The following is a 57,671-nucleotide window of genomic DNA, read 5'->3' as shown; positions in this document are numbered from 1 at the left end:
CATGATCAAGGCGGTCAAGCAACATAAAGGTCGCAAGTCGGTCTTCGCAGCGGCCGGGGTTGAGGATCAGATCAATGAGGTCTTCGATACGCAAGTCAGTCTACCCTCCGGTGGATCACTCATCATCGAGGCAACAGAAGCGATGCATGTGATTGATGTGAATTCAGGGCGAACCCGTTCAAAAAATGATCCAGAAGAATTCGCATTGCAGGTCAATCTTGAGGCCGTGGAGGTAATTGCGCGCCAAATACGCCTACGAGACTTGAGTGGCCTGATTGTGATTGATTTTATTGATCTGCGGAACGAGAAGAATCGAGCAAAAGTAGATCAAGCGCTTACGCAGGAATTGAGTACCGATCGGTCACAGGCGGAGAATCTTCCAATGAGCGAACTGGGGATCGTGCAAATTGCTCGTGAGCGTCAGCGTGTCAGCGTGACGTCAACACACCGGCTAGCACAAAAATCACGGATCAATAGGACACCCCCACCGGATCCAGAGGCCATCGAAAAAAGAATCGAAAAGTGGCTGAAAAAACATGATGGTGGTAGCCTGCATTTGCAGCTGCATCCGTTCACAGCTGCCTGGGTGAATCGTGGCACATGGCGTCGTAGCAAAAAGGCACAATGGCAGCGCCAGTATAAGCACCGGATCACGGTGGTTGAAGCCGAGCAGCTACGCCCGGACGAGTTCAGGTTTTTGGATGCCACAAGTGAGCATGACATCACGGATTTAAGCCCCCGGATGGTCCGCATCAAAGCACAATCAAAACAACCCTCACCCAAAAAGCCCAAACAGGCAAACAAAACCGTGGATCGACGAAAGTCGCGCAGGAACAATAACGGCCAGACTTCCCGGAAGCGTCAATCACCCCGACGACAAAAAGCGACAAACAATGCATGAGAAAGTCCGCAGGGGTTCATTGGTGGCCCTGCTCCTGATGCTGATCCCTATGGAGATCGCCGCACAGAATCGGGCTCTTGAGCGCGGAATGCATGGTGGAGAGTTCAGCATTGGAATGATTGATCATGCTTATGTGGGCTCGGAGATCACCGGCGGCAATTATGATTACCAGGGGGTCGGCGTGGGGCTTTCTTATATCGGCAATCAGGTACGTGCTTCCCTGCTCTTTGGCCGCTCCGGTGAGCCACGCACCTTTCTTGATATCTCTGCAGTGGGCTGGCTCGCTCCCTCGTTTGCCAGGGTCAGAAGAGAGAATACGACACTCTCCATGCCGATGGGGTTCTTGACGGCGTGGCGTAGGACGACGGCAGAAAAAAACGTTGAGCCCCTCGGAGCGACAGCGATCCTGTTCGGTGCGGGTGGTGAATTGGTGCACTCTTTCAATGAACGTGCACGGGCGCGGTTGCGGGCAATCCCACTTGTCGGAATTACGGGGAGTCAGATCGTGGATGCGGTCGGTTTGTCCTGGGCCGTAGATGCGGAGGCGCGCTTCTTTGTTGCTGAAGTATTTTCACACTTAGGTCTCTCGATCGGGTATACATTCCGTTATCAGCTCTGGAATATCAATGGATCGCGATCGTTTTCAGATAGTGTCGATGAGGTGTATGACTACGCTAGTCAAGTGCATATTTTGTCCGCAGGTATCTGGTTTTGAGCGATGACCAAGGATAAAGCCATTCTACGAGCTATGGAGGACGCAGCGAGAAAATCTGGGTATAAGATTCGATGGGATAAGGGTCAATTTCGGGGTGGATCCTGCACGCTCGATGGAAGCAAACTGATCGTTTTGAATCGGCATCATCCAACGGAGGTGCACCTCGGGGTTCTGGCACGTGCGCTGAAGGGTGTTCCGCTTCAGGGTGTTTCCATACGCAAAGGGATGCGCAAGCACGTAGAATCGACTATCCAAAGGTACTCATTTGAGTGAAGATGTATGCGCATTACGCTATTGGGTACTGGCACATCCGTAGGGATCCCCATGATTGGCTGCGATTGCGAGACATGTCAGTCCAGAGATCCACGAGATAGACGTCTGCGTACGGCATGTCATGTTCAGGCTGGAGATCTTAGTATTGTCATTGATACGGGGCCGGATTTTCGGGTACAGATGCTACGTGCCCGAGTGCGCCAGGTGGATGCCGTGCTCTGGACGCATCATCACTTTGATCATGTGATGGGGCTGGATGATTTACGACCGTACTTTTTTGACTGCAAAGCTCCCATCCCCTGTTTTGCGCACCGGCAGAGCATAGATACTCTGCAGCGTATCTTCCCCTATGTATGGGATAAAAACGGTATATATCCGGGTACATTGGATCTGAAAATCGCACAGGCCCCATTCAAGATCGGGAGTCGGTACGGCAGTTCCGATTTCGTCAAGGTCACTCCGATTGAGGTCATGCATGGCAGGATGCACTTGAATGGATATCGGCTCGGAAATTTTGCGTACCTGACAGATGTGAGCCATATCCCTGAAACCGAGTATCATAAACTTCAGGATCTTGAGTTGCTTGTACTGGATGCACTCCGACCACAGAAACATCCCCGCCACTATTCAATTACGGAAGCTGTAGACATTGCCCATACAATCAATGCAAAACAAACTGTATTTATTCACATGTCCCATCAGGTCCTCCACGCACGTGAGAGTGCACAACTGCCGGAGACGATGCTGTTTGGGTATGACGGAATGACGCTGAACGCAAGTTAACCTATGGAACACAAAATTCTTGTCCTGAACGGTCCAAACCTCAACCTTTTGGGAGATCGGGAGCCCGATCAATATGGGGAAGTATCTCTGGAGCAGCTTGAAGCTGACTTGCGGAGTGAGTTTCCAGATACGGATCTGTCGTTTTATCAGAGCAACCATGAAGGGGATCTGGTTGATCGCCTCCACGAAGGGCACCGCTCAGGCCTGAGCGGGATCGTGTTCAATCCGGGAGCCTATACCCATACATCGGTGGCATTGCGGGATGCAGTGAGGGCAATCGAAACCCCGGTGATTGAGGTTCACCTCAGCAATATTTACTCTCGGGAGGCCTTTCGACATTTTTCTCACCTGGCACCGGTCTGTGTGGGACAAATCTCAGGTTTAGGCACCGTCGGATACAGTCTGGCTGTCCGTTGGCTCAGGGCGAACGCTTAGGGGCGCCGGGCAACGATAGGCTCTCTCCGCCCACTCCCGAATGCTTTCGGGCGCAGTCGCAGGACCGGTGCGGCCTGTCGCCGCTTGAATTCAGTCCAGTTCACTTGGCGGACGATTTCCTGGACAAGGTCTTCGTCGTAATCCAGAAACTCAGCCGTCTCCTCGACACTCATCAGCTGTTCGATGTACTGCTTAAGGATTCTGTCCAGGATATCGTACGGTGGCAGGGAGTCCAAATCTTTTTGACCCGGACTCAGCTCGGCCGAGGGGGGCTTGCGCATTGTGGATTCAGGAATGATTCTTTTTGGCCTGTTCAACAATTTTGCCAACTCATAGACCTCTGTTTTGTAGAGGTCTCCCAGAACCGCAAGTCCACCACTCATGTCGCCATACAGCGTCGCGTATCCCATCGCAAGCTCACTTTTATTCCCAGTGGCAAGTACCATTCCCCCATACTTGTTGGCAAAAGCCATGACCAACGTTCCCCGTATACGCGCCTGAATATTCTCTTCCGTCACATCCTGATCGTAATTCTCGAAGGGTTTGCGAAGAGCATCGTTAAAAGCATCCATCAGGGGTTGAATCGGAATCGTAATCAGGTTTATTCCAAGGTTCGATGCAAGGTGCTTGGCATCGTCTTTCGACCCTGTGGAAGAGAAATTTGAGGGCATGGATACGCCAATGACCCGCTCTGGTCCCAATGCACGCACTGCAAGCGTAGCGGTCACGGCGGAGTCAATGCCTCCACTCAGACCAATAATTACCTCCCTTTGAATCCCGGTTTTATTCATGTAATCCCGAATTCCCAAGGTCAAGGCTTCCCGCACCTGCTTCCTCGCAGGGATGAAGACAGTTTTTGATTTTGGCGTTTTCTCTGTATCCCACTCCAGCAGTGCTTCCTCAAATGCCGGGGCTTCAAGCACGTTACCCCCGTGCATGACACAGCTTCGTCCATCAAAAATCAAGTCCGTATTTGCTCCAACCAGATTCGTGAAGACATAGGGCCGTCCGTACTTTTGACGAACGGTCTCCATGAGTGCATAACGCTCAAGATGCTTGTCAATCGCAAAGGGGGAGGCACAGAGGTTGATAAAAATGTCCGGGGACTGCGTGGCCAGGATAGAAACTGGATCGTGTGAATAAGGCTTTCGATCCAGATCGTGCACATTCCAAAGGTCCTCACAAACATGAACGCCCAGATTCAGGCCACGCCAGCGAAGGATGGTGGGAGACGATCCTGGCGCGAAGTATCGCAGCTCATCAAATACATCGTAGGTGGGCAGAAGCTGTTTATGATAGACCCCGACACAATGGCCATCTTCGTACAGATATGCTGCGTTGTGCAGAGGCTTTCCATGTCCTTTGTGGAGTGCCAACCCTCCGACGAGCACCCCCAGTCCTCTAGGGAGCAATTTTACCAGTTTCTGGCGGTGCTGACGTTCGCGGGTCACAAAATCTCTGGACTCCAACAAGTCTATCGGAGGGTACCCTGTGAAGGTCAATTCAGGGAATACTACCAGATCGGCACCGCGAGCATGTGCTTTCTCGGAGTAGTGCAGAATCTTGTCTGAGTTTCCCCTCAGATCTCCGACAACCGTATTTATTTGTGCCAATGCCAGTTTCATATGGAATCCCTAGTATCCTTAGGTAATACGATTAACCGCAATGCATTCTCCATTGTAACACGGTGAAAACACGAACAGGCATTTGATATTTTCTCCCAGAATGAAGATTTGAACCCTGAAATATGCGATAGGTACAAACAGCAGCGGGAAAATCTAGAAAATAATGTGTCTGATCCCTCGGATTCACCCGAAACTAAATCGGACTCTGAGCTCACTCTATCCCCTTTCCCACTCCGGGATTTAACGGGCGAATCTTAGATTATGGCGTCGCACAGTTAATGGGCGATTGGGCCAGCATACATTTGAAGTGGTAAATCATGCGCAAGCTCGGCATTGGTCTCCTAAGCCTCTTTCGACGAATGTCCCTCCTGATCCGGCGATTTCGTGGTCGGACGGTAGAGGACGTAGCTGCTCACCGGATCGTCAGTGGAAAAACCTGGGACGAATTCTGTGATTCTCTTAAGGCGGCGGGTGCTGGACTACAATTCCCCGGTGCTCCACAGGATCCATTCAATCAGGCGGAAGGGTATCGGTACCTCAGTCGTATCGCCCGTGCAGGCCTTATGGCGTTCGTCGAACATGCGGATACCAACGCACCTGTCTTGCATCGAGTAGTTGATGAGGTGACTAAACTGGGTGCCGACAATCCAGACAATTTCTATCAAACAGCTGCGCTGAACGGAAACTATGAGTACAAGATCTATGGGCAGCGAAATACGATTGCATATTTGAGCTTTGGTACTCAATCCGGCCATTATGGTCAGGGTCGCGGCTTGCCACCTACAGGATATATTGAATCGGATGAGATCGAAATGGATGCAAGCGGGAGATTCGAACTTATCCTCAGTTCCAAGCCTCAATCGGGGAATTGGCTACCCATGACCACCGAGACGGGCACTTTGGTTGTGCGTCAAACTTTCCTTGATCGGACAGTAGAGACTCCCGCAGAATTGCGGATTGAGCGCATTAACTGTCCAGAACATGAGCAACTCCCCGCCCCATTAACACCTGTGAAGCTTGATGAAGGATTGAAAAAGGCAGGAGCATTGGTAGCAGGGGCACCGTTATTATTTTCCAAGTGGGCGCGGGATTTCCAGAAACACAGCAACATGTTGCCGATGTTTGATCCAAAAGTTTCACGGGCCGCTGGAGGCGATCCAAACATCACCTATTATCATAGTCACTGGGCGATTGCAGAGGACGAGGCTCTTCTGATTGAGGTTACGCCCCCAGAATGTGAATACTGGAATTTTCAGTTGAACAATTACTGGATGGAATCTCTGGATTACCGATATCATAGGATTCACACAAATAAGCATCTGGCACACTATGAAGATGACAACTTCGTAAGGCTGGTTGTCGCACATGAAGATCCGGGCCTGCCCAACTGGCTAGATACCGCTGGTCACTCTTCTGGGACTATGTGCTTTCGGTGGGTACGAGCGCAGGAATCTCCTCAACCCCATACCCAATTGGTCAAGTTGAGTAGCCGTAAGAGTTAGTCGTGTGGCAAGAGATGGGCAAGAGCGACTTCGTAACAACAACGGACTATGAGCGTCCCTATCGCCCGTTCTTTATCAAAGTTTATAACGGTCTGAGTGGGAGATTTGGCCCGCCAGGATATTTGGAGGCCGAGGTACTTGTAGAGCAGGCGAAACGAATAACGGGACTGGAAGATTTGGGCGATAGTAAATTTTTCGAGGCCCTGGAAGTGCTGGTCAAATCAATGAACGACGAAGCTCGTCTGACTGCCACCGGCAGGCTAGTACAAAAATCTCGACTCACCCGCGCGTTGGTTCATCGTTTTCGGATCAGGGATCTACTCAGAAAGCACCCTGAAATAAATGAGGTTGATCTTGGCAAAATCATTCTTGTTACTGGGCTGCAGCGTACTGGCACGACACTACTCCAACGCTTATTGAATACCAATCCTGCCATCCGTGGCATTTCTGGGGGAGAACTGCTTGAACCAGTCCCGGCGGGTAACATGAACAGGCGTGGGACTTTCAGCCGCAAGTTTTACTCATTCATGGCGCATCAGGCAATCTCCTATTTGTCACCACAATTCAAGTCGATACACCCGATCAGCCGTCGTGAGCCGGAGGAAGATGTTATGTTGTTGGACCTGAGTTTTATGAGTCAATCACCGGAGGCGACGATGCACGTTCCATCGTATTCGCGTTGGCTGGAGGATCAGGACCATACCCAGGCCTACGAATTTCTTCGCGGGGTACTGAAAGTTCTGTGTTGGCAGCGTCCGGGTAGTCAATGGGTGCTGAAGACTCCAAATCACATGGAGTATTTGGATATATTTCTGAATACTTTCCCAGATGCGAAAATTGTACTGACCCACCGCGATCCACGAAAGGCTTTGCCGTCATTTTGTAGTATGGTTGCACATGGTCGAGGTATTTTTAGTGATCAGGTGGATCCCGAAGAAATTGCGCGACACTGGTGCCGGAAAATACGCAGAATGATTGAAGTCACCGAAATGGTTCGATCCGGTGAAGAGACCGACCGGTTCATGGATGTGTCCTATTACGACTTGATTGCGGATCCCGTAACCCAGCTTCGGGAGATCTATGAGTGGATCGGAATTAATTTTGATGACGAAGCAGTGCGGCAGGCAGGACAGTATATCAAGGCCAATCCGCAAAATCGTTTTGGGCGACATTCCTATAGCTTGAATGATTTTGGGTTGAGCGAGGAGGTCATCGAAGAACATTTTTCTGGCTACCGTGAGAAATACACGATCCCGTTTGAATGAATCATCTGACTTGATCTTGTACGAGCAGTTCAGGTCAAAATTGAGGACTCCGTGAAGAAAAAATCCAAATTAGTTGGAGATGGCACGCCCTTCAGTGCGATGGTTGCTGCTGTCCGAGATCTCAGGCAGCCGAAGCACGCTGAAGTTACCATGGTTCCCGAAGATATCCGAATTGACGGCAGGACCTGTCTGGTGACCGGAGCCAATAGCGGCCTTGGGAAAGCTGCTGCGGTTGAACTTGCGCGGCGCGGAGGAAATATGATTTTAGCCTGTCGGCCCGGGCATGGAGGAATTTGTCAGGAAATACAGAGGCTGTCTGGATCTTCGAACATAGAATTGATGGAAGTTGACCTGGCAGACGTCAAATCCGTCCATCACCTTTGTGACTTGATGGCATCTCGCCGAATCCGCATTGATATTGCACTGATGAATGCTGGACTGATGCCTCCCAGAGCCAGAAAATCCCCACAAGGATTTGAGATGATGTTTACTGTACACTTCCTCTCTTCACGTATACTGATTGATCGGTGGTTGAAGGATGGGGTGATTCGTCCATCCAGACACCCTGGAAAGACACCGCGAATTATATTTGTCGCATCCGAGGCACACCGATCCTCCCATGTCATTGAGTTTGATCATTTGGGTACGTTCAAAGATTACAAAACGAAGGATAGTCTCAGACATTACGGCATCAGTAAACTACTTCAGTGTACGTACGCCACCGAGCTCTCCCGACGCCTGAATCAAGGCGACAGTATCGAAGTCGCGGTACATTCAATGTGTCCCGGAGGTATTGCTTCGAACATTGCAAGGGATACCCCGACACCGCTCAAGCCCGTAGTCAAGCCTCTTCTGCGGTATCTCTTGCAATCTCCAGAACAGGCTGTAAAGCCGGCAATTTATCTGTGCTGTTCCGAAGAAGCGGGCTATAGCACGGGGATGTATTTGCACCTGATGCAACGGAAATCTGTTTCGCCAAGTGCCTCCGATCCAGAGAATGGCTCCAGGCTATGGGAAGCCAGTGCGGAACTGATGGCAAAGCTCTAGCGCCATATTATCACTGCAGAAAATGCCCCATACATTTGCCAAGTCGGTTCGTCACCTTTGGTTGCTATGCATGCGCAAGCCGATGGCAGAACGTGTTGATATGTCCGGTCGGACGGTCATTGTGACGGGCGCATCTCCCAATTCCATTGGGTATGAGACTGCCAAGATCCTTGCGAGTTGGGGTGCACACGTTATCGTTACCAGTCTGCATGACGCAGAAACGACCGAAACGTGCCTTAAGAATGATTTACAACGCACAGGTGCCGATGGCAACATCATGGCCAGAACGCTTGACCTGTGTGATGTGAAGAGCACTTCCAGTTTTGCAACCTGGTTTCTTCGCGAGTATGACGGAAAGCTTCATGTTTTGGTTAACAACGCGGGTATCCACAAGAATATCTTCCGTCCACGACGAAAGCCGCCCCTGACCAAGGATGGCTTCGAAATTCACTGGAGAACCAACTATTTAGGACCCTTCCATCTGACGAATCTGCTGCTCCCATGTCTAAAACAGAGTGGCTTGGAAGACGGCGATGCTCGGGTGATAAACGTATCCTCTCATCTACATGACAGCGTGAGTAATGAGGACTTATTCGATAGTACGAAACGCTACCATTCCTGGAATGCGTACGGGACGTCGAAACTGGCACTCATCCATCTTTCAGTCGAGATCAACCGACAGTTTTCGAAGGAATTCAATCTGCGATCCGTAGCACTACATCCTGGGTCCGTTCACACGAACCTTACACAAATGAAGCCGATGACTGGACGAATCGGCAGCACCTTGAACCGCATGAGTTCTGCCATGACATCATTGGTATTGTTGCACCGGAAATATGGGGCACAAACCGTGGTAATGTGCTCTAGCACTCCTGCGCTACATGGCGGATGTTACTACGAGCGCTGCAAGATTGCCAGACCAAGCGAACAGGCCAGACAGATGTCCGCCGCGAAAATGCTGTGGAACCAGTCGGAAGCCTGGCTCAAGACTGTCACCTGACTGCAAACTCATGATCTCTCGGGAATTTATAATTCGTACCAATCCAGTTGACATCAACGCCTCCAACGAGGTAGTTTGGACTGTTCTGACTGATACTCGAAAATATGGCGAATGGAATCCGTTTACGTCAAAGATCCAGACAGATTTTGCGATTGGATCTCCCATAAATCTTCTGGTAAGGATGGGGCCCATCAAGTTTGGAATCACCGAACGTCTCTGCGCTTTCGAAAAACCCCGTCTTATTGCTTGGGAAAAGAAATTCGGAGCTCACTGGCTACTGTTCGCAAAACGAGAGCAGCACCTCGAACATGTTGACAATACAAGTTGTCGCTATTACAACATTGACAAATTGACGGGATTACTCGCGCCAATCGTGTACTGCTGTTTTGCCGGCTATATGCGGCGCGGTTTCAATGATGTGGCCAAGGGATTGAAAATCCAAGCGGAAGCAATATAGCCGTTGCCGAACGGGAGGCCCTGCCCTCGTGCTTGCACTTCTGGGTAAGTATCAGCGGCGCAGGAAGTGTCTTCCGCCGGGCATAGAGATCACGTGGCTTAGGGACCGACTTTCAGGAATCGGTGCTATGTGTGTCGCACCGGATCTGAAACACAAGGAGCGTGTTCCATCTTTGGTCGCCAGAGAACTCGCCTCCCTCCGTGAGTTTCGGGTGTGCATAGAGGACGAGTTTGGAGGTGCTGATTTGCAGGAAGGTTGCGATCTTCTTGGCAACTGATCTATTCTCAGGTATTGTGCTCGCCGACAGGACTATATCAAGAAGGTACCAACAATGGAAGTTTTAGACAAAAACTGCTATGTTAAGTATCGAATCTGTGTGACAAAGTAGGGCTGGTACAAGCATTACGATGACAAAAAATTCATCTAGGCATTATTCGATTGGTTTAGTGAATGAGACAATAAGTAGTCGCGCTGTGGGGAACGTCCCCCACATCACTACGAGACACTATGTAGTGCTTGGAAGTAAACCGATTAACCGCAACGCATTCTCCATTGTAGCACCATGAAAACGCAAACAGGCATCTATTTCTTTCTCGGTCTTTTTATCTGCAGCTTGGCTCAAGCACAGGATATTACCGCATTTACCAACGTGATGGTCCTTCCCATGGATCGCGATCAGGTCTTAGCTGCGCATACGGTGGTGGTTGAAGGGGATCGGATTCGATCGATTGGAGCGGAGGTTGAGGTTCCCAGTGGTGCCAATGTTATTGATGGGACGGGGAAGTTCCTGATGCCTGGGCTCGCAGAAATGCATGGCCATATACCACGACCAGATGAGCCGGAACAATACACCGAAGATGTGCTGTTCCTGTACGTGGCCAATGGTATCACCACGGTCCGAGGAATGCTTGGGGCGGAGGGACAATTGGAGCTTCGGCAGCGTGCCAACAACAGTGAACTGATTGCGCCAAACCTGTATCTTGCGGGGCCTAGCTTTAATGGCAGTTCGGTGAACTCACCGGAGCAGGCCGTTGCAATGGCTCGGTCGCAGGTGGCGGAAGGATGGGATCTGTTGAAGGTGCATCCAGGCCTGACGAAAGATGAATTTGATGCGATGGCGCGCACAGCAGCGGAAGAGGGGATTCGTTTTGGCGGGCATGTGCCTGCGGATGTAGGCCTGATCCACGCATTAAATATGGACCAGGAGACGTTTGATCATGTCGATGGATATGTTGAATATCTTCGTTCACAGAATCGTCCAGAAGACGAGATGCTTGAGGAAGCCATTGCACTCACCAAGGAAAAAGGTGCCTGGATCGTGCCTACCATGGCGTTTTGGGAAGTTCTGTACGGGACGATTGATCTGGAGGATCTCCGTGCATACGACGAACTCAAGTATATGCCGCGCACGGTGGTTGATTACTGGTTTCGGGCGGTTGAAGAGCGACAGCGTAATCCGGGGTATGACAGAGCTGCCGCCCTCGAGTTGATTCGTACCCGGATGCGGGTATTGCGTGCACTCAATGAGTCGGAAGTCCGAATTCTCATGGGGACGGATTCTCCCCAGCTTTTCAGCGTACCGGGGTTCTCTCTGCATCGTGAGCTTAAGCGTATGGTGGATGCCGGCATGTCGAACTATGCGATTCTTGATTCAGGCACACGCGCAGTAGGTGAATACCTTGCCCATAAGGATACCTTCGGTACAATCAGTGAAGGGTCCCGGGCCGATCTGATTCTGGTGGACGGAAATCCCCTAGACGATCTGGCTAAATTGAAGGAGTTGTCTGGGGTGATGGTTCGGGGGAACTGGCTGTCTCGCGCCGACATCCAAGTGCGTCTGGAAAGCATTGAAGAATCCCACAGCGTACCGAACCGGCGCTAATGCGGACTTTCACTCTCCTTGTGATTCTTCTGGGAGGTACCTCCGTAGTGTCCCAGGCGCAGAATGGAGAGGACCTTTTAAATGTAGGACAATACAGCGAGGCGCGCGAAGCCTTTGCGGACAGCCTGTATGGTGTGAACATTGAAGGGTACTTCGAAACCTATCTGCAGACCGGCAATCATGAGTCAGGGCTTCGCAGAGCGCAGCAGCTACTGCGCAATTCCTCTCAGCCGGAGTATGTGAACTATGCAATCGGCCGTATTCACATGGCGCTGGGGAACTGGGATGGGGCAGAGGACGCGTACATCACGGCCATTCAATCCAGAAATGACTATTGGCGTGCGGGGCTGGAACTGGCCGATCTGCATCGCCTTCGCGGAAATTCCCGTCAGGCAAACCGCCTGTACTCCATCATTAACAGTCGCTTAAGGCAAGGTGGATTCACTACGGCCAGAGGCCTTGCGATCGGAGCCCAGGCAGCAAAGCAACTCGGCGCATATCACGAGGCAAACGAGGCGTTCTCAACCGCGCTGAGGCTGGAACCGGATAATGTTCAGATTTTGTTATGGCACGGAGATCTATATCAGAGAACTCATGATGAAGCGTTTGCAAATGAGCGGTACAACAAAGCTCTCTCCATTAACCCAAATCGCCCGGAAACGTACGTAAAGCTGGCTTCCGTCACGGGATCCTATGCCAGAAAAGAAGAGCTGGCAAAACAGGCACTTCAGATCGCAGAGCAGTATGCACCGGCGTTGGCACTGATGGCCAGGTTGCATCTGCTGGATGGCAACTACACGGAGGCGGAATCTGTAGCTCGCGCGGCTTTGGATCAGGATCCAGGACATCTGGAGGCGTGGGCACACTATGTCGCCGCACAGCATGTGCAGGGCAACTACGAGGCAGTGAGCCAGGTCGAGGTCACTGTGAGTCAGCGAACCAGCCAGTTGGCTGATTTCTACCGGGTTCTGAGCGAAGATCTGGCTCTGCGGTTCAGGTATCCTGATGCGGCCACGTACGCACAAAAAGCAGTGGAATCAAATCCAGAAAATGCGGCGGCAAATGCAACGTATGCAACCGCACTTATGCGTCTGGGAGAAGTCCAGTCTGCACGTACCTATCTGGAGCGCAGCTATGCCAGCGACGGCTTCAATCTTTACGCCGCCAACAGCTTGAGCCTGTTGGATGAGCTGGATCAATTTTCTACCCTAACCAGTGCTCATTTTACACTCCGAATTCATTCGAGCGAGGAGAAAGTGCTGGGGCCGATCATGTTGCGCGAAGCGGAACGGGCCTATGAAGCGTTGCAAGCTCATTACGGGTATCAGCCCCCAGATCGGATCTTGCTGGAAGCATACAATGATGCCGACGACTTCGCGGTCCGCGTAGCGGGGATTCCTCATGTCGGGCTGTTGGGAGTTTGCTTTGGGGATGTTGTGGCAATGAACACACCGGCGGCGCAACCGGATATTTCGTACAACTGGGCACGTACGCTTTGGCATGAGTTGGCGCACACGATGACGGTCGGCCTGAGTGATTACCGCATATCTAGATGGTTGACCGAGGGACTATCGGTTTATGAAGAAGTGCGGGCAAATCCGGCGTGGAGGCGTGATATGGAGATTCAGTTCTTCACCGCCTATGACCAGGACCGGCTCTATGACCTTGAAAACATTGATCGTGGGTTTACACGCCCGACATTTCAGGGGCAGGTTCTCTTGAGCTACTACCACGCGTACCGCGTTGTGGATTTTCTTTCATCAGAGTACGGATTTGATGCGCTGACACGCCTTCTGAGTGCCTTGAGCCAGGGACAGACAGAAGAGGCGGCCATGCAAAGTGTATTCGGGAAATCACGCAGTGAACTGGACAAAGAATTCCGGGGGCATCTGGACCGCGAGCGTACACGTCTTGACCCGGTGCTACAAGGGTGGCCGGACATGTTGACCGAGGAACAGCACGGGGGGAATCTAGCCAGCTATTTGGCTCAGGCAGGCCAGGATTCGTTTTATGGACTCCTTACGAGTGCCGAAAAAGCCTTGGAGCAGGGAGATCTGGAGGTTGCCGAATCCGCCTATCGCAAAGCATTAGATTTCTATTCAGACTATACTGGTCCCGGCAATCCATATGAAGGCTTGGTCAATATTTATCGCCAGCGAAATCAGACGGCGGAGCTTGCCCAGGTCTTACAGGACTATCTTGAAATCCAGCCCTATGGAGAGCAGTACGCGATTGAGTTGGCAGAAATACTGCTCCAGCAGGCGGACACCACCTCGGCAGTGCAATATCTAACCCGTTCGCGCTACACGGCACCCTACAACATGGAGGTCCTCGGGCGGTTGGCAGAACTGTACGCAGATGCGGGTCAACACGTACATGAGGTAGAAAAGCGGCGGGCCATCCTGGCGCTTGAGCCGGTCAATCGTGCAGAGGCACAATACGCGCTTGCGATGAGTCTATACCATAACCGGCAGATGGCCGAAGCGAAACGTGCTGTGCTGCAGTCCCTGGAAATTGCACCCGGGTACCGCGAGGCACAAAGGCTGCTGCTGAAGATTGTAGATCATCCGAATGACTAAACGGGTTTGGCTCGTTGCAGCTGCTTTATTATCGCTTGGAATCGTACAAGAAGCTTGGGCCCAGGCGGACTACGGGTTTCGTTTTGTGCGGGTGCGGTTTGAGACACCTGGGATGCAGCAGCGGGGATGGGGTCGTGGTGGAGGCCCCATGTGGGCGCACGATTATCCGGTCGCAGAGCAGAATTTTTATATTGCCCTCAAGCGGACGACCACGATTCACGTTGAAGAACCTTATCTGGTGTTGGATCTGATGGATCCAGCGATCTTTGAACATCCGATCCTTTATCTGTGTGAGCCGGGATATTGGCATATGACAGACGAAGAGGTGGAACAGTTGCGCGAGTATCTCAACCGGGGCGGATTCCTCCTTTTAGATGATTTTCGGGGGGATTACGAATGGTACAACTTTTACGAGCAAATGCAGCGCGTATTTCCGAACCGGGAACCGGTGGAGCTTCCCCCAAACCATCCGATATGGAGTATTTATTTTGATATTGACCCGGTTGCCGCCCCTTCTTTGGTCAGCGGGTACTTCGGGACGTTTGAATATGACCGGTATATGGCCTACTTCGACGATAGTGGTCGCTTGGTTGCACTTGCAAATCACAACCAGGATATCGGTGATGGTTGGGAATATCCTGATCGGGATTTTGAGAATGCCTCTACGGTCAGTTTTCAGATGGGAATCAATTTTGTGATGTATGCACTTACCCACTGAAGAGTGACTTGATTGTGTCATGATCAGGATGGATTAGCCACATTTTCGCCGGTACTCAGTATCACGCCTGCACTTTAAACCCCATTGATTTTGGCAACTCTAGAGACGGAAAATCAAGCACTTGAGCGTCTTCGCGAAGGCAAGTCACAAATTATGTCACAGATCCGCCGCCGTATCGTTGGTCAGGATGATGTGATTGAGCAGGTCCTGATCGCACTTTTTGCAGGCGGTCACTGTCTATTGACAGGAGTTCCCGGCCTTGCAAAGACGCTATTGATCCGGTCTCTTGGTGAGATGTTGGATCTGTCCTATAAGCGGATTCAGTTCACCCCGGATCTGATGCCGGCGGACATCACGGGAATGGACATGCTGGACGAGGATCGCACGACTGGTCGCAGAACCATTGAGTTTGTCAAGGGCCCCATTTTTGCCAACATCATCCTCGCGGACGAGATCAATCGTACCCCGCCCAAAACACAGGCAGCCTTACTGGAAGCGATGCAGGAATACCAAGTCACTGCTGCCGGGGAGCGCTATTCACTGGACAAGCCCTTCTTCGTACTTGCAACTCAAAACCCGATTGAGCTTGAGGGGACTTATCCTTTGCCGGAAGCACAATTGGATCGGTTTATGTTCAACATCGTGCTCGATTATTTATCTGCGGAGGATGAGTTGACCGTTGCTCTGGAGACGACCAGCCGTGACCGGGAGCCGGTTGAGAAGGTCTTGTCCGGGGTGGATATTCTATCTTTTCAGCACGAAGTTCGTAGTGTATTTGTTCCCCAGAACGTAGCGCAGTTTGCGGTGGATCTGGTCCGCAGTACACGTCCAAAGGAGGCGGAAGCTCTGGAGTTTGTTTCGAATTGGGTGAGTTGGGGTGCAGGTCTGCGGGCAACGCAGTACCTGCTGCTTGGAGGTAAGGTCCGTGCTGCATTACGAGGGCGCTACAATGTGGCCATTGAAGATATTCACGCCTTGGCCCATCCGGTTCTTCGCCACCGAGTGTTAACGAATTTCTATGCAGAGAGTGAAGGGGTGACCGTAGAGTCGGTGATCGATCGACTTCTGTCTGAGGTGCCCGAGCCCGTGAGCGGCCTTTCCTAGCGGTAGAATTTTTGCGATTGTTGTCCATGGTCTCAGCAGCTAGATAGGGAAAAACGAGTCTATCAAACAAAAGGGATGGGAATTATACACTGGTATGGTAGGACGCTTCGTTGGATGAAGGTTTGAGGATTTGGGAACTGAGAGTAGCTATTACCTGGGATTTAGCGATGATCGGAGCACGATCGGCGTTTTTGTTTAAGCCTTGTTTGGGCCATAAATGCCCGATTTGTTCTGCTCTCACAATATCAAATATTGTAGCCTCACCTGTACAATATTTGTAACCAAGTATGGCGGGAATCACCAGAAATAATTATCGTGAATATGACCATACCTTGGATTCAGTGCAGGATCCGCCACTCGAATCACATTTAGACCAAATAATTTGTAACACCTTAGCTTTCCCCCTCCGGGTGACAGATATTCGCCAAGTAAGCTGCCAAAGATGCACATGCCCCAAACATAAACATAGCGTCATTAATGTCAACATTGGCTTTCGGATCAAAGACCAACGCTTTTCGAATGCCTTTTTCGTCGCTAGTATAGCCGTAAAGTGATTTGATTGCTTCGGCAAGGGCTTGGTGCTTGAGCACGCCCCGTCTCCTAAGAGAGTTTACGGCATCGCTGAGCTTCCGACAATTGTCTGGATCGAAAATACGCACGACAGACTCAACTGCGTGTATACTGTCTGTAATTGCATCGGAGTATTGCCGTGAATCCAGATGAGATGCCGCATCTCGCAGGTGTGTAACAGGTGAAGATAGTTCATGATGTTTCAATGTAGCCACAGCATTTTGAATGGTCACGCCCTGTTCCATTGAAGTTCTTGGCCAGATATGGTAAGGCCTATTAGAGGTATCAAACACGTATGCTACTCCGTGTTCGTCAAAGGCGTTGTTGATGTCTTGGGAGAATCGTGAAAGTCGAACATTTAATTCCTGAGATCCCCCAAATCTGATTTGATCATCCTGATAGTTGGCCATGTACTCCAGTAGATCCAGCGCCTTATTGAATGACAACTCGTACACAATGGATCGCAGCTCGTCTAAAATTTCATCCCTTGAGACTTGGACTTCAAGTATATTTTTGTTGAGGCACGATGCTATGGCGCGACGACACATTCTAGGTGCAGGGAAGCTTTCCATACCTGCCCAGTTACCTGAGACTAACACGATATCAGCAATGATGTTGTATACCGCGGTTTTTGCCTGCTCGGACAGGTACTCTAGGCGCATACATTCAGGAAGTGGCTCATAGCCGTGGCGTTTGGAAAATGACATAGGTTCACGGCTCCAGCTTAGTTTGTCAGCCATCGCATGGTTCGTTCAGTGATAGTCACGATTTAAAGATAGTTGCAAGATAGCGACGAGTCCTGAAATGCAAAATCGTCACAGTCAGGAGTCCACGTGACCCGCTTGATCCGGTCTATTTCAAAAGCATGGAAGATCGGATCCCACTGCTTGAGAGGAAATCACGATAGTGCGAGAAGGCCGCATCGACCTTGTCACGCGTCAGGCCAAAGTCGGCAAGCTCGTATTTGTGCCGTTTTTCGCTTCGCCGCTGAGCGGCCTGTGCTTCGAGCCAGGCGTCCATGGCGGCCACGGCCTCCTCCTCCAGCGACCACCCGAAACGGTTGTAAATATGGGCAACCATGTCCATAGGAGCCTGGACCAGGTCGTAGAAACTGATGTCCAACCAGCGATCTTCCAGTTCGGGGTGGTTCGTGCGGAACTTGACCATGCTGTCAAGCATGCGGCGCATGAATTCGAGTTGTTCCTTCCCGAGATCTTCAGACTGGCGGGGCTGGCAGGAGAGATTGCGGACCCGGTCGACGAGGCTGCACCAGGATCCCATGAACTGAGCGGGCTCACGATGAGTCTGAATGAACAGGGCATCGGGGTACGTCGCAATTAGCGCTTCCAGTTCGAAAAGGTGAAAGGGCGCCTTCAGTACCCACTGTCCCTCCCCGTCGCTTCTCCGCTGATGCGTGTAGTTCTGCAATGCGCGGTGGTGAAAGGCGTAGGTCTCCGACATGTCCCTGCAGGCAAGCCAGCGAGCGAAGTCCGGGATGTCGAACCAAACGGTCGCGCCCCAAGCGGCAAACCCCATTCTGAGTAGCCCAAGGTCCTCTTCTGGTTCATCCACGTCGAAATGATGCACTCCCTTGAACATGTCAACGATTCCCGACGCGTTCAGGAGTTCTTCCGCAAAGGCTCGCCGCGGATCTTCGGCCGAGTCGGCCGGAATGGCGTAGTTGCCGCCCGCCGGGACAGGCTCGACATACTCGTAACCGCGCAGCGTCCAAAACCTCGGGTCACGAGACATCAGGCGGTGCAGAAGGGTTGTGCCGGTCCGGTTGATTCCAACGATGAAGACCGGCCGCCTGATGTCCTGTTCCGCAATCTCTGGGCAGCGGCGGCGCTCGGCTTCCAAGGACGCATTGTTGCGCAAGCGGCGGGTGAGATCGAAGGCGATATAGTCGTGTCTTTCGGTCCGAACACCGGCCTCCGGGGCGTTCACCGCCTGCACGAGCTGCCTGAGTCCCTCGAGTTTCCAGGCGGGGAATGCCACGCCGAAGGGGACATCGTATTCGCGCGCGAACGATTCGGCTCGACGCACGAGTTGGTCGTAGTCGAGACGGCTCTCGGGTATGCGGTACGGCCATTTCTCACGATGCGCCCGCAACCAGTCGAGGGAACGCCGGAGCATGGTGTACGCGCTCGGCCACGGAATCGGGTCCAGACAATCGGCCTGCAAGGCACGGCTGCAGACGCGATGGGACGGAGCGGTCGCGTCCCCGCTGAACCAGTAGGGCGCGCCGTGATCGATCAGATTCCAGAATCCGTGGAGGGGTGACCGCTCTCCCCGAGCCAGACAGGCCCGCTTCCAAGCATCGTAGGGCACGGTCTTATAGTACAGTCCGAAGTCGGCAAGCTGCATCTCGTGTCCTAGGGGTGGATCTTCGGAGTAGTGATAGATCGTGAAGCGCCGATCGGGATTCATCGAGATAGCCGCCATGGTGTCAGCGACGACATCAACTGCCGCCTGGCTCCATTGCAGCGTGAACCCCTCCGGCATCTGTCCCGAGTCCACTACCGCGGCTACCGTTCGCACCGCGACATCGTCGGCATTGCCGAAACCGGTACTCGCGACATTCGTGTGTGGCAGGCGGAATAGAGCTACCGGCACCCCAGTCCGGGCCGCATGAAGCAGGGCCTGCTCGACCACCACCTTGGTCCACGGATACCCGAGCAGGCCGAGAGGAAAGGCACGCTTCATGCTCGCGATGTCCGGCTGCATCTGGTGCGTGACACGGCTGCCGGAGTACTCGTTCGCGAAACCACAGAAGTATTCGGGGAAAACCCCCATGGTCGACGCGAAGAAGACGTGTTTCAGGCGCGTCGTTAGGCACAGTTCGAGTACGCTGCGGATGCTGAACACATTGATCTTGCGTAGAGCGACGTAGGGAGTCGCTACGCTCAGGCTCGCGGCAAGGTGGTACACGGCGTCAATCCGCTGGTAGAAATCCGCGAATTGGGACGGCTCCAGGCCGAAACTCGGGAGATGGACGTCTCCCGCCATTGCACGTATGCGCGGAGCAAATTCGTCCTCCCAGATTTCCGCCTCTTCGAAAGCGGCTTGGATTCGAGAGAAAGCGTGTTGCGAATGATCCGCCCGAACGATACAGGTAACCGTCAGGTCGGGGTTTCGACGCAAAAGATCTCTCAGCAAAAAGCGGCCGAGGAATCCGGTCGCCCCTGTAAGCAGAACTTCCCGAAAATCCGAGGGATTGACAGGGGCGTCTATGGATGAATAGCTGGTCGTTTGGTTAATGAATCGCCGTAGCGAATCAAGATCCTGTCGACATTGGGGCGGCAGGGTTCCCGTGAGTGGCGGGACCTCCGCGTGCAAAGTATTCAATTCAGGCATATACGGCTATTCTGGTGTCAGCATTTAGTTAAGAACCGGAAGATTGCCGTTTACGGGAGTCCCGTCGAATATGGTGTCTAATGCAAGTTGAAAATCCGAAACAGATTCAGTAATACCGTCCCCCGTGTAGCGGAATTCCTCGGGGATAGCTTTCTTACGCGCATTGATTCGGTGCAACGCTTCCCGCTTGAGCTTGTCTGCTGCCTCCGGTGCTGACTTGCGCTGCGACATGTCTTCGTTCATTCTTGTCAACTCTGAGGTTAGATACTCCTTGAACTCGCGGATGATGGTCTGCTGACGGGAGAACTTCTCACAGTGGTGGCCTGTAGCTGCCAGCCGAATCGCAAGGGGCAACAGGCGAGGGTGATCTTTAGAAACCTTGGCAATATACCGCGAAAAGGCCGGTAACTGCTGGGGTGTCAGGCGCTGCCGGATTCCCATAATGCCCGCATACAGTGCATGTTGGCTCACAGGTTTATGGAGATGTGGTACCGGATTGAGGTTTTCCAGCAAGGTCAGGCATCGATCAAAATAGTTTTCCAGCGTCGAGTCGTATATGGTCCCAATGACACGCAGATATCCCTCAACCAGTGTTTTGGGATCCATTTCCGGCCTGAAGTTCAGGGAGGTCGCATTAATTTCAATAGGTGTGTCAAGCAGCCGGTCCTCGCGCTCTAGACGTGCCCAGAGGTTGGTTCCCTTGAGTGCGGTCAACAGCCCAACGAGTGCAATCGGGATTCCAGTCTCCTGTATAAATTCGATCTGAGCATCAAAGGCACTCTCATCATCTTCGTCGAGGCCTAGGATGAAGCCGCCCTGTACCTGCATCCCCTTCTGTTGAATCTTTCGCACAGACTTGAACAGGTAGTTGTCGTCGCGCATGTTGATGTTCTGAGGCTTCTTCATCTTCTCAAGAGCCTTCGGGTTGGGCGTTTCAATGCCCAAGAAGACGGTGTCAAAGCCCGCCGCAATCATGACATCCATCAAGTCGCTCATCCGAACGAGATTGACACTCGCCTCGGTAGACAGGCTGTAGGGGTGGCCACGCTCCTGTTGCCATTCGGCTATCACGGGGAGAAGCCGTGTAACTTCGCGCTTATTGCCAATGAAATTATCGTCAACTAGGAACAGAGGTCCGCGCCATCCAAGTTCGAACAGATGGTCAAACTCGGCAACCATTTGTTCAGGCGATTTGGTTCGGGACACGCGGCCGTACAGCTTAGTGATGTCGCAGAACTCACAATCAAAGGGACATCCCCGCGAAAACTGAAGACTCATTGAATAGTAGTCGTTCATGTTGATCAGGTCAAAGCGGGGAAGGGGAGTCAGGGTTACATCCGGCTTTCTCGGTTCCCGATAAATCCGCTTTGCGGTTCCTTTTTCCAAGTCGTGAAGGAAATCCTGGAAGGTCTCCTCAACCTCATCAAGCACAAAATGGGCAACCCCCTCCATCTCTTCATGAAAAGTGGTGGGGTGCGGTCCACCAGCGATGACGGGAACCTGTGCACGGTTACATCGCTCGATGATCTGGTCAAGTGATGGGCGTTGTGTGATCATACTCGATGTGAAGGCCAGATCCGCCCATTCCAGATCCATGTCTCTCAGTGGAGTGACATTCAAATCCACCAAACGGAGGTCGTACCGGGGTGGAAACATTGCGGCGACTGTAAGCAGGCCGAGTGGAGGAAATGCCGCTCGGATGCCCAGTAGATCCAAGGAAAATTCATTTCCCCAGTATGTGGGGGGATGCTTTGGATAAATGAGGAGCGTATTCGGCATGGCTATGAGACCTCTTCCAATGAGTCTATATGGGCTGAGTCCTTTAATGAAGGGATGGGACTGGAGCCATTGTCAGAGGCCTGAGAAGCCTTCGTGGGCAAGTGATCCTCTAGGGTGTTCGCAAAACTGGAGGGAACACGCGGGGCCCGTGGCCAAGAAGCCTCGGAAACAGTTTGGGATGTCGGATCACCTAGTTCACTCTCATCCCGGGTAGCATCTTTCTTGCCATCGATGATACCCTGTGCCAGTGATAGGGATGAGGCCGTAGTCATGAGTTCGAGAGCGCTCACACGGTAGTTGAATTCAGACTGGATGAAGGTCCCGAGCTCGGCGACCGAAATAGACGTCAGTCCAAAGCTTGACAATGGCTCGTCCACCTCGCCTTCTTCATAACCACACAACTCCGCGACTTTGGCAGCGATCTGCTCCACAACCCTCTCGAGAGTAAGTTCATCGTCGGAGGCGGCTTCAAATGCATCATGATTGTGCATAACACGCCCGATCCGCATGTAATCTGGGAAGTTGACGGTCCATGTCGGTCGCTCAAAGAGCGATGTAACGAGATGGGGGCGGTCCGTCATTGCACGTAACGCGTAATCCAGATTTGCGATCGCAAGATCGGAACTTACCGGTGGTATACCGATTGCCCGCATCATTCGGAGCACCGGGAGACTGCGTGCAGCCATACCGGCATCAGCGACAGCAGGCATGTTGTAGGTCAAACAGGGCAGACCCTGTTGGTGGCGGGCAATGGCCAGTCCATCCAGAAAACCGTTGGCTGCACTGTAGTTGATCTGCCCCGGATTGCCTAGCATCGAAGCCGTGGACGAGAAAAGGACGAAGTAATCAAGGGAGTGGTCGGCTGTGGCATTATGGAGGTACAGTGCACCGGAAGCTTTGGGTGCAAAGACACTCTGCAGAGATTCTATTGTCATGTCGTCAAGCAAACGATCATCCAACGCACCGGCCAGATGAAACACACCCTTCAACGGTCGCTTGATCTGTTGGACACAGCGTTGCACCTCGGCTTCAATCGCGACGTCTCCAGAGATGATTTCAATCTCACACTCGGTATCCATGTAGACAAGTGCACTTGAGCGACGAACCCATTCCGCATCACGGCGACGCTGAGGATCACGGTCAAGTAAAGTCAAGTGCCGCGCGCCGGATGCCACAAGGTAAGAGATCAAGCGGAGCCCAAAACCGCCCAGTCCACCGGTTACAAGATAGGTTGCATCCTCGTCAAAGAGTGGTCGGATGTCCGAGATGGGGTATCCGGGATCTGCGGAGTTCTGCGGGGCCTTTAAGACCAACTTGCCCTGATGTTGCCCGGTTGTCATCAAACGCAAGGCCTTTCCGTAGTCCCTGTAAGGGAACGTAGTGACCGGGAGCGGGGAAAGGGTACCCTGATCCAGTAGGTCCATGCAGGTTTTAGAGAGCTCACGCGTTAGCCGGGGGTCGTCAAGCATCAGGCGGTCCACATCAATAGCCGCGAAGCGAAGGTTCTTGCGGAACATGCGCATTCGGAGGAGATTGTCGGCATAAATATCGGTTTTGCCAATCTCGCAATGCCAGCCGCCGGGGCGAAGTGCTTGCAGGCATAGCTCAATATGGCGCCCTGCCAGCGAATTCAGCACGACATCTATTCCCTCCCCATCGGTTGCCATCATAAGGTCTTCATACCAGTCATAGCTATGAGAATCAAAGGCTTCCTGCGCCCCCATTGCCAATAGCTGTTTGCGCTTGGTTTCGCTACCGGCTGAGGTGTAGATCTGTGCACCAACATGTTTGGCGATTGACATCGCCGCGTGGCCGACCCCACCCATGGCGGAGTGGATGAGCACGCGTTGATTCTTCCGAAGGCGGGCCAGGTAGATGAGAGAATAGTAGGCTGTAACATATACCGACAAGCTAGATGCAGCTTCCTCCATGTTGAGCCCATTGGGTTTGGCAAAGACGAGGTATTCGGGGATCACCACACGGTTGGCGATGCAACCACCTGCAATAAACGCGACTTGGTCACCAACTGAGCAGTGCCGTACCTGCGCCCCGATCCGCCGAATGGTTCCACTGCCTTCCATGCCAACCTGGTGCCCGAGCGCCGAGCGCTCATAAGCCAATGCGGGCAGTAGGCCCAGGGTGACCATTACGTCGCGGAAGTTGAGAGCTGCTGCTTCGACATCAACTTCCACATCGTTTGGTCCGAGGGCAGGGAGGCTGTACGTTTTCATCTCGAGCCCGGCAATCTGGCCCGGATTATCTAGTGTGAGGCGGTATACTGCATCGCTATCCGCCGTCACATGGGAATATCGCTCTCTAATACTGGCAATTCGTGGTACCCATAAGCGGTTCTCTCGGACCGCCAGTTCCCGCTCACGCAAGTCGTTGCGAGCTAGCCAGCTTAGGGTCTTTAGATCATCCAATCCACCGAGGTCAACTAGGCGGAAATCGAGCTTTGCTTCGTCGCCGACTTCCATGGCCATACTGCGTATTGCCCCCCACAGGGCAGATCCCCGTGGATGCTGCACATCAAAGGCTGCGCGTTGGGTGATCACGGTGAGTTGACACAGACAATTTGCATTTGCCAACCGAGCGGATACTAGTGCCTGCACGAATGCGATCAACTGCGCAGTTACCCTCTGGCCGGTCGGATCACTCGGGTCGGAACCACAGAAGAAGTCAATTGCAAGGACGTCAGCCACCTCTGACCATGCCGGGACGGAGTCGAATTGCCCACGGATGACTGCCTCATGCGGGATTGGCTGCACCGTATCGGGTGCGTCCAGAAGAGAAATCCACTCCGATGCCCAACTGTTTGGCTCTCCCAGTACCCAATGTGGGCCTGGAATTGGATCGCCTGCCTCTTCGCCTATGTGGGTGCATGGTGCTTGCAGCAGGGTGCAAGCTGGGCCGGATCTAACAATTGACCACTCTTCATCCGGCTTGACTACGGCATCTTCATCGTGGCAGATCAGCACTAGCCCGCCGTTGACAACCAACTGACGCAGGAACCGCCAGCCGTCGGGGCTGGGCAGGTCGTCCGGTCCGTGCAAAAACACGATTTCCGCGCCGCCGGGGCGAAGAAGACCGTTATCCATTGGGGGTGCGGCCTCCGGATCAAGACATTGAAAGCGAAGCGCGGCATCCCGTTGGCTGAAGGCATCAAAGTGGGCTCGGGTCGTTTCCTCATTATCGCTGAGGAGCCAGAACTCGGACCGAGCATCAGAACTCGTTAGATAATCCAGACACTTGGATAGGATAGTTTGATCGGGTTCCCGTGATCCGGCAAACTCGGCCACATGGCAGCTGTATGCTTGTGTACCCTCTGACTTTTCTAGGGCAACGATCAACGCGGCGGGGTCGATCTCCCCTGTGGGGAGTCTGTCAAGGTAAGACAGGTCTTCATGGATGAATTTCGGTTGCCAGGCGATTTCATGCTTGCTGTTCAATAGATCATTCCAGCGCGGATTGGAGGTGAAATAGACGTATTGATCAATGTGGAGGATGAGGTCTCCTGTAGTACGGTCATAGAAACTGATTGCACCGGCGGCCCGTTCTCCGCGCTGCACTGAGTACTGGCCTCGCTCGTTCGCATCCATCCAGTCTTCACTGGGCCTGGTCACATAACATGTAATCTGTGGGCCGGTGGGCGGACGCAGAAATGTTGTTCTCTCGGCTCTCTGCGGGATCGCAAATAAATGTGAAGCCGTCAACAGGTGTGACAGGAAGATCTGGAGTCCTCCATCCAGCAGTGGTGGACATCCTACATACCCCTCTTGCTGCCCCGTCGTCCAGAGCTCCTGGTCCATTTCAATGTCAACGATCAAAGCTCTAGATTCGGGTTGTAACTCAAATAGCTGTATGGTCTGGAAGTGTGGCCCATACTGGAAGGTCTCGCTGAGGACTGCCTCAATCCGTTCGTAGAAATCACTCTGCTTCGCGAATACAGTCTCACATGAGGATCGGTCAATATCCTCAAGCCGGGCCGGAACACCAATGGGGTGGTCTGGATTACTCAGCTTTACTCGTCCACGGCAGTGGACCTCGCTGGTAGCGTTGACATCGTATGATCGGGACGAGATTGTGAACGCAAACTCGTCCCGGGTATTGGAGACCGGTCGCAGGGCAGTCTGGAGCCGAACAGGTGTCCTGGGAATCGGGCACGGCTGAAGGAATTCAAGCACTTCGAAGTGAACAGAAACGCCTTCGAAGGCCTGAAGGATCAGTTCGATATAGCCGGCAGCAGGCATGATCGCAGCATGGTGCACGCGGTGGTCTGCTAACCAGGGGAAGTCCTTCACGGAGAGCCGGGATTCGAAGAGAAGGTGGTCGCTCGGTACTCTGTGCCCAATCAGTGGTCCATGAGAGTATTGGCCTTGTTGGACGAAGAATTCGTCATCGCTGAGGATGTTGATCGCCGCCTGCCTGTCCCGAGGATGTCCAGGAAGTAGATGGGAAATGGACTTGGGCCGCGGGTACTGAGCTGCGAAATCCAGAGCCACGCCGGATTTGAAGAGCGAAGCCAGCGCCTGTTGGAAACCGAGCCGATCATCCGAATTTCGATAGAGGCTTGGAATGCGGACCGGAATTGGCGATGCCTGTTCGAGACATTGACTGACTGCCGATTGAAGTGCACCGTGCGGGGAGATCTCAAGAAATATATCGGGCTTGAAATCACGCATAATTGTGCTGACCCCTTGGGCAAACTGCACGGGTCTCCGAATATTTGTCCACCAGTACGCTCCATCTAGACGCTCCGTTTGCTTGCCGGTCACGGAAGAAATGAAAGGGATGCTGCCATCAAATGTGCTCTTATCCAAAAAAGACAGAGCTTGCTGCACATCATCGTGGATGGGGTCCATGGCGGAGGAGTGGAACGCGATATTGCCTGCAAGCAACTGGTTTTGCAGATTCCGGCGATCCAGTTCCGCCATGATCGGTCTCAGCTTTGCTTCCTTGCCGCAAATGACTACACTTGCTGGTGCATTCTCGCAGGCGATCTCCACTTGGGTTGGCCGGTTCTCGTCAGGCCGAAAAGCGATACCGAGCGAATCAAGCAGTTCTTCCACGCCTGAGAGATCCAAGCCGATGGCGAGCATTCGACCCGAGTCGGCCACACACTGCTGAAGGGTAGCGCGGTGGTAGACCAATTGCGTTGCCTCTGCAAGCGACAGCATGCCAGAGGCATAGGCAGCAGCGACCTCGCCTGAACTATGCCCGATGACGCATTCTGGATGTACCCCCCAGGTCTTAAAAAGCTCAAAGAGGGCGCACTGGATCATAAAGATTGCCGGCTGGGCAAATCGAACCTCGTCGAGTTCTTCTTGGGGAGCGTTGAAGCAAATGTCGCGTAGCGAGACATCTGAAAATTCCTTCCAATGGCCCTCAACTGCGTCAATCACTCTACGGAAAACGGGGTCAGCGTCATACAGTCCCCGGCCACAACCGGACCATTGGGTGCCCTGTCCTGCAAACATCATCGCGATTCGCTGTTCCCCTTCCCTAACGGTTGTTCCGCCTGATGCGTTCTCAATGAACTCGTCTAGGGATGCCAGTAGCTCGTTGCGATCATGTACTGCAAAAGCTGTTCGCGTTGCAAAATGTGTACGGCGCCGACAAAGGTTGCCTGCGATTGTATAGAGGTCGGTGTCATCTTCTGCGAGCATTTCCCGCAACTGTCGTGCGCTTCGCGTGAGTGCTTCATTGGTGCGCGCCGAGAGTGGGATCATCTTCCCCCCATCCGGGGACAGATCGGATGACCAGATGCGCGGGCGTGATGGTTGGTATTCTCGAATCACGCAATGTCCGTTGGCACCGCCGAACCCAAACGAGTTGATGCCGACCACGACTGGTCGCTCCGGGAACGCCTCGCAGACAGTCTGCACCTGCACAGCACCGTTTTCAAAATTTATCTCGGGGTTCGGAACGACATAGTTCTTTGACGTAGGCGCAAAAGTACGCCTCTGCATCATCAGGATGATTTTTAGTAGAGCGCAATGAAACGCCGCCGCTTCCATATGCCCCAAGTTGCTCTTCACGCTCGAAATCCGCAGTGGCACGCCGCGGTCAATCCCACCGAAGGCCTCAATGATTGCATTGCCCTCTATACGATCACCGACGACAGTTCCCGTCGCATGCGCTTCGACATAATCGAACTCTTCGGGTGTGCGCCCCGCACGAGCACAGGCGGTGCGCATCAGGTCTACCTGTGCATGACGGGTGGGTGCGGTGATATAGCGTCCCTGTGCCAGTCCACTACTCCCGTCAGCTGCCCCCGCCGCGTTAACGGAAGTTGCTTCAATGACGGCGTGGATGTGGTCGCCGTCATTTTCGGCTTCCTGTAGAGGTTTGAGAGCGAAGATGAACGCCCCCTCCGAACGGATATAGCCGTTCGCGTCGGCATCAAAAGAGTGGCACTTGCCGTCAGGGCTGATGACCCCCAGGGCATTGAAGGAGGCACTGAGACGAGAGGTGCCCAGGTAATTCACCGATCCCACAAGTGCTTGTTTACAGTCGCCAGATCGGATCGCGGATATTGCTGCATGAAGCGCAGTGATACTTGCGGAGCAGGCCGTGCAGTATGTAGCGGACGGCCCCATCAGATTAAAATGGTAGGAAATGCGATTGGCGAGCATCGCGAGACTGATCGTAGTGACATCGAATGGTCCCGCGCCGTGCATTGGTCGCCAGCTGGCCACGGCCGGCACCTGTGCGCCAATGAAAACACCAGTGGAGCTGTTGCGCAGCGAATGAAAATCCCAGCCAGCACGCTCAAAAGTTTCCCAGGAACAACCCAGCAGCATGCGTATCTGGGGATCCATAAAAAGCATCTCGTCCTGTGACAGGCCGAAGAGCTTGGGGTCGATCAGCTTCTCGCCATCCTCGCGAATGAGGCCTTCATACGGGCTGGCAAACCGTCCTGGGCCAGAAAATTGGCCGATTGGACGATACCCTCTGCCATACCTGTCAATGATGGGTTCCCGGACGATCTCGCGCTCGGACAATAGTTGCCAGAAGTCCGAGTCGGTACGGATCCCCCCGGGCATCCGGTAACCGTACGCCACAATCGCAACTGGAGAATCTCGCGGTATATGTGACATCTCATTCTGCTCAAGTGTTGGAGAGCCCCAACCGTATCAAGAAGCCACCGGGGGGAAGTCGTGTTGGAAGCACGTTTTACTGCAACCGTAAGGGGTTGCCTATTCCTGCATGTCGCTGACGACTCGATTCACCGTCTCATCGGCCTTTTCAAAGAACGTCTTCAGGATCTGTTGGCGCTTCAACTTGAGCTTCTCAACCATTTCCCAAAGGGCTTCTCGAGTCTCTTTAACAGCTGCATCCCGGGTCTCACTGGAGAGGGTTGCGTCATGACGAAACTCGTACTTTTCCACGGCGAAGTCGGTGATATCAGAAATATTGTCCCCGAGGATGTTCATGTCAAGTGAATTCTTGACGGTGATGATTCGGTCGTTGTTGTCAGTCATTGGGTTTTTTATCTGGAGAATGGGTTAAAAACAGATGCCCATCTGGTGAAAAAATGCAATTAGGAACTCTGCAAGGATGACAGTGCATCCTCAGTCGCATCGCGCACTGGGATCAATTCATCAAAGCCGCTCACCGCAACAACCTCACGGTTGAGGTCGGAAAGCGAGCATATTTCGAACGCCTTTCCCTCGCCGGAGAGCTTTTTGGCGAGGATTAAGCAGACGCGAAGGCCAGCACTGCTAATAAACGATACTTTTTCGAAGTCCAGTAGCAGAGCACGATCACTAGGCTCAATACCTTCCTCTAGCATGGTCAAGAGGTGGTTGCTGTTACTGCTGTCAATACGGCCAAGCAGAGCCGCGATTGCGATGTCTCCCTCGCGCTGCCATTTGATGTCAATTCTCATATTGGATTACGTCTTTATCGGGTACTCATGGTTGTTCAGTTCTCTGAAGTACAGGAAGGGACTCTGGATAGGCAATCAGGCAAGTGCACACAATACCGCGCCTTCCATGTGGCGTAAGATACAAAAGATCTCTACGTCACACAAAGTTACGAAGAGACTTCTATTTTTCGTGCCCCTGTGTACTCCAAATCAGTCCAGATCGCGACTCTTTTTGAGTGGCAGTCTTCGTTTACTAATGCCATGAATTTGCACTGTTGAATCTGAACATAGGTGCTTCTTGGAAATATATCCCATCAATTCTAGAATTCTGGAACCCCCGACTTTATCCGCAGGTTGCTAGCTCAGAGAAAATTCCTTACACGAGTAAATGAGCGACAGTGACGAACGGCATTTAGGTCGTTTCGGCGCGACCGCACTTGGCGTGGGCGCGATAGTTGGGGGCGGCATTCTTGCGCTTGCCGGCGTTGCCTTCGCCACTGCCGGTTCGGCTGCTATCGTAGCCTTTGCACTCAACGGCGGCATTGCGTTCCTTACGGCAGCCAGCTTTGTGCGACTAGCCTCCCGCTACCCTGAATCCGGCGGCACGTATGCCTATGCGAAGCGAGTAGTCTCGATCGAGGTTGCATTCATCGTGGGCTGGGTAGTTTGGTTCGCCTCGATCGTAGCCGGCGTGCTCTATGCGCTCGGCTTCGCTGTCTTCGCCGTTGAAGGTGCAATCCGACTATTTCCAGCTTTCATGGGACAGTGGAGCTGGATCGGAGACGGGCGAGGAGAACTCCTGCTAGCACTCGCTGCGATCGGGGTTTATTCGTGGATTCTTGTGGGACGCTCGGCAGGAGGCGGCAATGCGGCCACGGTTGGTAAGGTGGTCGTCTTTGGGCTTCTCGTAGCCGGAGGAGTGTGGGTATGGCTAAGCGGGAGTCCGGCCGAGGCAGTCGGGCGCTTGCGCCCATTTGCGCCCGGTGGTGCATTGGGGATTGTGCAGGCAATGGGCTATACCTTCATCGCTCTCCAGGGATTCGACCTGATCGCCGCCGTTGGGGGCGAAGTGAAGAACCCGCAACGTACCGTACCGTTCGCGATGTACGCCGCCCTCGGCATTACGCTTGTGATCTACCTACCGCTTCTTGCCATAGTTGCAACGGTGGGGGCTCCACCCGAAGGAATCCTTGCAGCGGCGCAAGCTAACCCAGAGGGGCTCGTTGCAGAGGCCGTGGACCGGTACTTGGGAGTGCCCGGTTATTGGCTCGTGATCGGCGCCGGCATTCTGTCGATGCTGTCGGCCCTGCATGCCAACTTGTACGGTGCCTCTCGCGTGGCATTTTCTATGGCCCGAGACCGCACACTTCCGCGTCAAATCGGACAGATACGCGGACGGACGGGAGCGCCAGCTATTGCAGTGATCACGACCGGAGGGATGATGGTCGTAATTGTACTCGCAGTGGACAACGTGGCAGCAGCGGGAGCAGCCGCAAGCCTGATATTTCTCGTTTCATTCGCCATGGTACATTGTACTGCGATTCTTACTCTCCGGCGCTCCGGGGAGGCACGCCTTCCAGTGCTACCTGTCCTAGGGGTGATTTTCTGCCTGGGTTTGGCAGTATTTCAGGCCGTCGTTGTACCTGAAGCGGGCCGTGTCGCGGCCCTGTGGCTGGGTGTCGGCATGGTCCTGTATCTCATGGCTCTTGCACCTGGAGCAAGAGTGGCTGATGCGAGCGCTGAAGCCAAGGACCCAGAGCTGGCTCGCTCAAGGGGGCGGAACCCGCTTGTTCTTGCACCGATCGCAAATCCGGCAAGTGCCGCGAGCCTGTCCAACGTGGCTGCAACGGTGTGCACACCGAATGCGGGGAAGGCGGTTCTTCTTTCAGTGCTGCGCCCGGATCAAATGCCCGGCGACGCAATAATCCGCGACGCAAAGGATATTTTGGCCGAGTCTTTCGGTCAGAGCCTTGACGTCACTGCGAGTCCGGAAACGCTGTTTACGGTAGCATCCGACGTATGGGAGGAAATCGCCCGCGTAGCAAATGAGCACGGCTGTGAAACTGTGCTCCTCGGCCTGCCTCGTATTGAGAAACCCGGAGTAGAAGCCCGACTGGAAGGATTGATCTCAGCCATCGATGCGGATGTGGTCATTGTGCGCGCTCCGCCGCGGTGGCGTATCTCTGAAGCGACGCGCATTCTCGTGCCAGTCCGGGGTCAGCGCGTACATAGTCTTTTGCGTGCACGTTTGTTGGCCAGCTTGTCTCGCACAACTCCTCCTGATTTGACGTTTGTACAGGCGTTGCCTTCCGACACAAGAGCGGACACCCAGCGGCGACGCCTGCAAACGATCCAACGTCTTGCCAGGGACGAAGCTGCGGGGCCATATCAGGTGGAAATCGATTTAGTGGACGATCCAGTCGCTAGTATTGTATCCAGGGCATCAGAGAGTGACCTTCTCGTGATGGGGATGGAAAGCCGTCGTCGGCACAAACCTTCTATCGGTCCGTTCGCTCTTGAGGTCGCGAGAAGGACAACAGTGCCCTTAATTCTCCTCGGGTGTCGCTACTACGCTGGCTCCTTCACGGCACGGGGATTCGTCCAGGCCGTCTCCGCAATCCAGAAGCCCGGCGGTTGAATACGAGACGATAGCTGGTGACATCGCCATCGTCTTCGCGATCATAGCGGTGTTTCCCTTGACTAATAGAATTGCCACAGGTAGTGTGCAGACCTCACAAAGTATACCCGTTTGGCGGTGCATGCGCATTAAAACGGGATTTGTGCAATTAGAATTATGCCTCCTATAAGGTGACACGTTCGCCCTGGGAAGGGGTCAGTACACGGGCTTCGGGGCAATGCTCACGAAGGTTTTGCTTCAGCCAGCGCTTGGCCTCAGCTTCTCCATGCACCAGGATGATTGTATCGGGTTGAAGCTTTTTGGCAAGCGCCGTGAGCTCTCTGCGGTGGGCATGCCCGCTGAAACGAAAACGATCTACCTCGCATTCGATCTGTTGCATCCCCCGGTCAGGGCTAAGCAGCATCCCCTCCGCTCCACTCTGTGCTGCATGAAGTAGCTTCCCTGCAGGCAGATCTTCTTTGCTGAACCCGACAAAAAAGATGGCATGCTTCTCATTTTCGAGGAGCTCGACGGCAACCTGGTGCGACAGCGTTCGCTCAATCATCATGCCACTGGTCAGGACAAGGATCCCGGGTTGGTTTAGAACTCTGTTTCGAGCCTTGCGCGTTCTTGGAAATCGCTTTTGATCAACGGAATAGACCTCAAAATCGGGATCAATTCGAGGTGTAGATAAGCGGTAATCATCATAGATTCGCGAGACTTCGCGCAGTCCTCCCGCCGTGTAGATAGGAGTCTCTGGATCAATCAGGTTTTGCATCTTGAAGCGTCCAAGCAGGGCAAGGATCTCCTGGGCTCGTCCTAACATGAATACCGGTAGGAGTACCGTTCCTCCCCGGTCTAGAACGGATGCAAGCCTCCGGGCAAACCGGACTTCTTCCTCGGGGCGGGTCACGGTTTCCGCAACCGGATCCGCACCGAGTGTAGACTCCATGATGAGTACATCAATCGGTGCAGAAGGATGCGCCGCTCCCGGAATCATTGTCTGTGCCTCTGAGCGGGTGTCGCTGGTGTAATATATCCGGCGATGATCGGGGGTAGAGAGCAGTACACCTGCAGATCCCAACAAATGTCCAGAATAGTGGAGCTTGGCTCGCAGATGCTCCGATCCCAGATCAATCCACTGATCATAATCGTGGGTACAAAGCACATCAAATACATCATCCAGGTCCTCTTCGTCAAACAACGCACGGAACGGGGACGAGCCCTCATCAAACTTGCGTCTCTGGAGCCTGGCAGATGCGTACAGCATGAAGGTTGTCAAGGTCCGTGTGGCAGGCGTCAGGTGCATCCAGGCCATCGGCCACTTAGCATTCAAGTTCGGGATGCTGCCAATATGATCATGGTGTGCATGGGTAATGAACACATGATCGACGTTGTGATGTTCTATAGGAGAAAAATCCGGCAGCGAGGCAGGACCTTCTTCATTCGGATCAGCACCAGCATCCAAGACAATTCCACTGCCGTTCACTCCAAGGTAGTGGCAGCTTGCGCCAATGTCGTTGGCCCTGCCGAGCGAAATAAAATCCATACGTGAGGCTCAGCCGGACTGGTGCTGCTTGAAAGTCTCCCAGTCATTCATGAACTTGGCAAGGCCAATATCGGTGAGTGGGTGCACAAGGAGTTTTTTGATCACGCCAAGCGGCATGGTCGCTACATGGGCGCCCAGGAGTGCAGATTGCACGACATGCATCGGATGGCGGATCGAAGCAGCAAGCACTTCAGTGGTATACCCGAAATTGTCATAGATCTCAATGATTTCCTGCAAGAGGGTCATGCCGTCGGAGGAAATGTCATCCAGGCGCCCAAGGAAAGGACTGATGTATGCGGCACCTGCTTTTGCGGCCAATAGTGCCTGGGTCGGAGAAAAGCAGAGAGTGCAGTTGGACCGGATTCCCTCCTGTGCAAGTGCATTGATAGCTTTGATCCCATCCAGGATCAGGGGAACCTTGACAACTACATTGTCACGGATTGCCGCAAGCGTCCGGCCCTGTTCCATGATCCCGTCAAAATCAACAGCAGTGACCTCAGCGGAAACATCTCCCGGGACCATATCGCAAATTTTTGCAATGTGCTCATGAAAATCCAGGGGCTTCCCCTCGCGTTCCGCCGCTATTTTCATGAGGGAGGGGTTCGTGGTCACCCCATCCAGGACTCCCATTTCTCCAGCCTCCTGAATTTCGGCTAGATCTGCAGTGTCAATAAAGAATTTCATTGGACCAAAATTTCTTATCCGTGTGATACCCCTGGCTGCTGAGTTTGATCGGTCACTTTGATAACAATCAGGGTACGATCATCGCTGAGCATTTCAACGGGGCCGGTGAATTGTTGGATGTCACTTTGAATTAACTTCGTAAGGGCATCTGCAGAGCAGCTACGGTTGGCCAAAGCCAAGTCCAGTAGACGCTTCTCAGTATATTCATCCATGGCTTCTCCCATGGCTTCCGTTACTCCATCAGTATACATGACGATCGTGTCTCCCGGTGCGAGGGTAATATAACCCGCTTCGTAGGGTATATTCGGGACGATGCCAAGAAGCGGACCTCCATCCGAGAGGCGTTCGACCTGCCCACTCGCTCGGATCAATAAGGGGGGTTCATGCCCGGCATTCACAAATGCAAGCGATCTGTCTGGATAATACATCGCTGCAAAAGCAGTGATGAATTTATCCGGGTCGGTGTTTTCGTACAGCATGCGATTGGTGTGCTCAATGGCTTCCTCAAGCGTCAGGTCCATCGGCAGCATCACATGGGTACACGCATGAATACTGGACATCAAGAGCGCTGCGGGTACACCTTTGCCGGTCACATCCGCAATCATGAAGAGGGTCCGATTCTTGTTCAGGGGGGCTACATCAAAATAGTCTCCCCCGACTTCACGGCTGGACAGCGCAAGGGTAGAAATTTCAATCCCAGGTACTTCAGGAATTTTGTCAGGCAGAAGACGGCGCTGGATCGTGCGAGCCATTCGAAGCTCCTCCTCCAGTTGCTGTTTGGCGATCCGCTCCTCAATCAATTCAACATTCTGGATTGAGGTGACTGCCAGACTGCCGAGAGCATAGAGGAATTCGACATCCTTGCGGTCATAAGGGGAGTCGTTCATCTTCGCTCCAAGGCAAAGGACGCCGTGGACCGCTCCCTGTTGCCGGATGGGCAGTGCAATGGCGATTCCGCTTTGGTCTAGGTGATCTCCCGGCTCTGCGCGGACGAGATCCTGAATGCTGTCCAGAAACTCCGTAGCAAGGTCCTTCGTCGTGATCTGTTTTCCTGATACAAGCTTGAAAGTGCCGTCCGGTCGTCTCAGGTAAAACAGGTGGCCATGTACCACCATATGCCCCATGAGAGCGAACGAGAAAATTTTCAGTACGTGCGAACGATCAACCGTCGCATTGAACTCTTTCGACAACTCGAAGAGAGTATTGAGCTGTTGCACGGAGCTGTCCAAATCCAGATTGGTCCTGCGCAATTCTTCCAGGATCAGCGAATTACGAACGGCCGTTGAGGCCATATTGACCAGTGATTGCACAAACTGGAGTTCCTCTTCCTGAAAGGATGCCCCCGTAATCTTACTGCCAAGTGCAATGGCACCGATATCGGATTGATCATCCCGCACGGGCAGGAGCAGCCGAATTCCAAGAGAATGAAGCAGCGTTGGCAGCTCCTCGCCTGCAATCAGGGTTTCCGAGATCAATGGCGGTAATTCAAGGCGGGATTCCTCTTCAACGGCAGGGATTCCCTTGACGACAATCACACGCCAGTTCTGCTTCTCGGGATCGTGCAGAAGCGCGATGCCTCGGGGAACCAGGAGTTTTCCCATGGCGGTCAAAAGCAGGTTGCTCAGCACCGAATAGAGTTCCAGCGAGCTGGTCAGTACCTGGCTGGTCTGGAATAGTGCCTGCAAATCATGCCGCTGCACCTGCTCCGCCCTTGGGACTGCTTCCTGCATTCACTTCCGAATCAAAGATCAAGCGATTCACCCGGCTTTAATACCCGGGTGTCGCGTCCGATCTCGTTCATGAGTTCCTGCCACTTCTCTGTATCTGCTTTGATTGGCGGGAATGTGTCAAAATGGATGGGGATGGTGAGTTTGGGTTCGACTAAACTGGCTGCTTGCGTCGCACCGGTGATTCCCATAGTAAATACATCACCGATGGGAAGCAGGGCAAGGTCTATCGTTTGTTGACTGCCAATCCAGGCCATTTCTTGGAAAGGAGATGTATCCCCTGCATTGTAGATATAAAGGTCTTCTGCGTGAAGAATGTATCCGTTTGGGTTCCCGCCGTAGGTTCCATCTGGAAAGGAAGAGGAATGTCGCGCATGCGTCTGGGTTAAGACTCCCCATTCAAACCTGAATGACCCACCGGTATTCAAGGGTTGTATCTTCGCGTGTCCATTTTTTTTGACGTACTCGGTGATTTCGTGGTTCGCGACAACCAGTGCATCACATCGTTTTGCGATCTCCATGGTGTCTCCCCAGTGATCCCCATGTGCGTGCGTCAGAATAATAGCGTCTGCCGATAGAGCATCGGCAGTGGTCACCGCTTCTGCCAAGGGGTTCCCGGTAATGAATGGATCAAAGAGCAGGGTCGCACCGCCGGTTTTTATCTGCACTACCGAGTGCCCGAAGTAGGTGAGTCGCATCGTCGCTATTTAGTTAATAAAATTTGTCGTGTGTGTACCGCTCCGTCCAGCCCCTGGAGACGCACAAAATAGGTTCCGCTCGGCAGCTCAATTCCATCCCAGACCGCCTCAAACTCACCAACCTCATGATGTCGATCAACCAGAACCGTAACGACATGCCCAGAAAGATTGATAATTGAGAGTCGCAGATGCTGTGACTCTCGCACTTCATAGGTGATGGAGGTTCGGGGGTTGAATGGATTGGGATAGTTTCCCAGAATCTCAATCGCGGAAGGGGTGACTTCTGCACCTAGCCCAAGTTTAATGGTTCCGACAACCCGAGGCGTGTGCCCCCGGACCTCTTGAGCCAGTCGGTAGAAAACGACACGGTCCGGGGCCCTCAGATCGGTGTAAGACCAATGCGTTCCCTCAAAGGAGCGGTTGATGCGAGCCAATTCTTCGAACATGATGCCATCTTCGGAGCGCTCGACCAGAAATGCTTCCGAACTTGGATCTTCATTTTCCCAAGTAAGCATGACCCCTTGATCAAAGACGATTCCGCTGAACCCGCGAATAGGAGGGTCAAAGATAGGACCGCCCGGAGCGCGATACGTGATCGCATCCCGCTCGGCAAAGTAGCGAAAGCTTCTGGCAGATTCAAAGTCAAGCATGAGCGCTCCTTCCGCAGCGGGTGTTTGTTGCATCGTGGAACGGATCTGGGTTGCCGTGCGCGCCAGGGGCCATACGGACAGATCGTCTATCTCACCCACAAAGCGGCTCTCTTCCGAACGGACATGTCCACCCAGAGCGAGCGGCTGTGTTCCGCCCAAGTGAGTGCCGGTGGGATCAAAAAGCGAGTCGGCGATCTGACCGTCCAGAAAAAGCTTTGTCCAGTGGGTTTCGGCATCATGGACCAATGCAACATGATGCCAGGTGCCATCAGCCACGGGAGATTCAGTGGCCAAGGTGACGTGATGTCCGGCCGTATTACGATAGTATCGTATTCGCCCCCTGGAGTCGATCACAAGCTCTATGGGATAGAGATTCATCTCTGAGCCGTCCCATGCGGACAGTACGACGGCATTTAATGTGGCAGTTCGGAGCCATAACTCCAGGGTATGACTGTCATGCAGCATTTCCAACCATTGTGGCTGAATATGCAAAGGGGTCACGTTTTTCTCCAGAGCCAGGGTAGATCCAGATTCACTGCCAAGTAGGGGGCGCAGTTCACCACGACGCACCGTGCCTTCGTTTTCCACATAGCGTGTGCCGATCTTTACAGCGGAAGCTACGGAGATTCTGTAATTCTGGGACACGCTGCTTCGGTCCGTGAGTACCTGCAGTACAAGGTCATAGGTCCCGCGCATCGGTTCGGTGGAGAACAATCGGATTCGTCCTCCCGAAAGCTCTACTGCATCAAGCTCTACATGGCGGTAGGCTTGGCGAACAGCAGTTGCGGTTGCCAATTCCCACTCCGCAGGCAGTGAGACTACAAATCCTTCACTCAAAGGAACTCCATTCCACTGAGTGAACAGATTGATGGTTGTTCCAGGCTCATAGGTGGCTGGAAACCATGTATCACGTTCCTGCACACAGTACCCGTCTACCTGGGGAAGCATCCAGACGAGCGACAGCAAGGCACACATACATCGGAGCATGCTTTCAAGCGGCAAGCACTCAAACGTCCCCGATTTATTTTATCGGGGACGTCTAAGATAAGAAGGAAATGAACCTTCTGCAGCGGGGCCTATTCCCAGCTGGCAGCGTTCAACAGAGTTATGTCTGGGATATCCGATCCAATGTAATCATCGGAATCTGGATCTTGGAGTAGATAGATGGCAACCCTTCCAGTGTCATTGAGGGCGTACTCAAAGGTACTTCCAGTACGGGGTGAGTAGATTAGAGAGTCCAGCACGATTTCCGAATCGAAAACATTTAGAATATCGGCGGAAGTCAGGGAGTCCGAATGGAGCCATAGAACGAGCGAATCCAGGGATGACGGGAAACGATCTTCCCCGCGCTCATAGTGTGTCAAACCCGTTCGGATGTGAATCATCTGCTGACGTGTCAATTCGGTCAGGGCCTGTTCGCGCTCAATTGCCTCCCATGGTTCTGTAATTGAGCGATATAGCCATATCCCTAGAACCACGATTAGAACGGCCATTAAGGCCTGTATAGCAATCTTAACGTTGTGATTGACCATTATCACAGGGTAGCTGTTTAATAATACTAATTTAATACGAAGCCATGAAACGAGGCAGCCACAGCAAACCGCGTGTAACTCCCCGCTGTGTATTTAGTTGAGTTGTGTGCTTTGCAAGTAACATCAACCAGCAATCCGGAAACGGAGGGTAACCGTCATGCGCCCTCTTTGTTTTAATATAAGTTAATAGCCTGACAGATCATTGCCAAATCTACTCATCAATATTGATCACGTCGCAACGCTGCGCAATGCTCGCCGTGAAGCGTTCCCGGATCCCGTGGAGGCAGCGCGTCTGTGCGAAGCATCCGGTGCGGACGGGATTGTCTTTCATCTGAGGGAGGATCGCCGACATATCAATGATCAGGATGTGGCCCGGCTTAAGCAGGCTGTACGGGGGAAGCTGGATTTTGAGCTTTCAACAAACGAAGAAATCGTTGAGATCTGCTGCAGGACATGCCCAGATTTGGCCACACTTGTGCCGGAGCGTCGCGAAGAAATAACCACAGAGGGGGGACTGGATGTGATCCGTCGTCAGGCCGCTCTGACGGTAACAGTGGATCGCTTGAAGAAAGCGGGGATTGGAGAGGTTGCGTTGTTTGTTGATCCTGACGTAGACCAAATCCGGGTTGTGCGAGACACTGGTGCCTCCACGATTGAGCTGCATACGGGTGATTTCGCCAACGCACCGGCAGGTGCGGATCAATTGCATGAAGCAAACCGCATTGCGAAGGCGGCAGAATTTGCGCATGAATGTGGGCTCATCGTCCACGCGGGCCATGGCCTGGACTATGAGAATTACCGCCTGTTTTCACGCTCGGTACCGCATGTCCGTGAAGTATCCATCGGCTTTTCCGTCATTGCTCAGTCAATTTTTACAGGACTTGGGGCCGCCGTGACGGAAATGGCTCGGCTGGTCAAGGGACAGGATGCATCCTGAAAATTTCAAGAATGGCTACGTTGCTCTGATTGGGAAGCCCAATGTCGGCAAAAGTACGCTGTTGAATGCCCTCATGGGGCAGAAACTCTCCATTGTTACTCCCAAAGCCCAAACGACTCGCCATCGGGTACTGGGAATCCTGACAGAAGAGAGCACCCAAATCATTTTCTTGGATACCCCAGGCATCATGCGTCCCAATACCAGCCTTGATCAGGCCATGATGCGGAAAGTGCGTGATTCGGTAGCGGATGCAGATTTGATCATCTTTATAGTAGATGCCCGTGCGGATGAGCCGGATTCGCAGGGATTGAAGACGATCCTGGATCGACCAGCCATCCTAGCACTGAATAAAACAGATCTGGTGAAACAGGATCAGCTGCTCCCCTTGGTTGACGCATACACCAATCTGCACCCGTTTAAGGCAATCGTCCCGATCAGTGCGCTGAAGGAAACCAACCTTGATGCTCTCATGGGGGAGATCCGCAACTGCCTCCCGTCAGGTCCGGCTCTTTATCCGGCCGAAATGATCAGTGAGCATCCCGAACGGTTCTTTGTTGCGGAGATCATCCGGGAGAAGGTTTTTGAACAATTCCGCCAGGAGATCCCGTATTCGTCTACCGTAGTCATTTCCAACTTCGTTGAGCGTGATCAGGCGAAGGACCTGATAGAAGCAGACATTATCGTGGAACGCCCGAGTCAAAAGGGGATTCTCATTGGCGCGAAAGCCCGTGCACTCAAGGCGATCGGGATCAAGGCACGCCAGGATATTGAGCAGTTTTTAGAGCGGGAGGTATACCTGAAGCTCTTTGTCCGTGTCCGGAAGGACTGGCGCAATCAAGGCCAATTATTGCGATCTTTCGGCTACAGGTAGCCAACACGAAGGCCGTCGCGCACCGCCTGCACATGCGGCGGCGGGATTTCTGTAATGGTATATCGGTCGAAGGCGCGCCGCGGGGGGTAATTGCGGCGGAGTTGACGGAACGTGTCCGCAATTTGGTTTTGGGGTACGTGAAGGATTTTTCGCATGCGCGCATCGTCTGCACCAATGTCATATAACTGCTTCGCGAGCGCAGCCAGCCAGCTGGACTCGGGCTCCGGGTCGAGTGAAAGAGGGCTCGGCAATTTGTCCTGCAGCAATTGTTCATAATTCCAGGTTCCAGGAATCTGAAAATGCTGGGTGACTGCCTTATAGAGCATGATAGTTCCCTGCAGTTTTCCATCTACAGAGTGGCCGGCAATATGCGGAGTAGCTAGCGTAACCTTTTCCAGTAATTCCAGATCAGGAACGGGTTCATTTTCCCATACGTCAAGAACCGCGGCATCAATCTTCCTTGTCTTCAGAGCTCGTTTGAGTGCCTGGTTGTCAATCACGTTCCCTCTTGAGGTATTCAGTACCCATGCCCCTGGCTTCATGGACCGGAGCTCAGCATCCCCGATGAGGTGATAGGTTTCGGGGGATTTGGGTACATGCAGGGTAAGAATATCGGATCTGGTTAAGACGGTTTCCAGATCCACAAAGCCGGGATGCCCTGCCTTTGCGAGTGGCGGATCATTTTTCAAAACCTGAAGGCCAAAAGAAGGAGCTCGTGCCCCAAGGCGTCCACCAATGTTGCCATACCCAACAATCCCTAGTGTGAGTCCTTCAAGCGTACGCATCCTGAGAGTGTGCAATAGTAGGAGTGCAGTCAGAACATACTCCACGACGGAATCTGCATTCGATCCAGGTGCATGTACGAATGGAATTCCTCGCTCCCTTAGATAGGATCGATCCACATGGTCAAACCCGGCGGTCGCCGATCCTACAAAGGCGACCGGGCTCTGTTTTAGAAGATCTTCATGAACTCGGGTTACACTCCTGACAAGAAGCACATCGGCCCGCAAACAGATCTCTGGAGTGATTGATTCAGCATCCAGCAAATGTACATTTCCTATAGAGGAAAACGCCTCCTCCACACGCGGAATATTTTCGTCTGCCACAATTGAAAGCATGTATCCTTTTTAACTAGAGTTACGTACTAGACGGCCCGAATGTGTAATTCCCTTCCCCGGAAGAGTTTTTCCGCCTTGACATTAATAAATTATGTGTATAAGGAAAAAATATTACTGGAGCGGGTTCTTGGGGCTCTTTTTGGTATTGCTTATACCCGCTATGATCGTGTTTGCACCTCCGCTTGGTAGCAAATATCTGTCGGTTCAATCGCCTCCTGCTCTTTCCATACCCTCCTATGAGGAAACACATGCTGCTTTGCAGAATCCATGGGGGATTGAGCCTGTACATGTAGGCAACATCGATAGTGAGACCTTATGGCTGGCTCGTGCAATGTTTTCGGAGAGCAAGAGGCATGATGAGCAGGAGTTAATTGGTTGGACAGTCCGAAACCGAGTCGAGTCGAAGCATCGTGGATGTACTTCTTATCAGGAGTGTATACTGGATCCGTTTCAGTTCAGTGCCTTTTTACCAGGGCAGCCGAAGCAGAGTTATTATACCAGCTTGTTGGAGACTTCGGAAGTAGCCGGTTGGCAAAGAACGTTAGCACTGGCCTACTATGTTCGCTATGCTGATGTGAAACTCCGCCCGTTTGGCCGCAGTGTTCTCCATTTTTATAGCGAGCAATCCATGCTCGATCCGGCCCTTCCTCCCGACTGGGTAGGAGATCTTACCCCGATCACTCCCCAGCGGAGAATTCAATTGGATGAGCAAAGATTCCGCTTTTATTCGGGAGTGAAATAAGAAGGAGTTCCATCCCAAACAGAATCGCATCCCCCCCTCTCCAAGGCTCAACGGCCATTCGTTTGAAAGCAGGGACGGGTGGTGAGATGGAGTAGCAAGGTGGTGCAGTGACTAGGGCATATAGTTAATTGTCTGCCCTTGTCGGTACGCGCTTTGACCAATTAGGACTCGTTCCTTAATAAGGTTACGCACTCCCCTGGAGCCGTTTAACACAGACCTGTACGTGCAGAAATGTGCAAAAACGTCGTAGGCAAAAACCTGGCCGGTGGGCTAAAGGCCAACGGACAGGCGAATCATGGCCATATTGAGTTTTTGAGGGTCACCGACTTGCAGTGTAATCAGTTGTAGAACAATCTCGTCTTCAACAAACCGGGTCAGGCCGAACACGTATGCAATTTCAGGGTACAGGCTAACCGATCCCAGGTCGATCTTTAGTCCGCCTCCGATCTCGCCAGCGTAAGAGAGGACTTTCAGGTCATTACTGAGCTCCTGGTCCGTGTTGGTTGGCATCCGAAATACCGGACCGGCAAAAACATAAGGACTCACCACCCGTGAAGGCAAGCCCATGCGAAGAAGAAGGTATAGCTCAGTCAGTGAGACATCAAAGTTTTCAGTGATTGCAGGATAGTTATCCTGGATGCCATCGAATAATTTTCCAGCGGCCATATATCGTCCGCCTGCGCGTATTGCTGCCACCGGACCGAGGGGGAATTCAACCCAAGCCCCTACGTGCCATCCGGTTTGGCTCTCGAATTTTGTTTCCAACTCGTTGAGGTTTATGTCCTCCAACCGCTGAAAATTTCCGCCGGCAGTCACGCCAAAGGTCTGCGCAGGCGCGTTGGAGGCCAGTAAAGATCCAGCAAAAACAAGAGCTATGAGACGAGTCATGATTTTTCCTTAAGATTAGGACTGCAACCTTGTGCTCACCATTGTGGTTTCCCGCAGGGATCACCAAAAATTCATCATGCGAATTGGAATTACTTGTTACCCGGTTTACGGCGGAAGTGGGGTCGTCGCCACTGAGCTCGGTAGAGCGCTTGCTACTCGTGGACACGAAATTCACTTCATTGCCTACTCGCTGCCCTTCCGGCTCAGCGAAGTTACGGAGAATATATATTTTCACGAAGTGAGTGTAAATCGTTATCCCCTGTTTGATTTTCCACCATACGCACTCTCTCTGACAAGTAAGATGGTGGATGTCGCGAAGTACGAAGCACTAGACCTGCTTCATGTGCACTATGCGATCCCGCACGCAACCAGTGCTGTCTTGGCACGTGATATCCTCGAAAAGGAATCACGATCACTTCCTGTGGTAACGACACTGCATGGAACGGATATCACAATCGTGGGACAGGATGCATCCTACAGCCCCGTAGTCAACTATTCGATTAATGCTTCGGACGGCGTGACCGCGGTCTCCAACTTTCTACGACAGGAAACCTACGATGCGTTTGACATAGAGGTGCCTATTAAGGTTATCCCAAATTTTATTGATACGGAGCATTTTCGGCGACTGGAGAAAGAACATTTCAGATCAGCAATTTGTGCACCTGGGCAGAAAGTAGTTGTGCACGTGTCTAATTTCCGGCGCGTGAAGAATGTCTCTCATGTTGTAGAGGTCTTTCACCGCATTCTTCAGGAAGGGATATCTGCAAAGCTTCTTCTGGTCGGGGATGGGCCGGATCGCTCCAATGTGGAGCAACTCACACGTGATCTTGGAATTCAGAGAGCAGTACGGTTCCTTGGAAAGCAGGATCCGGTGCAGGAAATTTTATCCATTGCTGATTTGTTTCTACTCACCAGCGGGTCCGAGTCATTTGGGCTTGCTCCGCTGGAGGCGATGGCTTGTGGGGTGCCGGTTGTTTGCAGTGATGTTGGTGGGTTGCCAGAACTTGTTGAGGGCAGTGAGGCCGGATTCCTATGCCCCTTGGGGGATATTCAAGCGTTTGCGAAAGCATGTATCAAAGTATTGACTGACGATTCACTGCATGCAGAGATGGCTCAACACGCCAGAGAATATGCGGTCCGTCATTATGATACGCACTCGATCGTTGCTCAGTATGAAGAGTATTATGAAGAAATTATCGCGAGAACGGCTGCACAAAATCCGAAGATCATTGTGCCAGAGTAGCATCCTCAACAGACGCTGCGTCGGTAGTTGGGATCCACTCAGATTGAATCAGGCAGATCCACGGCGCCCGCGGGAAATAACCCGGTCATAGGTGACAAAGGAAAATCCCTCACGTGGATCTTCGTGACTCAGGGAAAATTCTGTCCCGATCAAATGTTCATAAGCCGGGAAAAAGGTATCCCCTTCGTACGCTCCATCAATGAGGGTTAATTCAAGGCGGTCCGCCCAATTCAATCCCTCCTCATAAACTCCAGCACCACCAGCAATAAAAACCTTTTCGACTGTCTTCACACGGTCCAGCGCGGATTCGAGTGAGGGACACAGTTCAATATCCGGGTGAATTACAGAATTCAGATTTCTGGTCAGCGCGAGTGTCGGCCTGCCTGGCAGGGGTTTGCCGAAGTCACGGATCAGTCCCTCGCACGTTACACGTCCCATGATCATCGGGGAACCATACGTCAGCCGCTTGAAACGCTTCATGTCTTCCGGTATATGCCAAGGAAGACGAGTCTCACGGCCGATACACCGGTTCTCGCGGGCCAGTGCAGCGATAACGATCACGAAAGGACGTCTTACATGCTTTCCCAATATTCCTGCGGCATGTCTTCGGCTAAGCTCAGAGCACCTTCGGCACCACTGAACAGCGGGTCCTGAATCGGGGTGATGGTAAACTGCCCGTACTCTTCCAGGGCGGAACAGATTGCTTTTGCCAGACCATGGATTTGGCTTCCACCGCCAGCTAAATAGACATTATGTCGTACCCGCTCCTGAAGCATTGGCTCATAGCCACTTAACAAATCAATGAGTGTCTCTGCAATCGCAGGCACCAGCGAGTCGCAGGCTCGGTGGACTTCCTCGGCAATGTCGTGTACTTCAAATTTTCCAGCAATGGGTATTTTGACTCCGAACTGATTCGATGCCTCGGACACACTCCCGTATTTCTCTTTGATTTCTCGCACAAACGTTTCACTCAGAGGTGTATTTGGGAAGCGCTCTGACAGAAGGGCAAAGAGTTGTTGATCTACGTGATCCCCTGCGGTGCGCAGTGAGCGCTGATCTTCTTCGCTGGGCATGGTGCCATGCATGATACAGAAATCAATCGTACCTGCGCCGATATCAATGATACAGGTATTATTAAGGGCTCCCAGTTTATATGCGACTGCAAAGGGTTCTGATACCAGCATCAGTGTGTCTGCCCATTCCCCTACCGCATTACGGATCGCGAGTTTATTGACACGCAAGGCTTCCGCAGGAACGCCAACGGCGGCATAAATTTTCTGTCCCTCCTCCGGTTGAGCAAGTTCGATCAAATGGCTGATCAATTCGCGGACCGCTTTTTCATCGGTACTGGTTCCATCCCGGATGACTCCGTATTCCAGGGGACGAACAAGGTTAACGGAGTTTCGGTGTTCAATCGCATCCATGCCGACAAGGACATCCCGCTTCAGCATCTTGCGGGCCACGAAGTCACGGGGCCAGCCCACATAGCTATGGACCCATCTCCGCCTGCCGCTACTGGTTGCAATGGCGCTTCGTGATGTTCCTAGATCGATTCCGACACGTAGAACTCCGTTCGATGCATCAGATGAATTTGACATACCCTAGTCTATATTTGAGGTTGAGTTACCTTTCTGTTCGGAAATATACGAGAAAATTCCAGACTCAAGACCGAGAACCAATTGCTTGCGATACTCAATGTCCATAAGATGTTGCTCCTCTTCAGGCATGGAAAGTGCAGTGACCTCCGCCATAACTGCAGGCACACTTGAATTCATGAGCACCATAAAGGGGCCAGAGCGTGTTCCCCAATCCACAAGATTTGGGTTGAGTTCTCTCATCTTCGACACCATTGCATGTTGGATGTGTGCTGCCAGTCGGCGGCTACCTTCAACCTTCACCGCCTGTCCTACCGTCTCCAGACTGTTTTGCCACTCTCCCATGCTATAACCGGCATTGAAATTTTCCCGCTCAGCAAGTGCCTCGATCCGCGCGTCACCGCGTGGACTGAAATAAAACGTTTCGATCATGGCCAGTGTATCTACGGGAAGCGCATTGACATGGAGCGAAATAAAAAGGTCTGCCTGGTTCTCTTGTGCGATTTCATTCCTACGTTGGAGACTCACACTGATATCCTTTCGTCGTGTGAGAATGACGTTAAACCCATGAGCTTTCAATCTTCTTTCCAGCCGGAAAGCAAGGTCAAGTGTAAGCGTTTTTTCTGTTAAACCAGCTTGACCTACGGCACCGGGATCACGTCCTCCATGGCCGGGATCGATCACAATGGTTCGCACATCGAGACCGTAGACGCGAGAGAGAGCCGGGTTCTCGGGATAAGGCTCTTCCTGGGGAATCTCGCTCAGAGATGCACGCACCTGTTCTTCAGGGGAAAGTAGCACGTCAATGGAGCTGACTGGATTGGAGGTCGGGTTTTCTTCCGGGCTGCCCAAGAAAAATCCGATCGTGAGCGCCATTAACAGGATCATGCCGGAGTGTTTTACCGTTTTTCTCGACCCAGAGACCTCTCGCCCTAGAAGCCTTTGATTTTCTTCATAGACATCTTGCAGTACGGTCTTCCGGCGTCTGTTAGGTTTGCGTGATGTCATGATTGAGGCATGTCTTCAACGATCATCAGACAGCGACGGGTGCTTTGATCGGCGAGTGATGCCGATACCCTCTTAGAGTAAAGTCATCATACGTATAATCAAACAGTGACGGCGGTTTCCTTGATATTTCTAGGGTAGGGAGTGGGTAGGGTTTGCGTTCCAGTTGTTTTTTCACCTGATCAAGATGGTTCAGGTAAATATGCGCATCTCCGATTGTATACACCAGATCTCCCGGCATAAGGCCCGCCTGGTGGGCAACCAAGTGCGTCAGGAGGGCATACTGAGCAATATTGAAGGGGGCTCCCAGGAAAAGGTCGTTCGAGCGGATATAAAGCTGACAGGACAGTTGATTGCCGACAACGGAAAACTGAAAGAACATGTGGCAGGGTGGAAGCGCCATCTGATGGAGTTCTTTAGGATTCCATGCGCTCACAATATGTCGACGGCTCCACGGTTTCTGTTTTAGAGATTCAATGACAGACACAATCTGATCTACACCGGAAAAAGAGCGCCATTGTTTACCGTATACCGGCCCCAGATCCCCCCATTTTTTTGCAAAACCGTCCTGACTGCGGATCAGCTCCTCAAACTCATTCTGATATGCCGCCCAGTCGTCCGAGTCAGATGATGGTATATCAAGGTTCTGATGTTGCAGGTAGTTTTTGAGGGGCCACGCTGTCCATATTGAAATTCCCTGATCCACCAGCGGCTTAATGTTCGTCGAGCCCGACAAAAACCACAAAAGTTCACATGCAAGGCCCCGAAACCATACCCGTTTGGTCGTACAGATCGGAAATCCCTCCTGAAGGGGAAACCGCATCTGGTAACCAAAAACGCTAATTGTCCCGGTTCCTGTGCGGTCGCGACGCTCATGTCCGTGGCTCAGGACATGGTGCAATAGATCCACATAGAGACGCATAAAGAAACCCTTGATACGAACTAGGTTTTTACGGTAAAAAAACAAGGCCGCTCCAAGAAGTTCAGCACAATCAGTCTTCTGGAACCGCGACACTTGCCTGTGTCAAAGAAATGTACAGATATTTTCTCTGACTGTCACACATTGGATTGATCCGTTTGCGTAATTGAGCAATCCGACTGTAACGTATTACTTTCGCCCTTACTATAAGATGGAACCTGATTCACTTTGAGGTGCATAATCCTGATCAAGCCGAAACGGAAGCTTTTAACCTAAAAACAGAATGGATCCAAATCTTCACCAAAAGCAAGGCATCACACACCTGGAAAAAGTTTTACAGTATGCTCCGATGGTCGCTACTGGTACTGAAGCCGTGGTGCATCTAACCACCGAAGACTGGTACGTGGTCGCCGACACGCTTTTCCAAATGAACACGCCAAGAGAGTTGTTGCCGGAGAGTATTAATGATTTTCGTCTGCGCGATGATCACAGAGCCATTGAATTGGATACTGATGAGCTTCAAATCAGTATTGAAATGTTTTAGGTTTCGTTGATCCAAAACACCTTACGGCGATGTCTAAGTGAACGATGTACCGATGATATCCAAAAAAATTCTGTTGGTTGGTACACTGGATACGAAGGGGATGGAGTACGCTTATGCGCGTGAGCTCATCCAATCCTGGGGACTTCCATGTATCCTGATGGACGTAGGAGTCATGGGTGATCCCCAGTGTGAGCCGGATATATCCGCGGACGAGGTCGCCAGAGTCGTAGGGAGCAGCCTTTCAACATTGAGAGAATCGGGGAGCCGCAGTCATGCGCTTGATGTGCTCACACAGGGTGCCGTAGAACTTGCAGGAAATGCAGCGCCGCAGTTGGCGGGGGTTTTGGCTTTGGGCGGATCAGGCGGGACGGCAGTCGGGACAGCAGTCATGCGATCTTTGCCGATTGGACTCCCCAAGGTAATGCTCTCCACACTCGCTTCCGGCAATATCGCTCCTTATGTCGGTGAGAGTGACATTGCAATGATGTACTCGGTCGTGGATATTGCCGGATTAAATCAGATCAGCAGGGTGACCATAAGCAATGCCGTTGGGGCACTCTGCGGTATGGTCAAACAGGAGACATCAGAAAATGCTTCTGCTCTACGGCCTTTGATCGCCGCATCCATGTTTGGAGTGACCACTCCCTGTGTTACAATGGTGCGTGACCTCTTGGAGGCATCAGGGTATGAGGTGGTGGTTTTTCATGCAACTGGCAGTGGGGGGCGTGCAATGGAGAAGTTGATCGCTGACGGATTTTTCAAGGGTGCTGCCGACATCACGACGACAGAGTGGTGTGATGAAGTGGTCGGAGGGGTTTTGAGCGCCGGCCCGCGCCGATTAGAAGCGGCCATTACAGCTAGAATTCCACAAGTGGTCTCCTGTGGCGCGTTGGACATGGTGAATTATTGGGCTCTGGAAACGGTTCCGGCAGAATTCCGAGAGCGCACCTTGCATCCCCACAACGCCAATGTCACGCTAATGCGGACAAGTGCCGAGGAATGCGCCCAGATAGGCAGAGAGATTGGCGTCCGGCTTAGTCAGGCGCGTGCACCGGTGACCTTGTTGATTCCTCTGGGAGGAGTGAGCATGCTGGATGCACCTGGTCAACCTTTTTTTGACTCCGGCGCTAACCAAGCCCTGTTTTCTTCGCTTCGCGCCTACTGTGGTTCATCAGTGAAAATCAAAGAATATGACCTGCACATCAACGATCCAGGCTTCGCCGAAGCACTCGCAAAGGAGTTGATGCACAACCTGCGCCGGGAACATCCCTGATAAATCGTGTAAGAAACTGAGAGGTTGAGTGGTTTGTAGAAGGACGCCTATATTAACGAACGTTAATGTGACCAGACACCAAACGATATGAATATTGCATTTGAAATCGCATTGGTGGTTCTGGTGGTCGCCGTCTTGTTTGGGGGATCACATTTATTGGGGAAAATTGACCCAAATTCCTTCAAAAGTTTACTCGTCAGTCTTGCTGCCGCTATTTTAATGTTCATCCTAGTTCTTACAGAGGGAATAGATCATCCCGCGGGATGGGCACTCCTTCTTTTCGTGACGGCTGCATTCATGAGAAAAACGATATTGTATTATCGTGCCAAAGCAGAGCCGCTCGAAAATCACGAAGTCGCCTGAGCGTCAAGGCAGGTCTGCTAAAACCGGGAGATCGCCACACAATCCCATAGTCGTCTCTATTATCGCCCGCATTACCCTATAGCCTACCGTGCCTCTCGTCAAGCTGAATTGTAGAAATTCACCCACCGTGCGTGTACCGGATGTGAGGCTGTAATTCATACCCTGAAGTACCCGAAACGGAGTTGGAACACAGTTTGCGCCGGGAACATTCCCGATCAAATCATAGAAGAAACTGAGAGAGTCAGGTAGTTTGTAACAGGAACACACTCACATAACTTCGGACGGTGGGCAATATGGATATCTGGGTACTTCAAGCCGCCTTGTTTGTCTTAGTTGTGGCTACGACGTTTGGGATTCCACGCTACAGAAATAAAGCGAGGCCAAAGTCCTTCCAACGTTTGCTCGTAAATCAGGCCGCTGTTATGTTGATGTTCATCCTAGTTCTTACAACAGAATTGAATAACCCGTCGGGATGGATACTCCTTCTTTTCGTGACGGCTATGTCAGTTGGAAAGACAATATTGTATTATCGTACCAAAACAGAACTGTTCGAAAATCACGAAGTCGCCTGAGTGTCAATGCAGGCCCGCTAAAACCGGGAGATCACCACGCAATCCCGTAGTCATCTCCATGATCGCTTGCACTACCCCATAGCGTACCGCGCTTCCGGTCAAACTGAATTGCCGTAATCGGCCCACTGGTGCGTGCACCAAACGTGAGGCTGTAATTCGTTTCCCGGAGCTCCTGTCGAACCCAGTTAGGGACTTCATTATTCAGTAAGAGGCGTCCGGGGCGGATCTCATGCTCACCGAAGGAGCCCCTTAACCCATCTTTAACATGTCGTCCGTATCTCGGCATGTTAAAGATGAGCTAACCGACGACATCAGCACCCAACCTTGACCTGACACCTCGGCAGGTGCCTTTTCGTCATTCCCTTAACCGCCATTACAGTCATCCGTGAACGCTGACGAACCCCTTTGGTCAACGCTCCAGAAGTTGGACAACGGCTCTAACTTCTGGCGATCAGATTTCGATAATTCAATCTTCATTGCAACACACATTGACTTTCCGAAATCCCAGATGAACGCGTGCCATGCAGAAAGTGCTGCTCTGTGGCGGTCGTAAATCCCTATGATTCACAAATTAAGCTGGAAGTATACTTTGCTACCCCATATCTGTCGTTTTCCTCCTCTAGATCAATCCTAAAGTACAGAGTATTTGTATCTACATGGAGTAATTCGTCGGGTGTTTCCACTTGAGAAGTTACTTTACGACCATCAGCATCCCACACCTCTAAATACATTTCTACGGGATCTTCATCTAATTTTTTGAGAATTTGTTGAAAGATGAACCCCGTAGATGAAACCTCAAGTGCTATAACCCACGAAACCCCAATTGAATACCCATTAACTGATTGAGGAAATTCGGACGGATCCTGATCAAAATATTCTAACAATAGATCCTTTTCGGCTTTGACGAAATATTTCGGTTTACTGTTGAGTACGCCTATATGTGTTCCATCAAACGTTGCCGAATGGATTAGATAATCCCCCATATAGCCATAGTAAATTTTTTTTCGATTGGGATCAATAGACACACCCCCTCCTTGCAAAAATGTCTGAAGGATTGAAATTGCATCAATTTTCCCCCAGGTAATGAATCTCTCTTCGGCTAAACTAAAACGAAGTATCGAATAAGGCTGCAAGTCTCGTAACCTATAATCCTCATTCAACAAGAAGATGTGATTCTCACCAAATGCAGAAATATTCCTTATTGATGACTTGTGGGGCAATGCAGCGGATCTAACATATTCTTTACTGTCTGCATATTGGTGGATTCTTCGGGTGACATTATCTACGATGTAGAGTGTTCCATTAGGATCTGTATCAAAAACATAGTTTGAGGAATACTCCCCTGGTCCACCTCCAAACTGACCCGCAGACCACAGGAAGGAGCCAAGAGAATCAAAGACCAACACATGCTGTCCTAAGCCGCCAACTACGAAATTATTCGAAGCATCCTGACTGACCATACTCAGATATCCGATAGGTAATTCCGAGGGTGTATCAAATAGAATACTGTCGCGAAACGTAAGCTCAAATGAGCAGTTTTCATACGTTGAGAACTCTCGTTCTTCAAATGTGACCTGTGAGTCTGAATCACCATTGACACGAGCTGATTTATTTCGAGGATTATTCTCACGACAACTTGCAAGAACCAAAAAAAGGATAACTGCAACACAAGTTTTGTGAATCGGCCATTGTTTCATTGAATTTCTAGAATTCTGTGCCATCGCGTGAAGAATGCATTCAGATTTTGACTGTCGGTAGGAATTGGCCTGTGAACATCCATTATCTTGCTTGTATGCGAATTAACGACAAACAAAACTGGAGTCTGTCCCAGACTTGGGCCAAAGTGATCCCTTACTCTTTCTTCATAAAAAATGGGAAAAGCAATCGCGGCATAGGACAAATTAAACTCTATCGCCAGGCTATCATTTGCACTATCCAAGCTATAGCCCGATACCGATCGAATTTTATCCGGCGATTTCGCATAAATCTGATTTAATTGCATTTGAAATTGCATTGGCTGTTCTGTTGATCGCTGTTCTGTTTGGGGGGTCACATTATTTTGGCGAATATCATAATAGGAATGGTCCCAATTCCTTAAGTAGTTTGATCATCCATATCGCCGCCGGCATTCAAATAATAACTCTATCACATACGCTATTTACACTTGATTCAATGAAGTGGCCGCTGGTTGTTTTTGTGATTGTCGTGTTATCTAGGAAGACAATTTTGTACTATCGTGCCAAAGCAGAGCCGCTCGAAAATCAAGAAGTCGTCTGAGCGTCAAAATAGGTCCGCCAAAACCGAGAGATCACCACGCAATCCCATAGTCATCTCCATGGTCGCTCGCACCACCCCATAGCGTACCGTGCTTTCGGTCAAATTGGATTGCCGTAATCGGCCCACTGGTGCGTGCACCAAACGTGAGGCTGTAATTCATGTCCCGGAGCTCCTGTCGAACCCAGTTAGGGACTTCATTATTCAGTAAAAGGCGTCCCGGGCGGATCTCATGGTCACCAAAGGAGCCCCTTAACTGAAAGCTGTTGATGTTGGCCGCCTCGACGGCTTCCTGTACATTCATGCCGAATTCAACGATGTTCAGGAAAAACTGGAGCAGGTTCTGGTCCTGACCGTCGCCGCCCTGGACAGCAAAGGATAGATAGGGGAGCCCGTCTTTGAGTGCCATTCCTGGAGTCAGTGTTGCACGTGGCCGCTTGCCCGGCTCGGGCAGGTTGAATGGGTTCTCGGAGGGATCCAACACAAAACTTTGCATCCGCTGACTTAACCCAACTCCAGTTTCACCGGCAATGACCGCGGGGATCCAGCCACCGCTTGGCGTGATTGAGACAACCCATCCTTCCGCATCAGCTGCCTGAATGGAGGTGGTTCCCGCATAAAAATCAGACTCGTAGGAGATCTCGCTTCCATAATCGCTACTATCCGCTGGCCACTGGTCCAGGTAATTCAGATACGGGTTTTCCTCTCCCTGAAACGGATACGGATCCCCGGGTTTGACCTTCGGGTCGTTCTCGTTCCAATTGATTGTCTGTACACGGGCGTTGGCATACTCCTTGGAAAGGAGCCCTTCCATTGGTTCGGCAGGTGGGTAGTATGGATCTCCATAGTAGAAGTCGCGGTCGGCAAAGGCCATGTTCATAACTTGGTACAGCGCATGGACGTAGCGCGTACTGTTGTAGCCCATTGCCTTAAGGTCCATGGTTTCAAGCATGTTCAACGCCTGTAGCATCACAGGCCCCTGTACCCATGACGTAAGCTTGTAAACCTGGATTCCTTTGTAATCCGTCACCACCGGCTCTTCAACATATACCTGCCACTGATCCAAGTCCTCCATTGTGATGAGACCTCCTTGCTCTTGGGTTCCACGAACGATCTCTTCAGCTATATCACCTCTGTAGAAACGGTCATAGGCGGCATAGATAGCTTCTTTGCGAGATTTTCCTGCCTCAAGAGCGGCTGATTCCGCTTCAACCAGCTTGCGCAGTGTCTCTGCCAGATCAGTCTGCACGAAAAGCTGACCCTCTCTTGGGGCAGGGTTCTCATCATCCGTGTTTGGCAAATAAACTGGTTTTGAGTAGGGCCAGTCAGCAATGCGTTCGGCGTGATTCTCGATAGATCGCACTGCAGATCGTTCAATTGGGTACCCTTCAGCCATTTGAATGCTGGGTTCTAAGACATCCTTGAGGCTCAGCGTACCATATTCTGCGAGCATGACCATGAGTCCCCCAGGCGTGCCCGGTGTGACCGCTGCTAGCGGACCGTATTCGGGGGGATACTTGAGGTCCTGATCTTTATAAAACTCGGTGGTTGCCCCCGTTGGAGCGGCCCCTAGGGCGTTAATGCCAACCACTTTCTTCTGATTCGGATCGTAAATCAATGCCTGAGTTTCACCACCCCAGCTCAGTACATCCCACATCGTGCTCGTTGCTCCGAGCATCGCACAGGCTGCGTCAACGGCATTTCCTCCTTTTGCAAACATCATGGCCCCTGCGGTGGCTCCGAGCGGTTTCCCTGTGATTGCAACCCAGTGACGACCATGCAGCACTGGTTTAGCGGTGCGTTGTGCTTGCGCAGATGTGGCAATCAGGCAGCAGAGAAGGAGTAACTGGATTTGGCGAATAAACATGGCGCAGATTCTTGAAAATGGATGTTCAAAAAGCGAGGCCCGTTGCAAGAAGGTCTCGTACAGCAGGGATAGAGATTGATTTTGCTAATATACTCTACTTGAGGCAGTTTCTTGTTGGGACGGTGGGCCCCATTTCAGAACTCACACGGAGATTTTCTGAGTAAACGCACCATGAATATCTCACTGCACTTGAAGGCGGAAGGTCTCCGACCTCAAATAACATGTTTACTTAAGTATCGAAGACATGAACAGCCAGATGCTTCTTGAACAAGCTCATATCGATGACAACGGCTCTATATCCAGGAAGCTAAAGCCAATCAGGTTTTTCCCAACGATGGCACCCTGACAGACAGCACACTACAACAAATCCGATCCCTTAAGTTAGGTGGCCCCTTGGTGTGCTCGGACGAACGCTGCCATTGAAGTAAATCGGAAATCATAATGCGGTTTTGAGGTTGGGGGCATGGTTGCTCCGTATCCATCCTGTTTCGATCGCCGGTAAATGTGACAGCTGGCAATCCCTGCACGGTTAGCGGGCAGGTGATCGTGGAACATGCTCTCCGCAGTGTGAAGAATCTCGTCCTTATTGATTCCAAGTGTCGCCAGTTGATCAATCAAAAAATTAAAATTACGATCCTGCGGTTTGTAACTACCAATATCCTCGGCTAAATAGATCCCATCAAAGGATACACCGAGTTTTTCGTTACTCCATGCAAAACTATCGTTATCGACATTACTGAGTACGAACAGCTGGTAATGATCCTTCAAATATTGTAAAGACTCAACCGAATCAGAAAAAACCGGCCACTCGCGTACGGAATGGCCATATCGCAAACACTCCCCCCAAGTCACATTAATTTGCCAATGTTCTGCAAGTCGACGATATACCACTGCCAAAACATCCCGGTACAACTTTGAGGGTGTGAGAGCTTGCTGATATGACTCGTACCGGGCATGTGCCTCCAGAACTTCATCACGCGACAGGTTCCGGTCAACTTGGTCGGTCAAGGGCTGTAAAGCATTTGAGATACCCGTTTCCCAATCAATCAAAGTTCCGTATACATCAAACGTCAAAGCCTTGAATGATCGTAGCCTCTTCAAACACTCTTGATCCATTGCTGAGTTCGCCAACCCTTAGAGCTTACGTTGGGGTGAGTCGAGGTTGGGTAAAACATGTCCCATACGATCCCGCTTTGTACGCAAATAGCCGGCGTTCTCCTGATTGGGTGGGATCTCAATTGCTACGCTTTCGGTGATTTCCAGCCCATACCCGTCCAATCCGACACGCTTGGTCGGGTTATTGGTCAATAATTTCAGTTTTCGTATTCCCAGGTCGCGAAGGATCTGACATCCGATGCCATAGTCCCGGTGATCCATATCAAAGCCCAATGCTTTATTCGCCTCCACTGTGTCCAGTCCCTGCTGATCCTGTAATTCGTAGGCGCGCAATTTATTCAGAAGTCCGATTCCACGCCCTTCCTGCTTCATGTATAATACAACTCCTCTTCCCTCCTCCGCGACACGTTGCATCGCTGTATGCAACTGATCCCCACAATCACAGCGAATGGACCCAAACAGGTCCCCCGTCACGCACTGGGAATGTACCCGTGTCAAAACGGGATCATCTTCCGTCCATTCCCCCATGCACAGTGCCAGATGGGTGTCACCGTTGGACTCATCTTCGTAGGCAACAAGGTTAAACAGGCCATATCGCGTCGGAAGCCGGACGGATGCCACACGTTTAATCAGAGACCGCCGTGACATACGAAAAGCGACCAGATCGCTGATTGTAATGATCCGCATGTCGTGTTCACGGGCAATCTTGAATAGCTCGGGAGTCCGCGCCATCGTACCATCTGCATTCATGATCTCGACGAGCACTCCAACCGGTGCGAGGTCGGCAAGACGCACGAGATCCACCGTGGCTTCGGTGTGCCCGGTTCTTCGGAGCACCCCCCCTTCGCGTGCAATCAGCGGGAAGACATGTCCAGGGCGTGCAAAATCGTCCGCTTTCGATGTGTCGCTGGCAAGAGCTTGGATGGTTGCTGCGCGATCAGACGCGCTGATGCCGGTTGATGTGCCATGGCTATAGTCCACCGGTATCGTAAAGGGAGTACTGTATAGACTGGTGTTTTCCTCAA

The 57,671-nt window shown here is 52.0% G+C and carries 47 protein-coding genes (2 of these 47 cut by a window edge); 23 read left to right on the top strand and 24 right to left on the bottom strand.

All coding sequences use genetic code 11. The features are described 5' to 3' along the window. The 5 genes in view from F4Y64_02525 to aroQ are tightly spaced (at most 6 nt apart) and all read left to right on the top strand, a layout consistent with a single transcriptional unit that may run on beyond the window. Window positions 1–901, top strand: partial view of an Rne/Rng family ribonuclease gene (locus F4Y64_02525; protein ID MXX96475.1) — the 3' portion only. Its footprint begins 833 nt before the window's first position; only the last 901 of its 1,734 coding nucleotides appear in the window; the start codon falls outside the window, past its left edge; it ends in the stop codon at window positions 899–901. Further along, complete coding sequence (locus F4Y64_02520; protein MXX96474.1) at window positions 894–1,616, top strand: hypothetical protein; 723 nt, start codon at window positions 894–896, stop codon at window positions 1,614–1,616. Before F4Y64_02525 ends, F4Y64_02520 begins: the two co-directional genes overlap by 8 nt. Window positions 1,617–1,619: 3 nt before the next feature. Then, window positions 1,620–1,889: a hypothetical protein gene (locus F4Y64_02515; GenBank protein MXX96473.1), complete on the top strand. Its 270-nt coding sequence runs from the start codon at window positions 1,620–1,622 to the stop codon at window positions 1,887–1,889. A gap of 6 nt (window positions 1,890–1,895) precedes the next feature. After that, complete coding sequence (locus F4Y64_02510; protein ID MXX96472.1) at window positions 1,896–2,672, top strand: MBL fold metallo-hydrolase; 777 nt, start codon at window positions 1,896–1,898, stop codon at window positions 2,670–2,672. A gap of 3 nt (window positions 2,673–2,675) precedes the next feature. After that, window positions 2,676–3,107, top strand: a complete 432-nt coding sequence (aroQ, locus tag F4Y64_02505; protein MXX96471.1) for a type II 3-dehydroquinate dehydratase — start codon at window positions 2,676–2,678, stop codon at window positions 3,105–3,107. Here the strand turns inward: aroQ and F4Y64_02500 are convergent. Next, on the bottom strand, window positions 3,104–4,732 hold the full coding sequence (locus tag F4Y64_02500) for an NAD+ synthase (protein ID MXX96470.1): 1,629 nt from the start codon (window positions 4,730–4,732) through the stop codon (window positions 3,104–3,106). The two genes, aroQ and F4Y64_02500, sit on opposite strands and share 4 nt — an antisense overlap. A 359-nt stretch (window positions 4,733–5,091) precedes the next feature. On the opposite strand from F4Y64_02500, the gene F4Y64_02495 reads away from it, so the two are divergent. The 10 genes from F4Y64_02495 to F4Y64_02450 all read left to right on the top strand — a co-directional run bounded on the left by F4Y64_02495 (window position 5,092) and on the right by F4Y64_02450 (window position 16,286). Further along, window positions 5,092–6,234, top strand: coding sequence for a hypothetical protein (locus tag F4Y64_02495; protein ID MXX96469.1), 1,143 nt, complete (start codon window positions 5,092–5,094; stop codon window positions 6,232–6,234). A gap of 2 nt (window positions 6,235–6,236) precedes the next feature. Then, on the top strand, window positions 6,237–7,499 hold the full coding sequence (locus tag F4Y64_02490; GenBank protein MXX96468.1) for a sulfotransferase: 1,263 nt from the start codon (window positions 6,237–6,239) through the stop codon (window positions 7,497–7,499). A gap of 51 nt (window positions 7,500–7,550) precedes the next feature. Continuing rightward, the gene (locus tag F4Y64_02485) at window positions 7,551–8,546 is read left to right on the top strand and encodes an SDR family NAD(P)-dependent oxidoreductase (protein ID MXX96467.1); all 996 of its coding nucleotides are present in this window, start codon (window positions 7,551–7,553) and stop codon (window positions 8,544–8,546) included. 22 nt (window positions 8,547–8,568) lie between these two features. Further along, window positions 8,569–9,546 (top strand): SDR family NAD(P)-dependent oxidoreductase, encoded by a 978-nt coding sequence (locus F4Y64_02480; protein ID MXX96466.1) that lies wholly within the window; start codon window positions 8,569–8,571, stop codon window positions 9,544–9,546. Then, window positions 9,428–10,003 (top strand): SRPBCC domain-containing protein, encoded by a 576-nt coding sequence (locus F4Y64_02475; protein MXX96465.1) that lies wholly within the window; start codon window positions 9,428–9,430, stop codon window positions 10,001–10,003. The genes F4Y64_02480 and F4Y64_02475 overlap by 119 nt, the downstream gene beginning before the upstream one ends. A 28-nt stretch (window positions 10,004–10,031) precedes the next feature. Continuing rightward, window positions 10,032–10,280, top strand: a complete 249-nt coding sequence (locus F4Y64_02470; GenBank protein MXX96464.1) for a hypothetical protein — start codon at window positions 10,032–10,034, stop codon at window positions 10,278–10,280. A 285-nt stretch (window positions 10,281–10,565) separates the two neighbouring features. After that, window positions 10,566–11,885, top strand: a complete 1,320-nt coding sequence (locus tag F4Y64_02465; GenBank protein MXX96463.1) for an amidohydrolase family protein — start codon at window positions 10,566–10,568, stop codon at window positions 11,883–11,885. Next, window positions 11,885–14,464 carry a tetratricopeptide repeat protein gene (locus F4Y64_02460; GenBank protein ID MXX96462.1) on the top strand — a complete coding sequence of 860 codons (2,580 nt, stop codon included), beginning with the start codon at window positions 11,885–11,887 and terminating at the stop codon, window positions 14,462–14,464. The genes F4Y64_02465 and F4Y64_02460 overlap by 1 nt, the downstream gene beginning before the upstream one ends. Next, window positions 14,457–15,182 carry a DUF4159 domain-containing protein gene (locus tag F4Y64_02455; protein ID MXX96461.1) on the top strand — a complete coding sequence of 242 codons (726 nt, stop codon included), beginning with the start codon at window positions 14,457–14,459 and terminating at the stop codon, window positions 15,180–15,182. The genes F4Y64_02460 and F4Y64_02455 overlap by 8 nt, the downstream gene beginning before the upstream one ends. A 153-nt stretch (window positions 15,183–15,335) precedes the next feature. Further along, a complete protein-coding gene (locus F4Y64_02450; GenBank protein MXX96460.1) occupies window positions 15,336–16,286 on the top strand; it encodes an AAA domain-containing protein in 951 nt (316 codons plus the stop codon). 392 nt (window positions 16,287–16,678) lie between these two features. On the opposite strand, the gene F4Y64_02445 is transcribed toward F4Y64_02450, so the two are convergent. The 6 genes from F4Y64_02445 to F4Y64_02420 form a co-directional block, all read right to left on the bottom strand. Further along, complete coding sequence (locus tag F4Y64_02445) at window positions 16,679–17,596, bottom strand: hypothetical protein (GenBank protein ID MXX96459.1); 918 nt, start codon at window positions 17,594–17,596, stop codon at window positions 16,679–16,681. Window positions 17,597–17,708: 112 nt separating this feature from the next. Beyond that, window positions 17,709–20,213 (bottom strand): NAD-dependent epimerase/dehydratase family protein, encoded by a 2,505-nt coding sequence (locus tag F4Y64_02440; GenBank protein ID MXX96458.1) that lies wholly within the window; start codon window positions 20,211–20,213, stop codon window positions 17,709–17,711. Window positions 20,214–20,237: 24 nt separating this feature from the next. Further along, window positions 20,238–21,992, bottom strand: coding sequence for a DUF4070 domain-containing protein (locus tag F4Y64_02435; GenBank protein ID MXX96457.1), 1,755 nt, complete (start codon window positions 21,990–21,992; stop codon window positions 20,238–20,240). 2 nt (window positions 21,993–21,994) lie between these two features. Beyond that, window positions 21,995–29,092: an SDR family NAD(P)-dependent oxidoreductase gene (locus F4Y64_02430; GenBank protein ID MXX96456.1), complete on the bottom strand. Its 7,098-nt coding sequence runs from the start codon at window positions 29,090–29,092 to the stop codon at window positions 21,995–21,997. Between the two features lie 99 nt (window positions 29,093–29,191). Further along, window positions 29,192–29,476 (bottom strand): hypothetical protein, encoded by a 285-nt coding sequence (locus tag F4Y64_02425; GenBank protein ID MXX96455.1) that lies wholly within the window; start codon window positions 29,474–29,476, stop codon window positions 29,192–29,194. A 59-nt stretch (window positions 29,477–29,535) separates the two neighbouring features. Beyond that, on the bottom strand, window positions 29,536–29,883 hold the full coding sequence (locus tag F4Y64_02420) for an STAS domain-containing protein (protein ID MXX96454.1): 348 nt from the start codon (window positions 29,881–29,883) through the stop codon (window positions 29,536–29,538). A gap of 367 nt (window positions 29,884–30,250) precedes the next feature. Here F4Y64_02420 and F4Y64_02415 point away from each other — a divergent pair, with 367 nt between their 5' ends. Then, window positions 30,251–32,500, top strand: a complete 2,250-nt coding sequence (locus F4Y64_02415; GenBank protein ID MXX96453.1) for an amino acid permease — start codon at window positions 30,251–30,253, stop codon at window positions 32,498–32,500. Window positions 32,501–32,663: 163 nt separating this feature from the next. Here F4Y64_02415 and F4Y64_02410 read toward each other — a convergent pair whose 3' ends face one another. The 6 genes from F4Y64_02410 to F4Y64_02385 form a co-directional block, all read right to left on the bottom strand. After that, window positions 32,664–34,028, bottom strand: coding sequence for an MBL fold metallo-hydrolase (locus F4Y64_02410; protein ID MXX96452.1), 1,365 nt, complete (start codon window positions 34,026–34,028; stop codon window positions 32,664–32,666). Between the two features lie 9 nt (window positions 34,029–34,037). Next, window positions 34,038–34,712: a fructose-6-phosphate aldolase gene (fsa, locus tag F4Y64_02405; GenBank protein MXX96451.1), complete on the bottom strand. Its 675-nt coding sequence runs from the start codon at window positions 34,710–34,712 to the stop codon at window positions 34,038–34,040. 14 nt (window positions 34,713–34,726) lie between these two features. After that, window positions 34,727–36,442, bottom strand: a complete 1,716-nt coding sequence (locus tag F4Y64_02400; protein ID MXX96450.1) for a SpoIIE family protein phosphatase — start codon at window positions 36,440–36,442, stop codon at window positions 34,727–34,729. Between the two features lie 11 nt (window positions 36,443–36,453). Beyond that, entirely contained in the window at window positions 36,454–37,137 is a 684-nt protein-coding gene (locus F4Y64_02395) for a metal-dependent hydrolase (GenBank protein ID MXX96449.1), read from the bottom strand. 5 nt (window positions 37,138–37,142) lie between these two features. Then, window positions 37,143–38,774, bottom strand: a complete 1,632-nt coding sequence (locus tag F4Y64_02390; GenBank protein ID MXX96448.1) for a T9SS type A sorting domain-containing protein — start codon at window positions 38,772–38,774, stop codon at window positions 37,143–37,145. An 89-nt stretch (window positions 38,775–38,863) separates the two neighbouring features. After that, window positions 38,864–39,319 (bottom strand): hypothetical protein, encoded by a 456-nt coding sequence (locus F4Y64_02385; protein MXX96447.1) that lies wholly within the window; start codon window positions 39,317–39,319, stop codon window positions 38,864–38,866. Between the two features lie 202 nt (window positions 39,320–39,521). Between F4Y64_02385 and F4Y64_02380 the strand changes: the two genes are divergently transcribed. Continuing rightward, entirely contained in the window at window positions 39,522–40,256 is a 735-nt protein-coding gene (locus tag F4Y64_02380; protein ID MXX96446.1) for a pyridoxine 5'-phosphate synthase, read from the top strand. Further along, the gene (locus F4Y64_02375) at window positions 40,246–41,127 is read left to right on the top strand and encodes a GTPase Era (GenBank protein ID MXX96445.1); all 882 of its coding nucleotides are present in this window, start codon (window positions 40,246–40,248) and stop codon (window positions 41,125–41,127) included. The genes F4Y64_02380 and F4Y64_02375 overlap by 11 nt, the downstream gene beginning before the upstream one ends. Here F4Y64_02375 and F4Y64_02370 read toward each other — a convergent pair. Continuing rightward, window positions 41,118–42,245 (bottom strand): 4-phosphoerythronate dehydrogenase, encoded by a 1,128-nt coding sequence (locus F4Y64_02370; protein MXX96444.1) that lies wholly within the window; start codon window positions 42,243–42,245, stop codon window positions 41,118–41,120. The two genes, F4Y64_02375 and F4Y64_02370, sit on opposite strands and share 10 nt — an antisense overlap. 91 nt (window positions 42,246–42,336) lie before the next feature. Between F4Y64_02370 and F4Y64_02365 the strand changes: the two genes are divergently transcribed. Then, window positions 42,337–42,987 (top strand): hypothetical protein, encoded by a 651-nt coding sequence (locus tag F4Y64_02365; protein ID MXX96443.1) that lies wholly within the window; start codon window positions 42,337–42,339, stop codon window positions 42,985–42,987. Window positions 42,988–43,257: 270 nt separating this feature from the next. On the opposite strand, the gene F4Y64_02360 is transcribed toward F4Y64_02365, so the two are convergent. Then, a complete protein-coding gene (locus F4Y64_02360) occupies window positions 43,258–43,875 on the bottom strand; it encodes a PorT family protein (protein MXX96442.1) in 618 nt (205 codons plus the stop codon). 76 nt (window positions 43,876–43,951) lie between these two features. Here F4Y64_02360 and bshA point away from each other — a divergent pair, with 76 nt between their 5' ends. Further along, window positions 43,952–45,118: an N-acetyl-alpha-D-glucosaminyl L-malate synthase BshA gene (gene bshA / locus F4Y64_02355; GenBank protein MXX96441.1), complete on the top strand. Its 1,167-nt coding sequence runs from the start codon at window positions 43,952–43,954 to the stop codon at window positions 45,116–45,118. Window positions 45,119–45,166: 48 nt separating this feature from the next. Here bshA and F4Y64_02350 read toward each other — a convergent pair whose 3' ends face one another. The 4 genes from F4Y64_02350 to thyA are packed head-to-tail and all read right to left on the bottom strand — an operon-like array spanning window position 45,167 to window position 48,640. Beyond that, window positions 45,167–45,709 (bottom strand): dihydrofolate reductase, encoded by a 543-nt coding sequence (locus F4Y64_02350; protein ID MXX96440.1) that lies wholly within the window; start codon window positions 45,707–45,709, stop codon window positions 45,167–45,169. Then, window positions 45,691–46,716, bottom strand: coding sequence for a hypothetical protein (locus tag F4Y64_02345; protein MXX96439.1), 1,026 nt, complete (start codon window positions 46,714–46,716; stop codon window positions 45,691–45,693). The genes F4Y64_02350 and F4Y64_02345 overlap by 19 nt, the downstream gene beginning before the upstream one ends. Window positions 46,717–46,719: 3 nt before the next feature. Beyond that, on the bottom strand, window positions 46,720–47,721 hold the full coding sequence (locus F4Y64_02340) for an N-acetylmuramoyl-L-alanine amidase (GenBank protein ID MXX96438.1): 1,002 nt from the start codon (window positions 47,719–47,721) through the stop codon (window positions 46,720–46,722). Window positions 47,722–47,746: 25 nt separating this feature from the next. After that, window positions 47,747–48,640: a thymidylate synthase gene (thyA, locus tag F4Y64_02335; GenBank protein MXX96437.1), complete on the bottom strand. Its 894-nt coding sequence runs from the start codon at window positions 48,638–48,640 to the stop codon at window positions 47,747–47,749. A 280-nt stretch (window positions 48,641–48,920) separates the two neighbouring features. Between thyA and F4Y64_02330 the strand changes: the two genes are divergently transcribed. The 3 genes from F4Y64_02330 to F4Y64_02320 all read left to right on the top strand — a co-directional run bounded on the left by F4Y64_02330 (window position 48,921) and on the right by F4Y64_02320 (window position 50,817). Then, window positions 48,921–49,181 carry a hypothetical protein gene (locus tag F4Y64_02330; protein ID MXX96436.1) on the top strand — a complete coding sequence of 87 codons (261 nt, stop codon included), beginning with the start codon at window positions 48,921–48,923 and terminating at the stop codon, window positions 49,179–49,181. Between the two features lie 52 nt (window positions 49,182–49,233). Continuing rightward, window positions 49,234–50,454: a UPF0261 family protein gene (locus F4Y64_02325; protein MXX96435.1), complete on the top strand. Its 1,221-nt coding sequence runs from the start codon at window positions 49,234–49,236 to the stop codon at window positions 50,452–50,454. Between the two features lie 87 nt (window positions 50,455–50,541). After that, complete coding sequence (locus tag F4Y64_02320; GenBank protein ID MXX96434.1) at window positions 50,542–50,817, top strand: hypothetical protein; 276 nt, start codon at window positions 50,542–50,544, stop codon at window positions 50,815–50,817. 603 nt (window positions 50,818–51,420) lie between these two features. Here the strand turns inward: F4Y64_02320 and F4Y64_02315 are convergent. From F4Y64_02315 to F4Y64_02295, 5 genes are all read right to left on the bottom strand, one after another. Then, the gene (locus F4Y64_02315) at window positions 51,421–51,675 is read right to left on the bottom strand and encodes a hypothetical protein (protein ID MXX96433.1); all 255 of its coding nucleotides are present in this window, start codon (window positions 51,673–51,675) and stop codon (window positions 51,421–51,423) included. A gap of 271 nt (window positions 51,676–51,946) precedes the next feature. Next, the gene (locus F4Y64_02310; GenBank protein MXX96432.1) at window positions 51,947–53,110 is read right to left on the bottom strand and encodes a 6-bladed beta-propeller; all 1,164 of its coding nucleotides are present in this window, start codon (window positions 53,108–53,110) and stop codon (window positions 51,947–51,949) included. Window positions 53,111–53,697: 587 nt separating this feature from the next. Next, complete coding sequence (locus F4Y64_02305) at window positions 53,698–55,530, bottom strand: gamma-glutamyltransferase family protein (GenBank protein MXX96431.1); 1,833 nt, start codon at window positions 55,528–55,530, stop codon at window positions 53,698–53,700. A gap of 381 nt (window positions 55,531–55,911) precedes the next feature. Continuing rightward, window positions 55,912–56,646: a haloacid dehalogenase type II gene (locus F4Y64_02300; protein MXX96430.1), complete on the bottom strand. Its 735-nt coding sequence runs from the start codon at window positions 56,644–56,646 to the stop codon at window positions 55,912–55,914. Window positions 56,647–56,664: 18 nt separating this feature from the next. Further along, a protein-coding gene (locus F4Y64_02295; protein ID MXX96429.1) for a bifunctional 3,4-dihydroxy-2-butanone-4-phosphate synthase/GTP cyclohydrolase II crosses the window boundary here: on the bottom strand, window positions 56,665–57,671 show its 3' portion. The gene runs 238 nt beyond the window's last position; the window shows 1,007 of its 1,245 coding nt (coding positions 239–1,245); the start codon falls outside the window, past its right edge; its stop codon occupies window positions 56,665–56,667.

The sequence above is a fragment of the Rhodothermaceae bacterium genome, from assembly GCA_009838195.1.
In the GTDB taxonomy this organism is placed as follows: domain Bacteria; phylum Bacteroidota; class Rhodothermia; order Rhodothermales; family Bin80; genus Bin80.
Note: the sequence above shows the minus strand (reverse complement) of the source record. Positions and strands in the feature narration are given on the sequence as shown.

Excerpts from the sequence above, each read along its gene's own strand:
- F4Y64_02520 (MXX96474.1), top strand. The coding sequence starts at position 894 with ATGCATGAGAAAGTCCGCAGGGGTTCATTGGTGGCCCTGCTCCTGATG.
- F4Y64_02515 (MXX96473.1), top strand. The coding sequence starts at position 1,620 with ATGACCAAGGATAAAGCCATTCTACGAGCTATGGAGGACGCAGCGAGA.
- F4Y64_02510 (MXX96472.1), top strand. The coding sequence starts at position 1,896 with ATGCGCATTACGCTATTGGGTACTGGCACATCCGTAGGGATCCCCATG.
- aroQ (MXX96471.1), top strand. The coding sequence starts at position 2,676 with ATGGAACACAAAATTCTTGTCCTGAACGGTCCAAACCTCAACCTTTTG.
- F4Y64_02500 (MXX96470.1), bottom strand. The coding sequence starts at position 4,732 with ATGAAACTGGCATTGGCACAAATAAATACGGTTGTCGGAGATCTGAGG.
- F4Y64_02495 (MXX96469.1), top strand. The coding sequence starts at position 5,092 with ATGTCCCTCCTGATCCGGCGATTTCGTGGTCGGACGGTAGAGGACGTA.
- F4Y64_02480 (MXX96466.1), top strand. The coding sequence starts at position 8,569 with ATGCCCCATACATTTGCCAAGTCGGTTCGTCACCTTTGGTTGCTATGC.
- F4Y64_02475 (MXX96465.1), top strand. The coding sequence starts at position 9,428 with ATGGCGGATGTTACTACGAGCGCTGCAAGATTGCCAGACCAAGCGAAC.
- F4Y64_02465 (MXX96463.1), top strand. The coding sequence starts at position 10,566 with ATGAAAACGCAAACAGGCATCTATTTCTTTCTCGGTCTTTTTATCTGC.
- F4Y64_02460 (MXX96462.1), top strand. The coding sequence starts at position 11,885 with ATGCGGACTTTCACTCTCCTTGTGATTCTTCTGGGAGGTACCTCCGTA.
- F4Y64_02455 (MXX96461.1), top strand. The coding sequence starts at position 14,457 with ATGACTAAACGGGTTTGGCTCGTTGCAGCTGCTTTATTATCGCTTGGA.
- F4Y64_02450 (MXX96460.1), top strand. The coding sequence starts at position 15,336 with ATGTCACAGATCCGCCGCCGTATCGTTGGTCAGGATGATGTGATTGAG.
- F4Y64_02445 (MXX96459.1), bottom strand. The coding sequence starts at position 17,596 with ATGGCTGACAAACTAAGCTGGAGCCGTGAACCTATGTCATTTTCCAAA.
- F4Y64_02440 (MXX96458.1), bottom strand. The coding sequence starts at position 20,213 with ATGCCTGAATTGAATACTTTGCACGCGGAGGTCCCGCCACTCACGGGA.
- F4Y64_02435 (MXX96457.1), bottom strand. The coding sequence starts at position 21,992 with ATGCCGAATACGCTCCTCATTTATCCAAAGCATCCCCCCACATACTGG.
- F4Y64_02430 (MXX96456.1), bottom strand. The coding sequence starts at position 29,092 with ATGTCACATATACCGCGAGATTCTCCAGTTGCGATTGTGGCGTACGGT.
- F4Y64_02425 (MXX96455.1), bottom strand. The coding sequence starts at position 29,476 with ATGACTGACAACAACGACCGAATCATCACCGTCAAGAATTCACTTGAC.
- F4Y64_02420 (MXX96454.1), bottom strand. The coding sequence starts at position 29,883 with ATGAGAATTGACATCAAATGGCAGCGCGAGGGAGACATCGCAATCGCG.
- F4Y64_02415 (MXX96453.1), top strand. The coding sequence starts at position 30,251 with ATGAGCGACAGTGACGAACGGCATTTAGGTCGTTTCGGCGCGACCGCA.
- F4Y64_02410 (MXX96452.1), bottom strand. The coding sequence starts at position 34,028 with ATGGATTTTATTTCGCTCGGCAGGGCCAACGACATTGGCGCAAGCTGC.
- fsa (MXX96451.1), bottom strand. The coding sequence starts at position 34,712 with ATGAAATTCTTTATTGACACTGCAGATCTAGCCGAAATTCAGGAGGCT.
- F4Y64_02400 (MXX96450.1), bottom strand. The coding sequence starts at position 36,442 with ATGCAGGAAGCAGTCCCAAGGGCGGAGCAGGTGCAGCGGCATGATTTG.
- F4Y64_02395 (MXX96449.1), bottom strand. The coding sequence starts at position 37,137 with ATGCGACTCACCTACTTCGGGCACTCGGTAGTGCAGATAAAAACCGGC.
- F4Y64_02390 (MXX96448.1), bottom strand. The coding sequence starts at position 38,774 with ATGCTCCGATGTATGTGTGCCTTGCTGTCGCTCGTCTGGATGCTTCCC.
- F4Y64_02385 (MXX96447.1), bottom strand. The coding sequence starts at position 39,319 with ATGGTCAATCACAACGTTAAGATTGCTATACAGGCCTTAATGGCCGTT.
- F4Y64_02375 (MXX96445.1), top strand. The coding sequence starts at position 40,246 with ATGCATCCTGAAAATTTCAAGAATGGCTACGTTGCTCTGATTGGGAAG.
- F4Y64_02370 (MXX96444.1), bottom strand. The coding sequence starts at position 42,245 with ATGCTTTCAATTGTGGCAGACGAAAATATTCCGCGTGTGGAGGAGGCG.
- F4Y64_02365 (MXX96443.1), top strand. The coding sequence starts at position 42,337 with ATGTGTATAAGGAAAAAATATTACTGGAGCGGGTTCTTGGGGCTCTTT.
- F4Y64_02360 (MXX96442.1), bottom strand. The coding sequence starts at position 43,875 with ATGACTCGTCTCATAGCTCTTGTTTTTGCTGGATCTTTACTGGCCTCC.
- bshA (MXX96441.1), top strand. The coding sequence starts at position 43,952 with ATGCGAATTGGAATTACTTGTTACCCGGTTTACGGCGGAAGTGGGGTC.
- F4Y64_02345 (MXX96439.1), bottom strand. The coding sequence starts at position 46,716 with ATGTCAAATTCATCTGATGCATCGAACGGAGTTCTACGTGTCGGAATC.
- F4Y64_02340 (MXX96438.1), bottom strand. The coding sequence starts at position 47,721 with ATGACATCACGCAAACCTAACAGACGCCGGAAGACCGTACTGCAAGAT.
- thyA (MXX96437.1), bottom strand. The coding sequence starts at position 48,640 with ATGCGTCTCTATGTGGATCTATTGCACCATGTCCTGAGCCACGGACAT.
- F4Y64_02330 (MXX96436.1), top strand. The coding sequence starts at position 48,921 with ATGGATCCAAATCTTCACCAAAAGCAAGGCATCACACACCTGGAAAAA.
- F4Y64_02325 (MXX96435.1), top strand. The coding sequence starts at position 49,234 with ATGATATCCAAAAAAATTCTGTTGGTTGGTACACTGGATACGAAGGGG.
- F4Y64_02320 (MXX96434.1), top strand. The coding sequence starts at position 50,542 with ATGAATATTGCATTTGAAATCGCATTGGTGGTTCTGGTGGTCGCCGTC.
- F4Y64_02315 (MXX96433.1), bottom strand. The coding sequence starts at position 51,675 with ATGCCGAGATACGGACGACATGTTAAAGATGGGTTAAGGGGCTCCTTC.
- F4Y64_02310 (MXX96432.1), bottom strand. The coding sequence starts at position 53,110 with ATGGCACAGAATTCTAGAAATTCAATGAAACAATGGCCGATTCACAAA.
- F4Y64_02305 (MXX96431.1), bottom strand. The coding sequence starts at position 55,530 with ATGTTTATTCGCCAAATCCAGTTACTCCTTCTCTGCTGCCTGATTGCC.
- F4Y64_02300 (MXX96430.1), bottom strand. The coding sequence starts at position 56,646 with ATGGATCAAGAGTGTTTGAAGAGGCTACGATCATTCAAGGCTTTGACG.